The organism is Mesorhizobium sangaii (assembly GCF_014207355.1).
GTDB lineage: Bacteria > Pseudomonadota > Alphaproteobacteria > Rhizobiales > Rhizobiaceae > Mesorhizobium > Mesorhizobium sangaii.
In genome coordinates this window covers 1,182,344-1,234,194 of sequence record NZ_JACHEF010000002.1, presented here as the reverse complement: position 1 = coordinate 1,234,194, position 51,851 = coordinate 1,182,344, and the positions used below count along the sequence as shown (strand labels likewise).

At 63.4% G+C, this 51,851-nt stretch carries 47 protein-coding genes (1 of these 47 cut by a window edge); 27 read left to right on the top strand and 20 right to left on the bottom strand.

Going from position 1 to position 51,851, the window contains the following annotated elements:
* Positions 1-251 precede the first annotated feature (251 nt).
* The 3 genes from HNQ71_RS15005 to HNQ71_RS14995 all read left to right on the top strand — a co-directional run bounded on the left by HNQ71_RS15005 (position 252) and on the right by HNQ71_RS14995 (position 1,654).
* Entirely contained in the window at positions 252-563 is a 312-nt protein-coding gene (locus tag HNQ71_RS15005) for a hypothetical protein (protein WP_184873289.1), read from the top strand.
* Positions 564-596: 33 nt separating this feature from the next.
* Positions 597-785, top strand: a complete 189-nt coding sequence (locus tag HNQ71_RS15000) for a hypothetical protein (protein WP_184873288.1) — start codon at positions 597-599, stop codon at positions 783-785.
* 368 nt (positions 786-1,153) lie between these two features.
* Complete coding sequence (locus HNQ71_RS14995) at positions 1,154-1,654, top strand: MmcB family DNA repair protein (protein ID WP_184873363.1); 501 nt, start codon at positions 1,154-1,156, stop codon at positions 1,652-1,654.
* Positions 1,655-1,685: 31 nt separating this feature from the next.
* Here HNQ71_RS14995 and nhaA read toward each other — a convergent pair whose 3' ends face one another.
* From nhaA to HNQ71_RS14970, 5 genes are all read right to left on the bottom strand, one after another.
* Positions 1,686-2,882 carry a Na+/H+ antiporter NhaA gene (gene nhaA, locus HNQ71_RS14990; protein ID WP_184873287.1) on the bottom strand — a complete coding sequence of 399 codons (1,197 nt, stop codon included), beginning with the start codon at positions 2,880-2,882 and terminating at the stop codon, positions 1,686-1,688.
* 398 nt (positions 2,883-3,280) lie between these two features.
* Positions 3,281-3,844, bottom strand: a complete 564-nt coding sequence (locus HNQ71_RS14985) for an ActR/PrrA/RegA family redox response regulator transcription factor (protein WP_184873286.1) — start codon at positions 3,842-3,844, stop codon at positions 3,281-3,283.
* A gap of 85 nt (positions 3,845-3,929) precedes the next feature.
* Positions 3,930-5,255, bottom strand: coding sequence for an ActS/PrrB/RegB family redox-sensitive histidine kinase (locus tag HNQ71_RS14980; RefSeq protein WP_184873285.1), 1,326 nt, complete (start codon positions 5,253-5,255; stop codon positions 3,930-3,932).
* A 409-nt stretch (positions 5,256-5,664) separates the two neighbouring features.
* Complete coding sequence (gene hrpB / locus HNQ71_RS14975; protein ID WP_184873284.1) at positions 5,665-8,235, bottom strand: ATP-dependent helicase HrpB; 2,571 nt, start codon at positions 8,233-8,235, stop codon at positions 5,665-5,667.
* A 47-nt stretch (positions 8,236-8,282) separates the two neighbouring features.
* Positions 8,283-9,173, bottom strand: a complete 891-nt coding sequence (locus tag HNQ71_RS14970) for an EamA family transporter (protein WP_184873283.1) — start codon at positions 9,171-9,173, stop codon at positions 8,283-8,285.
* A gap of 28 nt (positions 9,174-9,201) precedes the next feature.
* On the opposite strand from HNQ71_RS14970, the gene HNQ71_RS14965 reads away from it, so the two are divergent.
* The 14 genes from HNQ71_RS14965 (at position 9,202) to dhaK (ending at position 21,988) form a co-directional block, all read left to right on the top strand.
* Entirely contained in the window at positions 9,202-9,891 is a 690-nt protein-coding gene (locus HNQ71_RS14965; RefSeq protein ID WP_184873282.1) for a PIG-L deacetylase family protein, read from the top strand.
* A gap of 276 nt (positions 9,892-10,167) precedes the next feature.
* A complete protein-coding gene (locus tag HNQ71_RS14960; RefSeq protein WP_184873281.1) occupies positions 10,168-11,499 on the top strand; it encodes an ABC transporter substrate-binding protein in 1,332 nt (443 codons plus the stop codon).
* Positions 11,500-11,609: 110 nt separating this feature from the next.
* Positions 11,610-12,557, top strand: a complete 948-nt coding sequence (locus tag HNQ71_RS14955; RefSeq protein ID WP_184873362.1) for a carbohydrate ABC transporter permease — start codon at positions 11,610-11,612, stop codon at positions 12,555-12,557.
* Positions 12,554-13,504: a carbohydrate ABC transporter permease gene (locus HNQ71_RS14950; RefSeq protein WP_111544843.1), complete on the top strand. Its 951-nt coding sequence runs from the start codon at positions 12,554-12,556 to the stop codon at positions 13,502-13,504. Before HNQ71_RS14955 ends, HNQ71_RS14950 begins: the two co-directional genes overlap by 4 nt.
* Positions 13,501-13,707, top strand: coding sequence for a hypothetical protein (locus tag HNQ71_RS14945; RefSeq protein WP_184873280.1), 207 nt, complete (start codon positions 13,501-13,503; stop codon positions 13,705-13,707). Before HNQ71_RS14950 ends, HNQ71_RS14945 begins: the two co-directional genes overlap by 4 nt.
* Positions 13,708-13,709: 2 nt before the next feature.
* Positions 13,710-14,822 (top strand): ABC transporter ATP-binding protein, encoded by a 1,113-nt coding sequence (locus tag HNQ71_RS14940; protein ID WP_184873279.1) that lies wholly within the window; start codon positions 13,710-13,712, stop codon positions 14,820-14,822.
* Positions 14,815-15,828, top strand: a complete 1,014-nt coding sequence (locus tag HNQ71_RS14935; protein WP_184873278.1) for an ABC transporter ATP-binding protein — start codon at positions 14,815-14,817, stop codon at positions 15,826-15,828. Before HNQ71_RS14940 ends, HNQ71_RS14935 begins: the two co-directional genes overlap by 8 nt.
* A gap of 80 nt (positions 15,829-15,908) precedes the next feature.
* Positions 15,909-17,552 carry a dihydroxyacetone kinase subunit DhaK gene (locus HNQ71_RS14930; RefSeq protein WP_184873277.1) on the top strand — a complete coding sequence of 548 codons (1,644 nt, stop codon included), beginning with the start codon at positions 15,909-15,911 and terminating at the stop codon, positions 17,550-17,552.
* 72 nt (positions 17,553-17,624) lie between these two features.
* The gene (gene dhaL / locus HNQ71_RS14925; protein ID WP_184873276.1) at positions 17,625-18,227 is read left to right on the top strand and encodes a dihydroxyacetone kinase subunit DhaL; all 603 of its coding nucleotides are present in this window, start codon (positions 17,625-17,627) and stop codon (positions 18,225-18,227) included.
* The gene (gene dhaM, locus HNQ71_RS14920; RefSeq protein ID WP_184873275.1) at positions 18,224-18,613 is read left to right on the top strand and encodes a dihydroxyacetone kinase phosphoryl donor subunit DhaM; all 390 of its coding nucleotides are present in this window, start codon (positions 18,224-18,226) and stop codon (positions 18,611-18,613) included. The genes dhaL and dhaM overlap by 4 nt, the downstream gene beginning before the upstream one ends.
* Positions 18,614-18,634: 21 nt before the next feature.
* The gene (locus HNQ71_RS14915; protein WP_184873274.1) at positions 18,635-18,937 is read left to right on the top strand and encodes an HPr family phosphocarrier protein; all 303 of its coding nucleotides are present in this window, start codon (positions 18,635-18,637) and stop codon (positions 18,935-18,937) included.
* A complete protein-coding gene (gene ptsP / locus HNQ71_RS14910) occupies positions 18,921-20,537 on the top strand; it encodes a phosphoenolpyruvate--protein phosphotransferase (protein ID WP_184873273.1) in 1,617 nt (538 codons plus the stop codon). Before HNQ71_RS14915 ends, ptsP begins: the two co-directional genes overlap by 17 nt.
* A complete protein-coding gene (locus HNQ71_RS14905; protein ID WP_184873272.1) occupies positions 20,534-20,956 on the top strand; it encodes a hypothetical protein in 423 nt (140 codons plus the stop codon). The genes ptsP and HNQ71_RS14905 overlap by 4 nt, the downstream gene beginning before the upstream one ends.
* Positions 20,957-21,001: 45 nt before the next feature.
* Positions 21,002-21,988 carry a dihydroxyacetone kinase subunit DhaK gene (gene dhaK / locus HNQ71_RS14900; RefSeq protein WP_184873271.1) on the top strand — a complete coding sequence of 329 codons (987 nt, stop codon included), beginning with the start codon at positions 21,002-21,004 and terminating at the stop codon, positions 21,986-21,988.
* Between the two features lie 301 nt (positions 21,989-22,289).
* On the opposite strand, the gene HNQ71_RS14895 is transcribed toward dhaK, so the two are convergent.
* Positions 22,290-23,087, bottom strand: a complete 798-nt coding sequence (locus HNQ71_RS14895) for a DUF2259 domain-containing protein (RefSeq protein WP_184873270.1) — start codon at positions 23,085-23,087, stop codon at positions 22,290-22,292.
* A gap of 114 nt (positions 23,088-23,201) precedes the next feature.
* Between HNQ71_RS14895 and HNQ71_RS14890 the strand changes: the two genes are divergently transcribed.
* Together HNQ71_RS14890 and HNQ71_RS14885 are read left to right on the top strand one after the other, a co-directional pair.
* Positions 23,202-25,109: a propionyl-CoA synthetase gene (locus tag HNQ71_RS14890; RefSeq protein ID WP_184873269.1), complete on the top strand. Its 1,908-nt coding sequence runs from the start codon at positions 23,202-23,204 to the stop codon at positions 25,107-25,109.
* A 92-nt stretch (positions 25,110-25,201) separates the two neighbouring features.
* A complete protein-coding gene (locus HNQ71_RS14885) occupies positions 25,202-26,287 on the top strand; it encodes an acyltransferase family protein (RefSeq protein ID WP_184873268.1) in 1,086 nt (361 codons plus the stop codon).
* Between the two features lie 352 nt (positions 26,288-26,639).
* On the opposite strand, the gene HNQ71_RS14880 is transcribed toward HNQ71_RS14885, so the two are convergent.
* From HNQ71_RS14880 to HNQ71_RS14855, 6 genes are all read right to left on the bottom strand, one after another.
* A complete protein-coding gene (locus HNQ71_RS14880; RefSeq protein WP_184873267.1) occupies positions 26,640-29,036 on the bottom strand; it encodes a polysaccharide biosynthesis tyrosine autokinase in 2,397 nt (798 codons plus the stop codon).
* A gap of 235 nt (positions 29,037-29,271) precedes the next feature.
* Positions 29,272-30,168: a UTP--glucose-1-phosphate uridylyltransferase gene (locus HNQ71_RS14875; protein WP_184873266.1), complete on the bottom strand. Its 897-nt coding sequence runs from the start codon at positions 30,166-30,168 to the stop codon at positions 29,272-29,274.
* A gap of 74 nt (positions 30,169-30,242) precedes the next feature.
* Positions 30,243-31,193, bottom strand: coding sequence for a glycosyltransferase (locus HNQ71_RS14870; RefSeq protein WP_184873265.1), 951 nt, complete (start codon positions 31,191-31,193; stop codon positions 30,243-30,245).
* Positions 31,183-32,124: a glycosyltransferase family 2 protein gene (locus HNQ71_RS14865; protein WP_184873264.1), complete on the bottom strand. Its 942-nt coding sequence runs from the start codon at positions 32,122-32,124 to the stop codon at positions 31,183-31,185. Before HNQ71_RS14865 ends, HNQ71_RS14870 begins: the two co-directional genes overlap by 11 nt.
* Positions 32,124-33,119 (bottom strand): glycosyltransferase family 2 protein, encoded by a 996-nt coding sequence (locus HNQ71_RS14860; RefSeq protein ID WP_184873263.1) that lies wholly within the window; start codon positions 33,117-33,119, stop codon positions 32,124-32,126. Before HNQ71_RS14860 ends, HNQ71_RS14865 begins: the two co-directional genes overlap by 1 nt.
* 25 nt (positions 33,120-33,144) lie before the next feature.
* Positions 33,145-34,353: a glycosyltransferase gene (locus tag HNQ71_RS14855; protein ID WP_184873262.1), complete on the bottom strand. Its 1,209-nt coding sequence runs from the start codon at positions 34,351-34,353 to the stop codon at positions 33,145-33,147.
* A gap of 185 nt (positions 34,354-34,538) precedes the next feature.
* Here HNQ71_RS14855 and HNQ71_RS14850 point away from each other — a divergent pair, with 185 nt between their 5' ends.
* Positions 34,539-36,035 (top strand): lipopolysaccharide biosynthesis protein, encoded by a 1,497-nt coding sequence (locus tag HNQ71_RS14850; protein ID WP_184873261.1) that lies wholly within the window; start codon positions 34,539-34,541, stop codon positions 36,033-36,035.
* A 53-nt stretch (positions 36,036-36,088) separates the two neighbouring features.
* The gene (locus HNQ71_RS14845; protein ID WP_184873260.1) at positions 36,089-37,111 is read left to right on the top strand and encodes a phosphoribosyltransferase; all 1,023 of its coding nucleotides are present in this window, start codon (positions 36,089-36,091) and stop codon (positions 37,109-37,111) included.
* A 167-nt stretch (positions 37,112-37,278) separates the two neighbouring features.
* Here HNQ71_RS14845 and HNQ71_RS14840 read toward each other — a convergent pair whose 3' ends face one another.
* From HNQ71_RS14840 to HNQ71_RS14805, 8 genes are all read right to left on the bottom strand, one after another.
* A complete protein-coding gene (locus HNQ71_RS14840) occupies positions 37,279-38,358 on the bottom strand; it encodes a glycosyltransferase (RefSeq protein WP_184873259.1) in 1,080 nt (359 codons plus the stop codon).
* A gap of 67 nt (positions 38,359-38,425) precedes the next feature.
* The gene (locus HNQ71_RS14835) at positions 38,426-38,875 is read right to left on the bottom strand and encodes a hypothetical protein (protein WP_184873258.1); all 450 of its coding nucleotides are present in this window, start codon (positions 38,873-38,875) and stop codon (positions 38,426-38,428) included.
* A 14-nt stretch (positions 38,876-38,889) separates the two neighbouring features.
* Positions 38,890-40,332: a GMC oxidoreductase gene (locus HNQ71_RS14830; RefSeq protein WP_184873257.1), complete on the bottom strand. Its 1,443-nt coding sequence runs from the start codon at positions 40,330-40,332 to the stop codon at positions 38,890-38,892.
* 67 nt (positions 40,333-40,399) lie between these two features.
* On the bottom strand, positions 40,400-41,731 hold the full coding sequence (locus HNQ71_RS14825) for a UDP-glucose dehydrogenase family protein (protein WP_184873256.1): 1,332 nt from the start codon (positions 41,729-41,731) through the stop codon (positions 40,400-40,402).
* A 67-nt stretch (positions 41,732-41,798) separates the two neighbouring features.
* Complete coding sequence (gene exoK / locus HNQ71_RS14820; RefSeq protein ID WP_184873255.1) at positions 41,799-42,662, bottom strand: endo-1,3-1,4-beta-glycanase ExoK; 864 nt, start codon at positions 42,660-42,662, stop codon at positions 41,799-41,801.
* Between the two features lie 151 nt (positions 42,663-42,813).
* Positions 42,814-43,215 carry a hypothetical protein gene (locus HNQ71_RS14815; protein ID WP_184873254.1) on the bottom strand — a complete coding sequence of 134 codons (402 nt, stop codon included), beginning with the start codon at positions 43,213-43,215 and terminating at the stop codon, positions 42,814-42,816.
* Positions 43,216-43,508: 293 nt separating this feature from the next.
* Positions 43,509-44,531, bottom strand: coding sequence for a glycosyltransferase family 2 protein (locus HNQ71_RS14810; protein ID WP_184873253.1), 1,023 nt, complete (start codon positions 44,529-44,531; stop codon positions 43,509-43,511).
* 90 nt (positions 44,532-44,621) lie between these two features.
* Positions 44,622-45,752: a nucleotidyltransferase family protein gene (locus HNQ71_RS14805; RefSeq protein WP_184873252.1), complete on the bottom strand. Its 1,131-nt coding sequence runs from the start codon at positions 45,750-45,752 to the stop codon at positions 44,622-44,624.
* Positions 45,753-46,270: 518 nt separating this feature from the next.
* On the opposite strand from HNQ71_RS14805, the gene HNQ71_RS14800 reads away from it, so the two are divergent.
* From HNQ71_RS14800 to HNQ71_RS14775, 6 genes are all read left to right on the top strand, one after another.
* Positions 46,271-46,423: a lasso peptide gene (locus HNQ71_RS14800; RefSeq protein ID WP_184873251.1), complete on the top strand. Its 153-nt coding sequence runs from the start codon at positions 46,271-46,273 to the stop codon at positions 46,421-46,423.
* 192 nt (positions 46,424-46,615) lie between these two features.
* Positions 46,616-46,885, top strand: coding sequence for a PqqD family protein (locus HNQ71_RS14795; RefSeq protein ID WP_343068167.1), 270 nt, complete (start codon positions 46,616-46,618; stop codon positions 46,883-46,885).
* Positions 46,886-47,009: 124 nt separating this feature from the next.
* Positions 47,010-47,387 (top strand): lasso peptide biosynthesis B2 protein, encoded by a 378-nt coding sequence (locus HNQ71_RS14790; protein ID WP_246461524.1) that lies wholly within the window; start codon positions 47,010-47,012, stop codon positions 47,385-47,387.
* Entirely contained in the window at positions 47,384-49,306 is a 1,923-nt protein-coding gene (locus HNQ71_RS14785; RefSeq protein ID WP_184873248.1) for a lasso peptide isopeptide bond-forming cyclase, read from the top strand. Before HNQ71_RS14790 ends, HNQ71_RS14785 begins: the two co-directional genes overlap by 4 nt.
* On the top strand, positions 49,303-50,289 hold the full coding sequence (locus HNQ71_RS14780) for a phosphoenolpyruvate carboxykinase (ATP) (protein WP_184873247.1): 987 nt from the start codon (positions 49,303-49,305) through the stop codon (positions 50,287-50,289). Before HNQ71_RS14785 ends, HNQ71_RS14780 begins: the two co-directional genes overlap by 4 nt.
* Before the next feature lie 8 nt (positions 50,290-50,297).
* Positions 50,298-51,851: the 5' portion of an ABC transporter ATP-binding protein gene (locus HNQ71_RS14775; RefSeq protein ID WP_184873246.1), read on the top strand. It continues 291 nt past the right edge of the window; 1,554 of the gene's 1,845 nt are visible here — the first part of the coding sequence; it begins with the start codon at positions 50,298-50,300; its stop codon lies beyond the right edge, outside the window.

Sequence of the window (51,851 nt, the reverse complement as noted above, 5' to 3'; positions counted from 1 at the left end):
TCTCCGAATTCGGCATCGAAAGCCTTCAAAACCTCATCGCCATCCATCGCGACGGAAACAAATAGGTCCGTCCGCGTCCCTCACCGGATGGATACGATCTTAGCGGCAACGGCGAACACATCGCGCGTGTCGCCATAGGCTACGATGACGAGACAAACCACACCTACTCGGTCGTTGTGGCACTGTCACCGCTAGCGGGACATGGCGGTTTGCACGATTTCGAGCTTGTTCTCAGCATTGTGGAAACTTACATGGAAGGCGACCATTCGCACAGCTATTGGGATGGAAACGACACGAAGGCGTTCTTGAAGGATGCGCAACAGCGCGCGCTGACCACGACAATCGCCCTGACACTCGTTAAGCACTTAATTGACGTAGTGAACCCAGACGTTGTAAGCATGGTCACGCACACATCAAACTTGCCTGCGCCAGCTTTACGAAAATTCCACCAAATCGCCGTAGTGTTTGCGCAAAATGGTTATGAAGCTGGTGAAGCCGATCCTTGGAATGGTCATCACATTTGGATGATGACACGCGGAACGCAGCTTGCGAACGGACGTTAAGAACGAGTACTCCTGCTACCAGGGGAGAGTGAAATGAACGCACCATTGAAGCGCGACGAACAGATCGAACTCATGAAGAACGCCGCTGAGCGCCATGAGAGGCTTATGCATAAGTGGGTGAAAGACACCACCGTACGCAGCGCGCTTGCACGTCCCGCAAAAGGGCAGAAAGAGCGCAGCGATTACACGCGCAACGATGTCACCATCGCGCGATGCGGCTAAACGCAACCAAATTTCGCGACGAATACGAAACCCCGGATCACCTCCGGGGTTTTTGTTTGCTACAAGTCCTGTAGCCATTCCCCTACGGCTGGGTAGCGCTGGGGTTTCCCCTATGGACAGGTTGAATCCGACCCAGCCTCGTGCAGTGTGGGGGGATGCATGACTGGCTAGCCCCCATAGCGGTCATTACCCTAGCTGTAAGCTTATTGCTTGCCGCCTATTTACTCGCTGGTCTGGCGGGGCTTCTGCCCTAGTCGGTTGCCGGCCTGTCTAGGACAGAATACCTATTTCACTTTGGGTTTGTCAACCGGATAATCGCCCCCATAAAACAGGTTCAAACCGTGAACAAAATCTGGCATGGTGCCGCCATGCCAATCATCTCGCCGATTCTGCAAAACCCGCTTATTGACGGCCGCCAGTCCGAGCGCGCCATGCTGGTGCGGCGCGGCGTGCAGCGGCTTTTGATGGAGATGGGCGCGCACGTGCTGCCCGAACTGTCGCTGGCCACCGGCCGCCGTGCCGACCTCGTCGCGCTGACCCGGCAGGGCGACATCTGGATCATCGAGATCAAGTCCTCGATCGAGGATTTCCGGGTCGACCGCAAATGGCCAGACTACCGGCTGCATTCCGACCGCTTCTTCTTCGCCACCCATCCCGGCGTGCCCTCGGAGATCTTTCCCGAAGAGTGCGGCTTCATCCTCTCCGACGGCTACGGCGCCGAAATCCTGCGCGATGCGCCGGAGCATCGCATGGCGGCGGCAACGCGCAAGGCGCTGATGCTGCGGATCGCGCGGGCCGGTGCCTCGCGGCTGCTGGCGGCCGAGCTTGCCGGTGTGTCGGTGCCGGCGCTGGAGGGGGAGAGCGAGTAGTTCGCAGAACCCAAGAACTGCGGGGCCAGCCCTACTCTTCGCTCTCTTCCACCCCACTCGCCGCCGGCGCCATCAACAACACGGCGGCGCCAAGGAGGGCGGCGATGAAGGAGCCGGCGAGGATGCCGACCTTGACCGCGTCCTGGAGTGCTGCGTCGCTGGCGAAGGCGAGCAGGCCGATGAACAGGCTCATGGTGAAGCCGATGCCGCACAGCAGCGATATCCCGATCAAGTGCGACCAGCCGGCATGGGCCGGCAGGTCGGCGAGGCCGAAGCGGATGGCAAGTGCCGAGGAGCCGAAGACGCCGACCAGCTTGCCGACGACGAGGCCGGCGGCGACACCGAGCGTCAACGGCTCGACCAGCGCGCCAAAGCTCAGGCCGGCGAGTGAAACGCCGGCATTGGCAAAGCCGAAGATCGGGATGACGACAAAGGGCACGATCCTGTGCAGGCCGTGCTCGAGCCGGTGCAGCGGCGAATGGTCGAGATCGTGGCCGATCCCGGCGGAGCGTTCGAGTGGAATGGTCAACGCCAGCGCCACGCCGGCAAGCGTGGCATGGACGCCCGATTTCAGCACCAGCACCCACAGGACGGCGCCGAGCACGAGGTAGGGCACCAGCGTCATCACCCGCATGCGGTTGAGCACGACGAGCACGGCAATGACGGCCAAGGCGGCACCAAGATAAGCCGATGACAGGCCGCTGGTGTAGAAGATGGCGATGATGATGACGGCGCCGAGATCATCGATGATGGCAAGCGCGGTGAGGAACACCTTCAGCGAGGCCGGCACACGGCTGCCGAGCAGCGACAGCACGCCGAGCGCGAAGGCGATGTCGGTGGCGGTCGGGATCGCCCAGCCGGAGAGGGCCGCCGCATTGTTGCGGTTGATCACGACGTAGACGAGTGCTGGAACCACCATACCGCCGGCAGCGGCTATGCCGGGCAGGACGCGGCGCGGCCAGGTCGAGAGCTGGCCGTCCAGCACCTCGCGCTTGATCTCCAGCCCGACGAGCAGGAAGAACACCGCCATCAGCCCGTCATTGACCCAGTGCGAGACGCTGAGCGGGCCGAGATAGGCGTGGAGAGCGGAGAAATAGGTTTCGGAGAGCGGAGAGTTGGCGACGATCAGGGCCAGTGCGGCGGCCGCCATCAGGACGATGCCGCCGGCCGCCTCGCTATCGAGAAATTCGCGGAAGACGGAAACCGGCCGCTGCTTCAAATCCTGCATGTCGCCTCCGTCATGCCGCCTATTGGCCGGCGTCATTCGCGATGATGCGCAAACTCCGGCTGCCGGGCAAGCATCGGACTGTGTCTAACTGCATTCGCCTTGGATCGAATTCGCCCATCCCATTTCCGAACGCTGGCTCCGCCCCTCACCTGCCTGCCGGCATCCTCTCCCCGTATAGTGACGGGGAGAGGGGGCTCTCATCGGCGATTTCGCCAATCACCAGCGTCGCAAGAAGGGGTGCCAAAGTTGCGGCCAACTCCCTTCTCCCCGTCACTATACGGGGAGAAGTGCCCGGCAGGGCGATGAGGGGCGGCGCCGACTTCCGAGGTTAATGGTCCTGATCACGAGTGGAAACTGTTATTGATCCGAAGCCATTTGCCCAGCGTATTGCGGCAATCTCAGCGCGGCGCGCGCTTGGCCAGGATCCGCTGCAAGGTGCGGCGATGCATGTTGAGCCGGCGCGCTGTCTCGGAGACGTTGCGCTCGCACATTTCATAGACGCGCTGGATATGCTCCCAGCGCACGCGGTCGGCCGACATCGGGTTTTCCGGGGGTGCCGCACGCTCGCCGGCCGTGCGGGTGAGTGCGGCGAAGATGTCGTCGGCGTCGGCCGGCTTGGAGAGGTAATCGACGGCGCCGAGCTTCACCGCCGTCACCGCGGTGGCGATGTTGCCGTAGCCGGTCAGGATGATGGTGCGGGAATCGTCGCGCTTCTCGCGGATTGCGGCAACCACGTCGAGACCGTTGCCGTCGCCGAGCCGCATGTCGACCACGGCATAGGCGGGCGGGTTGGCGCGCGCCTTGCCGACCGCCTCCTCGACGCTCTCGGCCGTCTCGACCATGAAGCCCCTGGTTTCCATGGCGCGGGCCAGTCGGGTGAGGAATGGCTTGTCGTCATCGACGATGAGCAGCGAGGTGTCCTCGCCTTCAACCATTGCGCCAATATTTTCGTCGCCTGTCATGGTCTCAAAATTCCTGCTGCCTTAATTTTACGCAGATATAGTTCCTGAGCCTCATTGTCCAATTCTTCGAGCCCTTGCAAGGCACTCAGGCGGTGTCGAACATGCTGGCCGAGGTGATTTCCGGGTTGAGGAACACCCCGCGCGGCCACGATATCTGTACCACGGCGCCCTCGCCCAGGCCGCTCGAATTGCGGAAATCGAGCGTCGCGCCGGAGCGTTCGAGCAGCGTCTTGGCGATGAACAGGCCCAGCCCCAGGCCGCCGCCTGCTTCCGTGCCCTGCCGCGTCGACATATAGGGCTCGCCGATACGGTCGATGATCTCGGCCGGAAAGCCCGGCCCGTCATCGATGATCGAGAAGGCCACAGTGGTGTCGTCCCAGCTCCAGCTCACGGTGACGCTCTTGCGGGCGAAATCGACGGCGTTCTCGACCAGATTGCCGAGGCCGTAGATGACGCCCGGATTGCGGCGCCCGACCGGTTCGGGCCCGATGCGCTCGCCAGGCCGAAGCTTGATCGAGATGCCGAAGTCGCGATGCGGGGCGGTGACCTCCTCGACCAGCGAGGTCAAAGGCAGCCGGGAAAGATGCGCCTCGCCCTCGGACGACAGGCTGGTCAGGCGCTTGAGGATCTCACGGCAGCGCTCGCTCTGCGAGCGCAGCAGCCTGACGTCTTCGCCGTATTTGGGATCGTTGCCAAGCGCCTTTTCCATCTCCTTGACGACAAGGGTAATGGTGGCGAGCGGCGTGCCAAGCTCGTGCGCGGCGGCGGCCGCCAGCCCGTCGAGCGCCGACAGGTGCTGCTCGCGCTGCAGCACCAGTTCGGTGGCGGCAAGCGCATTGGCGAGAAGCCGCGCTTCGGCGGCCACCCGGAAGGCATATATGGCGGTGAAGGCGATCGAGGACAGCACCGCCATCCAGATACCGGCGACATAGATGAACGGCATCTCCAACGGTGCGCCTTCATGCCAGGGCAGCGGCAGATGGACAAAGACCAGCAAGGTGGCCGCCGTCATCACCAGTCCGCCGAGGATCGCAGTCAGGCGCAGGGGCAGCGAGGTGGCCGAAATTACGACGGGTACGGTCATCAGCAGCGAGAACGGGTTGGTGAGGCCGCCGGTCATGTAAAGCAGGCCGGCAAGCTGCAGGCTGTCGAAGATCAGGATGCCAAAGGCCGCGAGCGGGGTGAGGCGATGCGCGGCGGGAAAGCGAAAGGCGAGAAACAGGTTCATCCAGGCCGAACAGGCAATTAGGGCGAAGCAGAGGCTGACCGGTAGCGGAAACTTCAGGCCATAGGCGACGGCGAGCACCGTCACGCTCTGACCGACGATGGCAAGCCAGCGCAGCCTGATCAGCGTGTTGAGGCGCAGCCTCTGGCTCTGCTGGAAATCGGGCGAACGAAAAACGTTGATCATGGTGATGGATTACAGCCGCTGGCCGGTGAACGCTAGTAGCGCTGCATCAAGGCACTCGCGGGTTGGAGGCCTGTTGACCGCCGAGATTTCATGGTTCGTTTCAGTGGACCGTCATAAGCATTCGGGATTGCCCGAAGCTTCTCAACTTCGTCATCCACGGGCGGAGCGGGAGCGAAGCGGACGCGGAGACCCGAGGATCCATGCCGGGATCTTGGCCGGAGGGTGTAGCGGGGCAGAATTCTGCACCGCGGCAGAGCTCGAACGTTCCGGCATGGATCCTCGGGTCTGCGCTGCGTCGCTGCGCTCCTTGCTCCGCCCGTGGATGACGAAGCGATGGGCGTTTGCGCCAATCGCCAAGGCATGCAGTCCGTCGCCGCAAGCGATTCATCAAAAGTGCTGCGTCGAGGACCTACGTCCCGCGCGGCTTGGCGCGGGCCGTGGCGGCTGCGAGCAGCGGATTTTCCGGCCAGACATGCTTGGGATAGCGGCCGCGCATGTCCGCACGCACATCGGCCCAGGAGCCGCGCCAGAAGCCGGGCAGGTCGCGCGTCGTCTGGATCGGCCGGTGCGCCGGCGACAGGAGTTCGAGCGTCAGCGGTACCGTGCCATTGGCGATGGCAGGATGACGGTCGAGGCCGAACAGTTCCTGCACGCGCACCGCCAGCACCGGCCATTCGCCGTCATAGCGGATCGGCACATGGCTGCCCGACGGGGCGTCGAAGTGGGTCGGCGCCAGCGTGTCGATCCTGCGCTGCAAGTCGTGCGGCACGAGTGTCGCCAGCCCGGCCGAAACCACGCCCGGATCGATGGCCGCAAAGGAGGCCGCGCCGGACAGGAACGGCAGCAGCCAGTCGTCAAGGCGCTCGATGAGGGGGGCATCCGCCATGTCCGGCCACGGCGCTCCGAGGCCGCGATGCAACCAGGTGAGTCGCTGGCGCAGCGTTTGCGCCTCCTTGCCCCAGGTTAGCAGCGACAGCCCATGCTCCCGCAATGCGTCGAGAATGGCGCGATCGGCAGCAGCGCCGGTTGGCGGCGGCAGCATGCGCTCGGAAAGCGTGATGGCGCCAAGGCGCACGGTCTCGCGCACACGCACGGCGCGCTTGTCGCGGTCGAAGCTCGTTTGCCTGCCTGTTTCGATCCTGTCGGCAAGTGCTGCGCGGACGTCGTCCTCGCCGATTGCCGCCGCCGCCGTGATGCGTGCATTCTGTGCCTTGCCCTGCAGGTCGGCGACGACCAGAAACGGCTCGCCGGCCAGCGGGTCGGCAGCGTCGAGCATGGCGCCGGAACCGTTGGCCAGCACGAAACGGCCGCGCTCGCCGCGCGCCTTGGCGACGCGATCGGGCCAGGCGTGGATCAGAAGCGCGCCGGCACCACCCTCCCCCTTGTGGGGAGGGTCGGCGAGCGAGCCTTGCGCAGCAAGGCGAGGGAGACGGGGTGGGGGTGCCGCGCTCGGCCCACCCCGCTCCGCTTCGCGGATCGACCCTCCCCAAAAGGGGGAGGGTGAAGACGCCTGTCTCGCCAGCCGTTCGGCAAGCTGGAGCGCGGCCGTGGCGCGCGGCGATCGCTCGGAGCGAAAGCGCATCAGCCGTCGCTCCAGATCGGCACCGTCGCCGCCAAGCCCACGTTCCGTCAGCAGCACGGCAAGCATGGCCGCCTCGTTGGCATGGCCGCTCCTGGCTGCCTCGGCGACCATATGCGCCAGCCGAACCGGCAGAGCGAGCTTGCGCATCGAGACACCCGCCTCCGTCAGGCGCCCGGCCTCGTCGACGGCATCCAGCGCGCGCAACAGCAGCCTTGCCTCGTTGAGCGCCGGAGCGGGCGGCGGATCGAGGAAGGCGAGGCTCATGGGATCGGCGACGCCGAAGGCGGCGCAGTCGAGCAGCAGGCCGGACAGGTCGGCTTCGAGGATTTCCGGTGGCGTGAAGGCGGGGAGCGCCGCCGTCTGCTCGGCCCGCCACAGCCGCATGGCGACGCCCGGCTGCGTGCGCCCGGCACGGCCGGCGCGCTGGTCAGCGGACGCCTTGCTGACACGCACGGTTTCCAGCCGGGTGAGGCCGCTGGCCGGCTCGTAGCGTGGTAGTCGCGACAGGCCGGAATCGATGACGACGCGCACGCCGTCGATGGTGATGGAAGTCTCGGCGATGGAAGTGGCCAGCACCACCTTGCGGCGGCCGGCAGGAGCCGGCTTGATCGCCGCGTCCTGCGCCTTGCCGTCGAGCATGCCGTAGAGCGGCACGATATCGGTGTCGGCGCCGACCTTGCCGGCCAGCCGCTCGGCAGTGCGCTCGATCTCGCGCTGGCCGGGCAGGAAGGCCAGCACGCTGCCGCTCTCGTCGGCAAGCGCTGAGCGTATCGCCTTGGCAATGGCGTCCTCGACGGTGGTGCCGGCCGGACGCTCGTCATAGCGGATATCGACTGGGAAGGCGCGGCCCTCGCTCTCGATCACCGGCGCGCCCGACAGCAGTTTCGCGACGCGGGCGCCGTCGAGCGTCGCCGACATCACCAGCAACCGCAGATCCGGCCGCAGCGCGCCTTGCACGTCGAGCGCCAGTGCCAGGCCGAAATCGCCGTCGAGCGAACGCTCGTGGAATTCGTCGAAGATCACCGCCGAGACGCCGGGCAGTTCGGGATCGTCGAGGATCATGCGCGCCAGCACGCCTTCAGTGACGACCAATATCCTGGTCTTGGCCGAGGTGCGGTTCTCCATGCGCATGGCGTAGCCGACGGTGGCGCCGGGCTCCTCGCCGAGCAATTCGGCCATGCGGCGGGCGGCGGCGCGGGCGGCAAGCCGGCGCGGTTCGAGCAGAACGATCTTGCCGGTCCCCAGCCAGGGCGCATCGAGCAGCGCCAGCGGCACCAGCGTCGTCTTGCCGGCGCCGGGGGGCGCCACCAGCACGGCGCTGTTGCCATGGCCAAGCGCTTCACTCAGCGCCGGCAGCACGGCGGATACGGGAAGCTCCGGCAAGGGTTTTGTCGTCATCGCGTCCGCATATCAGCGGTCACGGTCGCCGTGCAACCGGGACGGGTTCAAAGCCGGGTGCAGGAAAACGGGTTCCAGCGCACCGTGCCGAGCCGCGCTTCCTCGCGAACCATGGTCAGCAGGCCGGAACCGCCGACGACCGCGAGGCCGACCAGCGACAGCCAGTCGGGGTATTCCTGGAAGAACAGTGCACCGAGGATCACCGCCCAGACGATTTGCGAATAATGCGTCGGTGCGATCCGGTTGGCGGGCGCATATTTGACAGCCAATAGCTGCAGCAGCTGCCCGCAAGCGGTGAAGGCACCCGCCATCACCAGCCATACCAACTGCTTGCCGTCCGGAACGGTGAATGAGGTGGCGGCGGCCCCAACGCCATTGAACAACAGGCCGTAGCCAACCAGGACACCCAGCATGGTCGTGCGCTTTTCCTGCTGTGCCAGCGAGCGCATCAGGATGACGCTGGCGGCGGCGAGGAAGGCAACGCCGAAGGCGGCAAGGTGGCCGAGATTGAGCTCGCGAAACCCTGGTCGCACCACCAGCATGACACCGGCAAAACCGGCGACCACCGCCAGCCATCGCCATGGACCGACCTTCTCCTTGAGGACGACGGTGGAGAGGATGGTGACGCAGAGCGGCGCCAGAAAGACCAGCGCATAGACTTCCGCCAGCGGAATGGTGGTGAAGGCGTAGACGCTGAGCACGCCGGACGCGATGCCCGCCCAGGCGCGCGCCTGCACCGCCCAGGGCCGGCTGGTGCGCCAGAAATCACGCCAGCGCTCGCCCACCGGCCGGGTGAAGAAGAGAAAGAAGCCGGCAAACAGCGTCGTGAAAAATCCGATCTCGAAGACCGTGAACTGGCCGCCGAGGCTTTTGACAACGGCATCGCTGCCCGAATAGCTTGCATAGGCGATCAGGGCGAGCAGGATTCCGTTCGTCACGTTTTTTGATTTCCGAGGAGAGAGTGGCTTGAAGATATTGGCGCTCGGTGCGCATCCGGACGACATCGAGATCTTCATGTTCGGTACGATGGCCGCCTATGCCGCGCAAGGCGCAGAACTCACTTTTGCCATAGCCACGGATGGGGCCAAGGGCGGCAAGGGCGATCCCGGCGCGCTTGCCCGGGCGCGGCGCAAGGAGGCGAGCCAAGCGGCAAGCCTGCTTGGTGCTGCGCCGCGCTTTCTCGACTTCCCGGATGGCGCGCTGGTGGCCGATGCGGCGCTGATCGCAGCGCTGAAGGCCCTGATCGGCGAGGTCGGCCCGGACCTGGCGATCACCCATGCGCCGAACGACTATCACGGCGACCACCGCGCACTGTCGGACGGCGTGCGCATCGCGGCTTCGTTCGCGGTGCCGGTGCTGCATGCCGACACGCTCGGCGGCACCGGTTTTTCGCCGACGCACTATGTCGATATTTCCGCGCATGCCGACATCAAGGCCAACGCGATCCGCATGCATCAGTCGCAGGATCCCGAGCGCTTCGTCGACGGCGCGCGAACGCAGAACCTTTTTCGTTCAGGCCAGTGCAACGGCGCGCTGGGTTCATTGGCCGAAGCCTTCCGCTTCGAGCCTGTGTTTCCCTTCGCCGACATCCGCGCGCTGCTGCCGCCGGCACCGGCGATCCGGCCGGTCGTGGTGAGCACCAAACGGATCGACTGAGCGCCGAGACGACCTTCGGGCCTGGCCAGGCCCGGCCTGCACGGCCTCAACCATCCGATCCGCGATCCATGCTTTTCCCAATGTTTTCAGGCATCGCCGCGAGCATGCTGCGGCGCAGCAACGAATTCGCTTGCGTTGTTTAGTAAAAATTGCATCACTAAACAAATTACTAAACATCTGCGACGCTGCCGCGCCGCCATGTTTGGGCCCCTGAGGAGAGGGGTTTGGAGCTCTTGAAACCGTCATCCGGACGCGTTTCGCAAATGGGAGGAAGGCATGAAATCGAGCTTGAAACTGGCGTTGGGACTGGCCTCGGCGATTACAGCGTCGACAGCCGTCTCGAATGTCGCGCACGCTGAAGACCTGACGCTGTGCTGGGCCGCCTGGGACCCGGCGAACGCACTTGTCGAACTGTCCAAGGATTTTACCAAGGAAACCGGCATCGGCATGAAATTCGAGTTCGTGCCGTGGACCAACTATGCCGACCGTTTCCTCAACGAGCTGAACTCGCACGGCAAGCTGTGCGACCTGATCATCGGCGACAGCCAGTGGATCGGCGGCGCCGCCGAGAACGGCCACTACGTCAAGCTGAACGACTTCTTCGACAAGGAGAAGATCAGCATGGACGATTTCGTCCCGGCAACCGTCGTCGGCTATTCGGAATGGCCGAAGAACACGCCGAACTACTGGGCGCTGCCAGCCATGGGCGACGTCGTCGGCTGGACCTACCGAAAGGACTGGTTCTCCAAGCCGGAGCTGCAGAAGGAATTCAAGGAGAAGTACGGCTGGGATCTCGGCCCGCCGACCACCTTCGACCAGTTGAAGCAGATCGCCGAATTCTTCCAGAAGCGGCAGATCGACGGCAAGACCGTCTATGGCGCCTCGATCTATACCGAGCGCGGCTCGGAAGGCATCACCATGGGCGCCATGGACGTGCTCTACAGCTACGGCTTCCAGTACGAGAACCCGAAGAAGCCCTACGAGATGGAAGGCTTCGTCAATTCCGACAAGTCGGTGAAGGGGTTGGAGTTCTACAAGGCGCTCTATGATTGCTGCACCCCTCCGGGCGCCTCGAACAGCTACATGGGCGAAGGCGTCGATGCCTTCAAATCCGGCCAGGTAGCGATGCACATGAACTTTGCCTTCACATGGCCGGGCCTGCAGAAGGACGAAAATGTCGGTGGCGACAAGATCGGTTACTTCGTCAATCCAAAGGGGCCTGACGGCGACCAGTTCGCCCAACTCGGCGGCCAGGGTATCTCGGTGGTGTCCTATTCCGACAAGCAGGAATCGGCGCTGAAATACATCAAGTGGTTCGCCAACAAGGACGTGCAGGCCAAGTGGTGGTCACTCGGCGGCTACTCCTGCCTCAACGCGGTGGTCAAGGACCCGAAGTTCCCGGCCAGCCAGCCCTATGCGCAGACCTTCCTGGACTCGATGGCCATCGTGAAGGACTTCTGGGCGGAGCCGAGCTACGCACCGCTGCTGCAGGCGTCGCAGAAGCGCTTCCATGATTATGTCGTCGCCGGCCAAGGTTCGGCCAAGGATGCCCTCGACGGCCTGGTCAAGGACTGGACGCAAGTCTTCCAGGACGACGGCAAGATGTAATCCGGCTCCTCCCGAGCTAGGCCCAAGCGTCCCGTGCCGCTCTTGGCACGGGACGCAGTTCAGATAAATTCATGACAGAGACGACCCAAGTGACCGAAGCAGGACTGACCATGCTCAATCGGACCGCGGAGAACGTTGCCCGGGCGACCCCGGAACCGTTGGCCCGCAAGGTCCGGGGCATCAGCGACAAGGGCCTCGCCTGGCTGTTCATCTCGCCGACGATCCTGTTGCTGCTCGCCATCAACATCTTCCCGCTGTTCTGGGCGATCTATCTGTCGTTCACCAATTTTCGGGCCAACCGCCCGAACGAGGTGGTGAAGAATCTCGGCTTTGCCAATTACCAGCGCATCCTCGCGGACAAGGACATCTGGATCGCCATGCAGACGACGGCGCATTTCGTGTTCTGGACCATCCTGCTGCAGACGCTGATCGGCTTCACGCTGGCCTGGCTGATCGACAGGAAGTTCCGTGGCCACGCGTTCTGGACGACGCTCATCCTGGTTCCGATGATGCTGTCGCCGGCGGTGGTCGGCAATTTCTGGCGCTTCCTCTACGAGCCGCAGATCGGCCTGTTCGCCTATGCCATTTCCTTCGTCACCGGCATCCCGCCAACGAACATCCAGATGCTCTCCAACGTGTCGCTGGCGCCATGGTCGATCATCATCGTCGATACCTGGATGTGGACGCCCTACGTGATGCTGATCTGCCTCGCCGGGCTGCGCTCGATCCCCGAATACATCTATGAGGCGGCCGAGGTCGACCGCGCCTCCAACTGGCGGCAGTTCTGGTCGATCACGCTGCCGATGGCGCTGCCCTTCATCATGCTGGCGGTACTGTTTCGCGGCATCGAGAACTTCAAGATGTTCGACATGGTCAATCTGCTCACCGGTGGCGGGCCGGGCTCGACCACCGAGGTCGCCTCGATCACGCTCAAACGCCAGGCCTTCGAAAGCTGGCGGACGGGCTATTCCTCGGCCTTCGCCATCATCCTGTTCGTCGCGGTGTTCGGTCTCGCCAACATCTACGTCAAGGCGCTCAACAAGGTGAAGCAGAGATGAGCCTGACCACTGCCCACTCGGTCGTCGCACCCTCGGCAAATTCGAAGCGCATCGCCGGCGCGATCATCATCGCCTACGCGCTGATCTCGATCGTGCCGCTGCTGTGGATCTTCGCCACCAGCTTCAAGACGCCGCCGGATTCGATCGCCTATCCGCCGAAACTGCTGTTCCAGCCGAGCCTCGAGGGCTACTGCAACCTGTTCACGACGCGGACGCGGCAGACGCCGGAATACATCAACTCGCTGGGTCCGGCGACCGACTTCTGCGACGAGACCACGCGCAAGCGCAACATGGTGATCGCCGGCCCGTCCAACTTCCTGCCGCGTTTCGTCAACTCGCTGATCATCGCCTTCGGCTCGACCTTCTGCGCAGTGTTTCTCGGCACGCTGTCGGCCTATGGCTTCTCGCGTTTCAAGGTGCCGCTCGCCGATGACCTCCTGTTCTTCATCCTATCGACGCGCATGATGCCGCCGATCGCCGTGGCCATCCCGATCTACCTGATGTACCGCGAGCTTGGCCTGTCCGACACCGCGCTCGGCATGATCCTGCTCTATACGGCGGTCAATGTCTCACTGGCGGTGTGGCTCCTGAAAGGCTTCATCGACGAGATCCCGCGCGAATACGAGGAAGCGGCGATGATCGACGGCTATACGCGGCTGCAGGCCTTCTGGCGCACCGTGCTGCCGCAAGCGACGACCGGCATTGCCGCCACCGCCATCTTCTGCCTGATCTTCGCCTGGAACGAATATGCGTTCGCTGCCCTTTTGACCTCGGGCACGGCGCAGACCGCCCCGCCCTTCATCCCGACCATCATAGGCGAAGGCGGCCAGGACTGGCCGGCGGTGGCGGCCGGCACGACGATCTTCCTGGTGCCGATCCTGGTCTTCACCATCCTGCTTCGCAAGCAATTGCTGCGCGGCATCACCTTCGGCGCGGTGCGCAAATGACCCTGACCAGCCCTCAGAAACGCAAATCGCGCTGGCCGGTCTGGGCCAGGCGCGGGCTGATGGAAAACATCGCCACGGTGCTGATCGCCCTCGGCTTCCTGATGCTGTTCCAGCCCTTCGCGCTGTCGCTCTACACCTATTCCTTCATCACCATGCTTGCCGGCACCGTGATGTTCATCATCGTCTCGAAGTTTCCGGAATAGCCATGGCCGAAATTCGCGTTCAGCACCTGAGAAAGGCCTTCGGCGATTTCGTCGCCGTGCAGGATTCCAACTTCGTCGTCGAGGATGGCGAGTTCTTCGTCATGCTCGGACCGTCGGGCTGCGGCAAGACGACAACCCTGCGAATGATCGCCGGGCTCGAACTGCCGACGGGCGGCCAGATCCTGCTTGGCGGCGACGACGTCACCATGCTGCGGGCGCGCGAACGCGACATCGCCTTCGTCTTCCAGCTGTTCGCGCTCTATCCGCACATGAACGTGCGCAAGAACATAGGCTTTCCGCTGCTGGCGCAAGGCATGCCATCGGCCGAGATCCGCCAGCGCGTCGAAGAGACAGCCAAGCTTCTGCGCATCGACCATCTGCTCAACAAATCCGTCTCCGGCCTGGCCGGTGGCGACCGCCAGCGGGTGGCGCTCGGCCGCGCCATCGTGCGGCGGCCAAAGTGCTTCCTGATGGACGAACCGCTGGGGACCCTCGATACCGAGTTCCGCGATTTGATGGTCCATGAGTTGCGCGAACTGCACAACCGCATCCACGCCACCACCGTCTATGTCACGCACGACCAGATGGAAGCGATGTCAATGGCCGACAAGATCGCGGTGATGAACCATGGCGTCATCGAACAATTCGGCACGCCGCGCGAGATCTACGACCGGCCGGCGACTATGTTCGTCGCCGATTTCATCGGTTCGCCGCCAATGAATTTCCTGGGCTTCGGCGGCGGACTGGCAAAGGGCGCCAAGGAAATCACTGTCCAGGGTGCGAAGGTCGCGGTGCCAGAGGTGCGTGACGATATCGCCCCGGCCGACATGGCGCTCGGCATCCGTCCGGAACACATCCGCTTCGACGACAACTCCAAGCTGCGTGGCGCCATCTATGGCACCGAATATCTCGGCACCACGCAGATCGTCGCGGTGGAGACGGCGGACGGCATCATCAAGGCCCGCGTGCCGGCCGAAATCCGGCTCTCGACCGGCGACCAGGTCGGCTTGACGCTGAGCAGCGCTCGGCTGTCGCTGTTCGAGAAGGGATCGGGCCGCGCGGTGAGAACCGCGATCCACGATGCCGCCTCGGAGCGGAGGGCACAGCATGGCTGACGTGCACATCAAGAATGTGAGCAAGAGTTTTGGCGACCATGTCGCTGTCAACGGGCTCGATCTCTCCATCGCCGATGGTGAGTTCGTCGTGCTGCTCGGGCCGACCGGCGCCGGCAAGACGACGACGCTGCGGCTGATCGCCGGGCTGGAGCGGCCGGATGCCGGCACGATCGAAATCGGCGGCCACAATGCCACGACGCTGTCGCCGGCCGAGCGCGACACCGCCTTCGTGTTCCAACAATACTCGCTCTATCCGCATTTGTCGGTGTTCGACAACCTTGCCTTCCCGCTGCGCTCGCCGGCACGAAGGATGCCGGAGGAACAGATCCGCCGCCGGGTCGAGGAAGTGGCGAAGATGGTGCGCATCCATCACAAGCTCGCCAACCGCTCGACCAAGCTGTCGGGCGGCGAAATGCAGCGCGTCGCCATCGGCCGCGCGCTGGTGCGCAAGCCTTCGATCTATCTGATGGACGAGCCGCTGTCGTCGCTCGATGCCAAGCTACGGGCGGATCTCAGGCTCGAACTGAAACGCATCCAGGCCGAACTCGGCGCCACCATGCTCTATGTCACGCATGACCAGATCGAGGCGATGACGATGGCCGACCGCATCGGCATCCTTGCCGACGGCGTGCTGGTGCAGATCGGCTCGCCCCGCACGATCTATTCGGAGCCGGCAAACCTGCATGTCGCGGCCAGGCTCGGCCAGCCGGCCATCAATCTTTTGCCAACCGGGCTGCTGCCCGACGGCGGCGCACCGGCCGGCACCAAGACGATCGGCGCACGCACCGAACATCTGTCGATCGAGAAGGCCGCGAACGGCCATGCCGACGGCGTCGTCGACTGGGTCGAGCATCTCGGCGACCAGAACCACCTGCATGTGACGGTGGGAACCAGGAAACTGGTGACGCTGACCGATCCCGAAACGGATCTGGGGCAAGGCGACAGGGTGGTGATCCGCTACCGGTCGCCGCTCTATTTTGGTGCCGACGGACAAAGGCTGATGTGAACGGTTTTCGGGGTTTCCCTGCCAAGGGTTCAACACCGGCTTCTGATTGATGACTGCAGACAAGTGACTGGACGAATTCGATGAAGCACTTTTTCAATCGCAGGGAAACGATCGTCAGCGAGGCGCTGGACGGCCTCTTGCGGACCATTGGCGCAGGCGACCTTGCGCGCCTCGACGGTTATCCCGAGATCAAGGTCGTCCTGCGCGCCGACTGGGACAGGACGAAGGTCAGCGTCGTCTCCGGCGGCGGCGCCGGGCACGAGCCGTCACATGCCGGCTTCGTCGGTAAGGGCATGCTGACGGCCGCTGTCTCGGGCGAGATCTTTGCCTCGCCAAGCGTCGAGGCGGTGCTGGCCGCCATTCGCGCGGTCACCGGCCCGGCCGGCTGCCTGCTGATCGTCAAGAACTACACCGGCGACCGGCTCAATTTCGGCCTGGCAGCCGAGAAGGCGCGCGCCGAAGGTTTTCGCGTCGAGATGGTGATCGTCGCCGACGATATCGCGCTCCCCGACATCGCCCAGCCGCGCGGCGTTGCCGGCACCTTGTTCGTGCACAAGATATCAGGCCATCTGTCGGAAGCCGGCCACGATCTGGCTGATATCGCGGCGGCCGCGCGAGCAGCGGCAAAGGACATTGTGTCACTCGGCATGTCTCTTTCGTCCTGTTCGATCCCGGGCCAGCCGCACGAAGACAGATTTGGCGAAAACGATGGCGAACTCGGTCTCGGCATTCATGGCGAGCCGGGCGTCGAACGGATTGCGGTGCAAAGCGCCGACAGGCTGGTCGCGATCATGGCGGAGCGGCTTGCGGCACGGCTCGATCCTGCGGCCAGCCATGCCCTGCTGATCAACAATCTCGGTTCGGTGCCGCCCCTCGAAATGTCGCTTGTCGCCAATGCCGTGCTTGCTTCGCCGCTGGCCAAAACCATCAAGCTGACGATCGGCCCCGGACCGCTGATGACGGCGCTCAACATGAACGGTTTCTCGCTGTCGCTGATCCGGCTCGACGCCGTACGCGAGAAGGCCCTGCTGGCGCCGGTCGGTCCGCACGCCTGGATGCCGGCAAGGCCTTTTGTTTCACCTTCCGTCGTGCCCATCGCCAAACCAGCCGCTGAGGGCGCGGCGCGTAAACCCAGCCAGGATGCCCGCACCCGGCGCCTTGTCGTCAGCATCTGCGAAAGGCTGATCGCGCTCGAAGGCACGTTGAACGGGCTGGACGCCAAGGCGGGAGACGGCGACACCGGTTCGACGGTGGCGACTGGCGCGCGCAGTGTGCTCGAGCGGCTTGATATGCTGCCGCTTGCCGATCCCGCGGCAACCCTTGGCGCGGTGGGCGACATTCTGAGCACGTCCATGGGCGGCTCCAGCGGGGTGCTGCTGTCGATCTTCTTCACCGCGGCAGCGCAGGCCCTGGACGGCGGCGCCAGCGTGGCCAAGGCGCTGCTTGCCGGTCTCGAACGGATGACTTTCTACGGCGGCGCAAAGGTCGGCGACCGCACCATGATCGATGCCCTCGAGCCAGCCCTGAAAGCGCTCGACGCCGGCGGCCTGGAGGAAGCGGCAACAGCGGCTCGACGCGGTGCCGAGGCCACGTCCGCCATGGACAGGGCGAAAGCCGGGCGGTCCGCCTATGTCGGCAGCAAGCTGCAAGGCGTGGTTGACCCCGGCGCCTATGCGGTGGCCGAGGCCTTTGCCGCCGCGGCCACGCTGCTTGCAGCGGCCTGACGCATGCTTCAGTTGTCGAATGAAAATTCTTTCGCTACTGCCGGCAGGGTGGGAACCAGGAATTTGGGTGACATGGCGGCGTTGAACCTTTCGAGGCTGATCGTGGTGGCCGCGGATACGATTGCCACGCACGCCGAGGAGTTGACGGCGCTGGACCAGGCGATCGGCGACGGCGACCACGGGCTGAACATGAAGCGCGGCTTCGAGGCGGTACGCAGCGAGGCCGAGGCGTTTGCTGCCAAGCCGCTGCCCGAGGCACTCAAGGCGATCGGCACCAAGCTGGTGATGACGGTCGGCGGCGCTTCGGGCCCGTTGTTCGGCACCTTGTTCATGGCGCTCGGCAAGGAGATTTCCGCCGCGCCCGATCGCGCCAATCTGACCCTGGCTTTCGGAAAGGCGATCGAAGCGGTGGCGGCGCGGGGCAAGTCACAGGTCGGGCAAAAGACGATGCTCGACGTGCTGCAGCCTGTGCATGAGGCGCTGCTGCAGGGAAAGACGGCGGCGGAAATCGCCGATGACGCCGACGCTGCCGCCGAAGCGACCGTGCCGATGAAGGCCCTGCGTGGCCGCGCCTCGTTCCTTGGCGACCGCTCGATCGGCCATATGGATGCCGGCGCGCGTTCAACCGCGCTTCTGGTGCGGACAGTGGCCGAAACCGTCGGGGAAAGCGCATGAGCAATGTCGGCATCGTCATCGTTTCGCATTCGCCGCTGGTCGCCGAGGGCACGGCCGACATGGTGCGGCAGATGGTGGGCGACGAAGTGCCGCTTGCATGGTGCGGCGGAAACGGCCATGGCGGGCTCGGCACCAATGTCGAGGCGATCATGAGCGCCATCGACAGGGCCTGGTCGGAGGCCGGCGTCGCTATCCTGGTCGATCTCGGCGGCGCCGAGACCAACAGCGAAATGGCGGTGGAGATGATCGGCGAGCCGCGTGCGCAGAAGATCATCGTCTGCAACGCGCCGATCGTCGAAGGCGCGGTGATGGCGGCGACCGAGGCGTCCGGCGGCGCCTCGCTGCGCGAAGTGGTGGCGACGGCGCACGAATTGTCGCCGTCGTGAGCGAACGGGAACTTTAAAGACATGTCCGCATCCGCCGAAGCGACCGTCCTGATCACCCACGAGGTGGGTCTGCATGCGCGTCCTTCGGTGAAGTTCACCAAGCTGGCCAAGACCTTCGCCGCCGAGGTGGAGATAGCACTGGCCGCCAACGGGCCGTGGTTCGACGCCAAGAGCATCGTCAAGGTGATGGCCACCAAGGCGCCGAAAGGCACAGTGCTGCATATCAGGGCCAGCGGCGATGGCGCCAATGATGCCGTCGACGCGCTGGTCGAACTGGTGCGGCGCGATTTCGACGAAGGCGCGGACCATGTCCGAACCGCTTAGGCTGCAAGGCATTTCGGCCTCGGCCGGGTATGCCGAGGGACCGTTGTTCGACCTCGACCAGATTGCCATTGCCTACGCCTGCAAGGAAAATGCTGCCGACGAGAAGGCCGCGCTCGAGACCGCAATCGACGTTGCGACGGGCCGTCTCACCGCATTGATCAATCTCGCTGACGGTGACGCCGCCGACATCCTCGAATTTCAGATCGCCATGCTCGGGGACGACGCGTTGAGCGGCCCGGCCTTTGCAGCGATTGCCTCCGGACAGCCCGCCGATACGGCATGGCGACAGGCGCTGGATGTGGAAATCGCCGGCTACGAGACCTCGGATCAAGAGTATTTCCGCGCCCGTGCGGCCGACATACGCGACATCAGGGACCAGGTGCTGCGCGCGCTGACCGAAGATGGCGAGGTGCAGGCACCATCGGGCGCCATCCTCTACGGCGAGGACATCGCGCCGACGCGTTTTCTCGAAACCGACTGGAGTGGCGGTGGCGGCATCGCGCTGAAGGCGGGCAGCACGGCGAGCCACGTCGCCATGCTGGCGCGCTCACGCGGCGTGCCCATGGTTGTGGGGCTTGGGGTGGTGGGTCTTGGCAACGCGCCTGCCAACCTTGCCGGCATCGCACTGCTCGATGCCGAACATGGCGGCATTGTGCTGTCGCCTTCCAAGGCCGAGATCGACGCCTTTCGCCAATCGTCGTCGTCGTTCTCGGCGCGCCGCGACCGGGCCGGGATTTTTCTGGCGCGGCCGGCGGTGACCAGGACCGGCATAGCGGTGCGGGTGCAGGTCAACATCGCCGATCCGTCCGACGTCGACGGCATCGACATCGCCACCTGCGACGGCGTCGGCCTGATGCGCACCGAATTCCTGTTCGGCAAGACGTTGCCCGATGAGGAAACGCAGTATCGCGCCTATCGCAAGGTGCTGGAATGGGCCGGCGAAAAGCCGGTGACGATCCGCACCGTCGATGCCGGCGGCGACAAGCCAGTGCCCGGCTTCACCGTCGAGGAGACCAATCCGTTCCTCGGCCTGCGCGGCATCAGGCTGTCGCTGGCGCGGCCGGAAGTGTTTCGTGTACAAATCCGGGCACTGCTGCGCGCCGCCGTGCACGGCAGTCTGAAAGTGATGTTCCCGATGATCGCCATTGTGGAGGAATACAGCCAGGCAGCGGCGATGTTCGCCGAAGAACAGGCAGAGCTTGCCGCGCGCGGCATTGCGCATAAAATGCCGCCGCTCGGCATCATGGTCGAGGTGCCTTCGGTGGCGATCGCGCCCGAGGCCTTTGCCGAGGCCGCCTTCTTCTCGATCGGCTCCAACGACCTGACTCAATATGTCATGGCGGCTGCCCGCGACAACGCTCTGGTGGTACACCTCAATTCGGTCCGTCATCCAGCCGTGCTGCGGCTGGTCGCCGCCGTGACGGCGTTTGGCCTGCGCGAAGAAATCCCGGTCAGCCTGTGCGGCGACGCCGGCGGTGACCCAGCCGCGATCCCGTCGCTGCTCGAGGCCGGCCTGCGCGATCTGTCCGTTGCCCCGGCGCAACTCGCCATGGCCAAGGCGGCGATCGCTGACGTATCGATCCAGGCGCGGCCGGCATGATCGACAAGATACCTGAAGCCGGTTCCGAGGAGGCGATCCGCGCCTACAAGACGATCCTGTCGCACGTCATCGACCAGCGGCCGTCCGGCATGCGCCAGCGGCTTGCCGATGCGCTCGGCAAGCACCGCAGCTTCGTCACGCAGATTTCCAGCCCGGCCTATTCGATCCCGATTCCGTCAAAGCATTTGCCTTCGATCTTTTCCGTCTGCCATTTCAGCCCAGTCGAGCGCGATCAGTTTCTTGCCGCCTACCATCAGGCGCATCCGGGAAAAATGTCTGTCGCGGCAGGCATGCGCAAGACGCGGCATGTTTCGCTCATCGTGCCGGATTTCGGCGACGACAAGCAGAACGCTGCGCTCGATCGGGCAGTGAATGATTTTATCCAAAAGATCACCAGCATTACCGGCAAGGGTGGCTGATCCGCTAGAGCGGTTCGACAGGGCCCATTTCGGGAGGAGACGGCCGTGAAGAAATTTATGAATTCGGTGGACACGGTGCTGACCGAAAGCCTCGACGGCTTCGTTGCCGCCCATGCCGACATCCTGGTGCTTGGCGACGAGCACAAATTCGTCCGCCGCAAGACCTTGCAGCCGGGCAAGGTGGCGCTGATCTCCGGCGGCGGCTCCGGTCACGAGCCGCTGCATGGCGGCTTTGTCGGTCACGGCATGCTCGACGCCGCCTGCCCCGGCCAGGTGTTCACCTCGCCGACACCGGACCAGATGCTGGCGGCGGCGGAAGCCGTCGACACCGGCGCCGGCTGCCTGTTCATCGTCAAGAACTATGAGGGCGACGTGATGAACTTCGAGATGGCGGCTGAAATGTCGGAAGGCGTCATGCAAATCGTCACCAATGACGATGTCGCCGTCGAGAACTCGTCCTACACGACCGGCCGGCGCGGCGTCGCCGGTACGGTGGTGGTGGAAAAGATCGTCGGCGCGGCGGCCGAGCATGGCCTGGCTCTGGCGCCGCTGAAGGCGCTGGGCGAACGCGTCAACGCGGCTACCCGCTCGATGGGCGTGGCGCTGACCAGTTGTACCGTGCCGGCCGCCGGCAAGCCGACTTTCGAGATCGGCGATGGCGAGATGGAGTTCGGCGTCGGCATCCATGGCGAGCCCGGAAGGCGACGCGATACCTTGAAAAGCGCCGACGCCATTGCCGAGGAGATTTGCGCTGCGATCCTTGGCGATCTCGGCGACCGAGCCAAGGGCCCGGCGCTGCTGTTCGTCAACGGTTTTGGCGGCACGCCGTCGATGGAGCTCTATCTGATGTACAACAGCGCGCGGCGGATTTTCGACAGGCACGGTGTGACGGTGACCCGTTCGCTGGTCGGCTCCTATGTCACCTCGCTCGACATGGCCGGCTGCTCGATCACGCTGACCATGCTCGACGCGGAAGCGACCGCATTCTGGGATGCGCCGGTGCACACCGCTGCGCTGCGCTGGGGCATGTAATCTTCCTGTCAGCCGGCGGCTTGAATGCAGCCCGCCGCCGGCTTCCAGCAGGTACCGTCCAGAAATAGTCTTCTTCGTGATGCGGGGGCACACGAGCCGTCCCGCGCCAGACCGTTGCTTTTCTTCCCCTAAGTAAGGTAAAGACTCCTCGGGAGTTGTGGAGAGAGCGTATGCGTTACAATTGGGAACGGGCTCCGACGAGCTTCGAACGTCACAGAAAAGCCCTGGCGACAGCCATTTTGATCTTCGGCGGCATCGGCCTCATGCTTGTGGCTTTGCCGATCTAGAGCAATCGACTTTGTCAGCGCGGCTGGCCGGTCACCGCGATGAAGCGGCGGTCACGGCCCTCGAAGCCCTGGCTGAAGCGCTGGACCAGCACCACAATCACGGCCGGCTTGCCGGCCGGGGCGAGTTCGTAGGATTCCGACAGGCTGTAGGAAGTGGGGCAGTTCCTCGACCCCGGCACGGTCTTGTCCTCGTGCAGGACCTTGAACGGCTTGCCGTCCTGCCCTTGTAGCGTCAGTCGGAAGCCGAGCGCCTTGCCCGATATGTCGCCTTGCTGCGTGGCGTCGAAACTCGCTGAACAGTCGGCGGTGCTGCTGGCCAGGATCTGGCCAAGCTGGATGGTTGAAATGTCGAGTTGGTCATAGAGCGGCGAAAGCCAATTCTGCGACACCTGCTCGAGGCGGGAAATGTCGTTGTAGGCAACCATCTCATCGGGAAAGGTGAACTTGTCGGAAGCCGTCTGCTCGCCGCGCGACGCGATGGCGTGTTTGGCAAGGATCGGAGCCGCCTTCGCAGCCGCCTGTGCCCTTGCCTGCTCCAGGGTCAGTGTCGCCTCCTCGGACTCGTCGACGACGAGGATCGGCTCGCCGCCAACGAAGGCGTCGGTACGGGTGTCGATGATGTCGATCTGCGAATAGCCGGAGTTCGAAGCGCCGGCGTCGAGCGTTCCATATTGCTCGAAGGCGAAATAGTTGCCGTCGGGCGAAAAGCCGATGATGCGCCGTGCCGCGGCATCGCCAGCCCAGGCGGCGGACGCGACCGTCAATGACAGCGCCGCCAGCACGGCCGCTCCAATCCGATATCGCAATTTCATCGCAGCTTGCCCCCAAGCGCCAGATCGATGCCGGCCACACAATGGCGCACATTTGCGGCCAAGGTTAGAGCGCGCTATCTGGTGGGAAGAAAAACATTCCTGGGGAGGTGTCGGATGGCTTCACGTTATCACGAGGTCTATGACGGCTGGAAACGCGATCCGGAAAAGTTCTGGGCGGAGGCGGCTGCTGCCATCGACTGGTATTCGCCCTATGACAAGGTGTTCGATGCCACGGCCGGCGTCTACGGTCGCTGGTTTACCGGCGCCACCTGCAACACCTGCTACAATGCCGTCGACCGCCACGTCGCCGGCGGACGTGCCGAGCAGATCGCGCTGATCCATGACAGCGCCATCACCGGAACGATCAGGAAGTTCACCTATGCCGAACTGAAGCGCGAGGTGGTCGCGCTGACCTCGGTGCTGAAGAACCGCGGCATCGGCAAGGGCGACCGCGTCATCATCTACATGCCGATGGTGCCGGAGGCCGCCTTTGCCATGCTGGCCTGCGCCCGCATTGGCGCCGTGCATTCGGTCGTCTTCGGCGGCTTTGCCTCGCATGAGCTTGCCACCCGGATCGACGACGCCAAGCCGAAGCTGATCATTTCGGCCTCCTGCGGGCTAGAGCCGGGCCGCGTCGTTGCCTACAAGCCATTGCTCGACAGAGCGATCGAGATTTCCCGCCACAAGCCGGACGGCTGCCTGATCCTGCAGCGCGACCAGTTGCGTTGCGAGTTGAAGGAGCATTTCGACATCGACTACGCCGATGCCGTCGCCCGCGAACGGGCCGCCGGCGCCAATGTCGACTGCGTTCCGGTGCTTGCCACCGACCCGCTCTACATCATCTACACATCGGGCACGACCGGCCAACCCAAGGGCATCGTGCGCGACAATGGCGGCCACATGGTCGCGCTCAAATGGACGATGGAAAACGAGTTCGGCGTCAAACCGGGCGAGGTGTTCTGGGCAGCCTCCGATGTCGGCTGGGTGGTCGGCCATTCCTACATCGTCTATGGGCCGCTGCTGCATGGCTGCACCAGCGTGCTGTTCGAAGGCAAGCCGATCGGCACGCCCGATGCCGGCACCTACTGGCGGGTGATCTCAGAGCATGGCGTCATCGCGCTGTTCACCGCGCCGACCGCGTTTCGGGCCATCAAGGGACAGGATCCGAAGGGCGAGTTCATTCCGAAATACGACCTTTCGAAATTCCGCACGCTGTTCCTGGCCGGCGAGCGCGCCGACCCCGAAACCATCAAATGGGCGGAGCAGAAGCTCAACGTGCCGGTCGTCGACCATTGGTGGCAGACCGAGACCGGCTCGCCGATGACGATCAACCCCGCCGGCCTCGGCCTCCTGCCGGTGAAATACGGCTCGCCCGGCGTGCCGATGCCCGGCTACGACATTCGCGTGCTTGACGATGCCGGCCACGAAGTGCCGCGCGGCACGCTGGGCAATGTGGTGGTCAAGCTGCCGCTGCCGGCCGGCTGCCTGCCGACGCTATGGAATGCCGATGCGCGGTTCCGCCAGGCCTATCTCGACGAGTTCCCCGGCTTCTACAAGACGGCGGATGCCGGCATGGTCGACGAGGACGGCTATCTCTACGTCATGGCCCGCACCGACGACATCATCAATGTCGCCGGGCACCGGTTGTCGACCGGCGCCATGGAGGAAGTGCTTTCCGCCCATCCCGATGTCGCCGAATGCGCCGTCATCGGCATCGCCGATACCATGAAGGGCCAGGTGCCGCTTGGCTTCGTGGTGCTGAATGCCGGCGTTTCGCGCGAAACCGGCGTCATCGAGAGCGAAGTGGTCGGCCTGGTGCGCGAACGCATCGGCCCGGTCGCTGCCTTCAAGACGGTGGTGACGATCAAGCGCCTGCCCAAGACACGCTCGGGCAAGATCCTGCGGGGCACCATGCAGAAGATCGCCGATAAGGAAGAATGGACAATGCCGGCGACCATCGACGATCCGCTGATTCTCGACGAAATCACCGCTGCCCTGAAGGAGCGAGGGATCGGCGTCTAGCAAAATCGTCGCGGTCGGCGCCGCAATCTTTTGTTGTGCGATGCAGCAATCCACCTTACACCCTTGCTCGGGGGGCCATCCGGCGAGGCGGTATGGCTCAGCAGAAGAAAATCACATTTGGCGGCGTCGACATCCTGCGGTTCCTCGCAGCCGTCATGGTCATGGTCTACCACTACGGCTTCTGGGTGTGGGCGTTTCCGGACGGTGTTTCGGCACGCGCCACGGGTGGCATTGCCGCGCAGCCGGCGATAGGCGCCTGGGTCGAATCCGGCTGGGTCGGCGTCCAGATATTCTTCGTCATCAGCGGCTTCGTCATCGCCTTCAGCGCCGAGACATCGACGCCGCTGCGGTTTTTCGAAGCAAGGGTGAAACGACTGGCGCCGGCGGTCTGGATCTGCGCGCCCGTTACCGCGGTCGTGCTCTTGATCGTCGGCCTGAGCTGGCCGACCGAGGCCGTCGACAGGCTGGTTCGCACCGGCCTGTTCGTTCCCTACGCACCCTGGGTGGACAGCGTCTACTGGACGCTCGGTATCGAGATCGCCTTCTATGCCATCGTCTGGACCTTGCTGCGGCTTGGCCGCTTCCATCAGATGGAATTGGTGGCGATCGCCATCGGGCTGGTCAGCACGCTTTTCTGGTGCCTCTATTACCCGCTCGGCTGGGCCGACCTTGCCGAGACACGCACGCTCGACCTTTTGCTGGTGCATCACGGCGTTTTCTTCGCGACCGGCGTCATGCTGTGGCTGATGCGCTTCAAGGCGGTGACGACGGCTCGCCTTGCCTTCTGTGCCCTGTTCCTGGGCGGCGGCGCGCTGCAGATCGCCAGTTCGGTCGACGTTCACATCCTGAAGGTCGGGCGAGAGATGCCGTTCGCGCCGCCGATCCTCATCTTTCTCGCCGGGGTCGGACTGATGGCGTGGTCGCTTCGGCTCGACCTCTCCTGGAGCGGCTGGCGCCGGATCGGCCTGATGACCTATCCACTCTACCTCCTGCATGACGTCGTCGGCGCGGCCCTGCTCGGCGTCCTGATCCGCGCGGGACTGCCGCATCTCTTCTCGATGGTGGTCGTCGGCGCGACAATGATCGCGGCAAGCTGGCTGGTGGCGACCGAGGCCGAACCACGCATCCGGCTGCTGCTCGACCACACCGTTTTCCGCTATCGGCTCAAGGCCGCGTAGTCGCGATGGTTCATCCGCAGGCCTCCGAGGCCGGCTCGGCACTACGGCCTTCCAGAGCGGACGGCCGACTGCCACAGGAATCGCCCGATCGGCGGAGCGGGCTGGTTGACGCGCTTCAGGAGGCTGACTGCTCCTAGAGCAGTTCACGATTTCACGGAAACGGCGAGCGGCTCTAACGCTTTGTTTTGACGCAATTCCGGACGGAAAACCGTTTCACACTTTTCCTGGAATTGCTCTAATGCATCGCCCAAAGCGCGCGGCGTTTGGGGGATGCATAAAGTAACGAATCAAGCCGCGTCGACCGGCCCTGTTTCAACGCAATGCGCTTTCGAAAGGGCCTACTTGGACAACGTCAGACCGTTGCCTTTGCCTTGCTGCGCACTTCCGACTTTTCCAGATAGTAGCTCGAGTATTTATCGAAGAATTTCTCGGAGCCGCCAAACGATCCATATTTGGCCAGCTTCTTCAGATCGACCTTGTTCAGCACCGCGCCGATGATCTTGTTGGCGACATAGGGTTCGGACTCCAGCATCGACCTCACCATCGCGCGGGGCGTGCGCCCCCATTCGGTGACGAGCACAAACCCGTCGACCAGCGGCGCGAACGCCTTGGCATCGACCACCGGTCCGAGCGGCGGCAGATCGACGACGATGTATTCGAAGGTCTCCTTGGCGTTCTCGACAAAGCGCCGCATCCCGGCCGAGGAGAGAAGTTCGCTGGTGTGCGAGAAGTGCCCGCGCAGCACGGCCGGGATGATTGCCAGCTTCGTCTGCCGGTCGATCTTGCCGACGGACTGCCAGGCCTGGCCGTTGACCACGGCTTCCATCAAACCTTGCTCGGCTTCCATGCCGAGGCCGCGGCTGAGGCCGGGGTTGCGCAGGTCGCCGTCGATCAGCAGCGTCTTGGCGCCGTTGGCGGCAAGCAATCCAGCGAGATTTGCCGCGACCGTCGACTTGCCCTCGCCGGGAAGCACCGAGATGACGCCGATGACGCGGCTGCCTTGCCCTTCCATCACGACGTCGAAGGCGATCTTGGTGCTGCGCAGCGTTTCGGAGAACATCGACGCAGGCGAATCGATACTCACCCGCATGCGCGCCCGCCTTTCGGCCGCCGACAGCGATTTGGCGGTCTTGGCATCCACCTGGGTCTCGCCCGGCTTTTCTTCCTTGCCGAGCTTGCCACCGATCGTCGGCAGATAGCCGAGGAATTTCAGACCGACGCGGTCGCGCACCTCCTCGCCGGTCCTGAAGAAACGTTCGTTGAATTCATTCAGGCCGCCGAAGCCGGCGCCCATCAGCGTGCCAAGCACCAGCGAAAGTCCAAGCACGATGACCGTGCGTGGGCTTGACGCGGCGAGCGGCATCGAGGCGTCGGAGATGATGCGGATCTTGCCGACCGGGAAGGATTGCTGCTGCGCGGCTTCCTCGTAGCGGCCGAGGAACGTCTGATAGAGCGTGGTGAGCGCCGTCGCCTGCTGATCGAGTTCCCGCAGCTTGACTTGCGTCTGGTTGTCGACGGAACTCTTGCCTTGTGCGGCCGCGACATTGGCCCTGAGCGCGGTCTCGCGCGCCAGCGCCACTTCATACTCGTTGCGATAGCTTTCGGTCAGCTGCTTCAGTTCGCCGAAGATCTGTGTCGATATGTCGGCCTTCTCCTTGGCCAGCGCCACCGCCTGCGGATGCTGGGCGCCGAAATTCGCCTCGACGTCCTGCAGCCTCTTGGAGACAGTGAGGTAGCGGGTCTTGAGCGCCGCGATGACCGAACTGCTCGGCTGGTCGCTGGATATGGCGGCATCCTTGAACGCGTTGTCGGAGCCGCTTTCGACAATCGCCTTGTATTGCTGGTAGCGGGCACTGGCGCGTGCGGTGTCGGCCTGCGCGACGATGAGCTGGGCGTTGAGATCGGACAGTTGCTTGTCGCTCATCAGCTGGCCATCGCTGTTGGCGGCCAGGCCATGTTCGGCCCTGAATTTCTCGACCGCGAGCGATGCCGCCTGCGAGCTCTCGCGCAATTCCGTCAATCGTCCCTGCAGCCAGACCGCCGCCCGCTCGGTGGCGTCGAAGCTGGCATCGAGCTGATCGGCGAGATAGGCATCGGCATAGGCTTTGGTGATCGCATGGGCCAGGGCCGGATCCGTTGACTGATAGCCGAGGGCGATGACGTAGCTTCGCCCCGTGCGCTCCGCCCGCACCTCGCTCTGCAGCTTGAGAATCGCGTAGTCGCGACTGGACGTGGCGATCAGTGCATCGCGGGCGGCGGGGTCGAGCTTGCTGATGTCACCAACGCCCGGCATGACAGGGCTGCTAGGGCGAACATACTGGATCAGACTCCGGACCAGACCGACGCCCTTCGCGAGAGCCGATACGGGTGGATTCATGAAGGCATCGTTCTGGTCGAGCTTCAGCTTGTCGACGACCACGGCGGCAAGCCGCGTCGAGGTCAGGATTTCGATCTGGCTCAGGATGGCGGAATCGGTCTGCATGGTTGTCGACGCCGCCGAGATGTCATCGACGATCTTGTTCAAGCCTTCGTCGATCAGCACGCTTGAGACCGACTGATATTGGGGTGGCGTGGTCTGCAGATAGAGGAGGCCCAGAAAGAGACCGATGATGGCGCACACGGCAACCACCTTGGCTTGCCGTGCGGCCATGCCAAGCAGCCGCTCGATGTCGATGAAGTCTTCGCCGCCTCCTGCGTCCGAATTCGGCAATGGCATCCTCTTGTCGAGAGGAAAGTTGGCATAATTCATCTTCGGTCCAATTCCAGAGCCTGTTCCATCCCGATGATCGGGATGGGGATCCATCTCAGTGTTTGAGCATGATCTTTTCCGAAAACCGGTGGTCATTTTTCGGGATCATGCCGTGGCTTGCACAGCCGCGAAGATCGGGAGCATTGCGCAACAAAACGCAAGCTTCGTGCCAGACGGCGCGGGAACTATCGCCCCGCGTCGCCAGCCAGCTGTAAATGCTCCCGAAACATGGGTATTATGCGGCTTCTTCCTGGCGTTCATGCGACCGGACGAACTCCTGAAGCATCTCGAAAATCGGGCCCTTCATGTCGTCGCGCGCCAGCGCGAAGGCGATGTTGGCCTGGATGAACCCTTCCTTGGAACCGCAGTCGAACATGCGGCCCTTGAAAGGCTGGGCGAAGAACGCCTGGTCCCGCGACAGCCGGACCATGGCGTCCGTCAACTGGATCTCGTTGCCGGCGCCGCGCTGCTGATTGCCCAGAAGCGCGAAAATCTCGGGCTGCAGGATGTAGCGGCCGTTGATGTAGAAGTTCGACGGCGCGTTGGCCGGCGCCGGCTTTTCGACCATGGCCGTCACCTCGAAGCCGCCGCCTATATCGGCGCCACGGCCGACGATGCCGTATTTGTTGGTCTCGGTCGGATCGCAGCGCTCGACGGCGATCACGTTGCCGCCGGTTTCAGCATAGAGGTCGACGATCTCGGCCAGGCATCCGCGGCCACCGAACGACACCATGTCCGGCAAAAGCAGGGCGAAGGGCTCGTTGCCGATGACTTCGCGCGCGCACCAGACGGCATGGCCGAGGCCTTGCGGCGATTGCTGGCGGATGAAGCTGGTGGCGCCAGCCACCGGCAAAAGGCTTTCCAGCGACTGCAATTGCGCAGTCTTGCCGGTCTGTTCGAGAGTTCCGATCAATTCCGGATGGAGGTCGAAATAGTCCTCGATTACCGCCTTGTTGCGGCCGGTGACGAACACGATGTGCTCGATGCCCGCCTCGAAGGCCTCGTCCACCGCATATTGCACGACAGGCCTGTCGACGACGGGGAGCATTTCCTTCGGCATCGACTTGGTCGCCGGCAGGAACCGTGTTCCAAGCCCCGCCACCGGTATCACGGCCTTCCTGATTTTCTTCATTGCAAATTCCTTCTGAGGAGATCGACTTCAGTCCGTTCACAGGCCACGAAAAATCCCTCCATGTGCCTGCATCTTCACCTCCCCGCCCCAACGGCAAACTGCGCCGCTACTCTTCGCAACCGCACGGCGATCGGCATGCCCATATGCCTGACCGCCGCCGGGTCGCTGAGCGCAGTCCGGATCGCCTTGAGCGGGGACCGCGCCTTGATGTGCTGAACCATGGACAGGAACGATGCGGCCTTGCGCAGGCTGCGGCTGCGCCGGGCGAACGCGACTTGCGCGGCCTCGTCCATCGAATGGGTTTGAGCGAACACGGCATCTGCCTTGCGCATCGCTTCGACGTGGTGAAGCTCGAGCACGCGGGAGATGGAGCCGCTGCGGATATGATAGGCATAGCCGATCGCCGGCTCCACCACGCATTTGCCGCCCTTGGCCAAGGCGTTGGCGAGCAGGATGTAATCTTCACCAATGCTCAGTTTTTCATCATAGCGAAGCTCGTTTTCGTCCAGGAACGCGCGCTGGAAGATCGGCTTGAGGTAGCCGAGATTGAATTTCGATTCGAAAACGACGTTGCCGGCGATGTAGCTGGCCAGCGAGATTTCGCTCAGATCCTCCAGATAGCGCGTCGGAAACATCGCGTCCTCGACGACACCGTCCTCGCGAATGACCTGTAAATTGTCGACGGCAATCTCGGCGCCTGCCTTTTCGGCACGAGCGATCATGGCCGCGATGCGGTCGGGAAAAACGGCGTCGTCGGAATCGAGAACCGCGATCCATCTGCCGCGGGCGACATCGAGCCCGGCATTCCTGGCGCCGCCGGGACCGCGATTGCTGGCCAGAGCAATGACGCGGACGATATCTTGCGGATAGGCCCGCGCCACGTCGAGCGTCGCGTCGCGCGACTTGTCGTCGACGACGATGATCTCGACGCTGACGTTTTTCTGCGCGATGGCGCTGGCGATCGCCCGGTCGAGGGTTGCCTCGGCGTTGTAGGCGGCGATGACAAAGCTGACGTCAGGCTGCACGCTTGCCCCCTTCCTGCGGCGAAGGCTGGCCGTAGAGGCGGATTTCGCGGATGCCGACAAGGCCGCTGACGACACCGACATGCATAATGCCGCGCAGCACGCTGCGGTTCCGTCGAACCGGGCTGATCACGACCGGAAGTGCCGAGGCGAAGCAATAGATGGCCTTTGCCGACGCCAGGCCGACCTGCTTGACCAGGCCGATGCCGCGCGCGTTGCGTCCCAGAAGATGCCCGTGTGTCTGCCCGACGCGGAAGCGGCGGCGGCCGAGCCAGTCGAACGCCGCCCTCGAGCGCGGCACCACCTCGTCGACCCAGGCGTCGGGCGAAAAGGCGATGCGGCCGCCCGCTTTGTGCATCTGGTCGAAGAACTCGGTGTCCTCGCCGCCGGTCTGGCCGCGCGCCAGGCTGAAACGGCGGCCACGCAGGCTGTCCGCACCGGTCCTCAGCAGCACATTGCAGGTGTAGCCGGTCTGGATCTCGCCGCGCACCCAGACGGGCAAGGTCGAATGGAAGTCGCCGCGCCGCATCCAGTCCGGCGCATCCGGACGATAGCGCGCCCGGACCGGGCCGAGCACGGCGGCCGCACCGCTCGCTTGCGCCGTCGCGACCAGTTCGGCGAGCCAGCGCGGCGTGGCCGTCTCGTCATCGTCGATGAAAGCGACGAAATCCGCTGTGCTGGCGTCGAGGCAAGCGTTGCGGGCGATCGAAATGTTGCGCGCCGGGCAATGCTGATAGCGGACCGGCACCGCCAGTTCCCGCGACAGCGCCGTCACCAGTTCCCGGGCGGTCGGCGTGTCGTCGTTGTCGGCGACGATGATGCTGATATCGAACCCGGCAGGCATCTGCATGGCGTCGAGCGAGCGCAACGTGTCGGCCAGTTCCGGCCGCCGGAACGTGCAAACGCCGATGTCGATGGTGAGGTTGTTGGCCATCACGCCACACCGCGCCGCGACCCGAGGCCGAGAAGTTGAAGCCAGAAGCCGATCGACCAGCCAAGGTGCATGACCATCGCCGAGACGCCGGCAAGCGCGATATCGGCATTGCGTTGGCGGATGGCCGTCCACAGGCCGTAACCCTGGCACACCGAGGCCCACAGCAGCAGCGGCACCGCTGCGAGCCAGTGCACGAATGAGAGCGCCGCCAGCAGCACGACCGGAAACACCAGGAGCGGCACCATCTGACGGACCTTCGGGATGACGCGGTGCTTCAGCACATTCTTGGCGCGGCCGCGACCATAGCCGAGATACTGGAAATAGAGGCCGCTGAGCGAGGTGCGCGGGTAGTAGATCATATGCGTCTTGCCGCTCATCCAGATCTTGTAGCCGGCCTGTCTCAGCCTGTAGTCCAGCTCGGCATCCTCGTTGTGGGTGAACGTCTCGTCATAGCCACCGACAGAACCGAACGCCGATATCCGCATCAGCGCGTGATGGCCGTGATCGACCCACTCTCCAGCTGAGCGGTGCCGGTGCTTGGAGCCGCCGGTGCCGAGCTTGGAATTCTGTGCCGCCGCGGCAGCCTTCTGCACGGTGCTGCTGCCGCTGGTCAGCATCGAAACGACAACCGAATCCGCTCCTGTGGCCAATGCCTCCTCGACCAGCCGGTCGCAATAGTCGTCGGGATAGCCGCCATGCGCATCGATGCGGATGAGATAGTCGGCACCTTCGCCGAAGGTGCCGACGGCGAGGTTTATCGCTGCGCTCTGGATGCGCCGTTCGTTGTGAAGCAGGATAACGCGCGGATCCTTGCTTGCGATGTCCTTGACGATAGCCAGCGTGCCGTCGGCGCTGCCACCGTCGACGACGATGATCCTGGCGCCAAGCCTCGCGGCGGCGGGGCGCAGTTGATCGAGCAGCACACCGATATGGGCCGCTTCGTTCAGGCACGGAATAACGATCAGGCTGGATGAAGTTTTTTTAGCCTGCGTCATCAGCCTCTGTCCATGTTCAGTCATCCTATGCCAATGCCTCGGCTGCAAACGAACCGGATACGGCGGTCAGGCTGCGCAGCCGCTCGACAAGCGCTCGGCAATCGCTGCGGTCGTAGCTCCAGGTCCTCGGGTTGCGGGCACGAACATGCGCCTTCAACCTGGCGAAACGATGCTCATCCATCTTGCCAAGCGTCGCTTCGAGTTCCTCGGACGAAGCCTCCGGCAAGAGAATGCCGATATCCTGCTTGCTGAGGAACCGCCCGGTTTCGGTGTCGCCCATCGAGATCGGCACCGCGCCGAAGCGGCAGCCTTCGTAAAGACGGTTGGGCAGGAGCCATTCGGAATTCTGTCCCGCTTCGAAGAAATCGATCGCCCAGGAAAAATGGACGTCGCCATAGATCGACGCCATGTCCTCCGGGTTGCGATAGGGCCCGCCAAAGGAAAGCCACGGCTCTGATTCGACGAAGGCATGGAAATCCGGGAATTCAGACAGGGCCGGACGGCCGCGCAGCACGACCTCGAAGCGTCCCTCCATCCGGCGGGAGAAATCGGCCAGCAGTTCGAGCGAGCGGCGGCAGCGCAGCGCGCCGAACCAGCCGATTCGCCATGGCGGTCCGACGGGACTCTCAACCGTCTCAGAATCACCGGGCGCCTCAGAACCACCGGGGGCCTGAGGACTGCCGGGCAGAATCGCGGCTGCCTCGAAATACTTGTTCTCGACCAGCTCGATCGGCGCCGCGACCTGGCCGAACGGCTTGAAATAATTGGCGATGAAGGCAGGCGAGCTGGTCACCAGCAGCTTCACGTCCCTGGCCAGGAAGCGTTCGACGGCGCGCAATGCCTTGCCCAGGACATCTTTGCGAAGCACAAGGCGATGAATGTCGAGGCACTCGTATACGATCGGAACCGATGCACCGAAGGCGGATCTGGCACGACGGGCAAGCGCCAGCATTTCCAGATTGCGCGCGATGATGAGATCGGGCCTGGGCGTGTCGCCAAGCCTGGAGCCGATCGAGAACGCGGCCTTGGCGATCGCCGCGAGCCGCTGGCCGAATCGCCCGTCACGCGTCGCGCCAAGGTCGATCGGCCGCAACCCCTCGATATCCGCAATCGGATTCGTGGTGCGACGGAAGCCGGCCAACGTGACCTCGGCCCCACCTGCCCTGAGCATTATGATCCTCCGGCGCACGGCCGGATCGGAGACGTCGTGCACAAGGTACAAGACATGCAGCATGAAAACTCGACCGCTGTTGGCCCACCCAAGGAGAACCTAGTACAGCTCTTGCTGCATCGCAACATTTTTGGCGCGACGATCCACCTTTTCTGTTGCACTGCAAAATTATTGCCGTAGTTTGTCGTTGGCGGCGGTGGTGGATTTTTCGGGGTCGGAAATCCGCACAAAAGTCAGGAATCCTGAATTTGGAAGCCAATGCATTCGATCCGCCGGAAGGCTCCCTGCGCAAATCCGTCGGGCGCGGCGCGGTTGTCACGGCCATGGCGCAATCGGTGCGGGTCGCGACACAGATCATATCCGTCATCGTGCTGTCGCGGCTTTTGTCGCCGCAGGACTTCGGCGTCGTGGCGATGTGCGCGCCGGTGTTGGCCTTCATTGCGCTGTTCCAGGATTTCGGCCTGACCCAGGCGACAATCCAGAAGAGCGGCATTCGGCATGAGGAGGTGAACTACCTCTTCTGGATCAATGTGGCCGTCAGCGCGATTCTGGCCTGCGTGCTCGCAGGTGCCGCCCCTCTGGTCGCCGCTTTCTACGGCGAGCCGCGCGTGGCCGGCCTGGTGGCGGCGTTCGGGCTGCAGATCATGGCCTATGGGTTGGGCGCCCAGCACCTGGCGCTTTTGACGCGCCGCATGCAATTCGGCCGGCTGGCCATCATCGACGTAGTCAGTGCCATTGCGGGGCTCGCCGTATCGATCGCCTGGACTTTCATCGACCGCTCCTATTGGGCACTGTTTGCCGGCACGCTGACCGGTTCCGTGCTGCCGACGCTCTGCTACTGGGCAAGCTCGCGCTGGCGTCCCGGCCTGCCGCGCAAGGTCGCCGGAATCAGCGAATTGATCAATTTCGGTGCCGGCATCACCGGCTTCAACTTCGCCAATTTCTTTGCCCGCAACCTCGACAATGTGCTGATCGGCAAATACTGGGGCGAAGCCCAGCTCGGCCTTTATGACCGCGCCTACAAGCTGCTTTTGTTTCCGCTGAGCCAGATCACGAATCCGTTGTCGAAGGTGATGGTTCCGGCGCTGTCCAGGCTGAAGGACGAGCCGGACCGCTACCGCAGCGCCTATCTGCGCGTCATGCCGCTGATCCTGCTTGTGGCGCTTCCCGGCGTCGCCTTCGCCACCGCGATGTCGGACGTGCTGATCCCGTTCGTGCTCGGCGAGCAGTGGCGCGCCAGCGCCGACATTTTCCTGGCGCTCGGCTTTGCCGGACTGCTGCAGCCGCTCAACAACCCGGCGGGATGGCTTTTCGTCAGCCAGGGCCGCTCCGGCGACTTCATGCGCTGGGGCATCATAACGGCGGTGACGTCGGTGCTGGCCTTCGCGCTCGGCCTGCCCTATGGCGCGCTGGGCGTGGCGATTGCCTATGCGATCAGCGAGTATCTGAGGACGCCCTTCCTGTGGCTCTATGTCGGCAAGAGCGGTCCGCTGCAGGCGCACCACGTGCTTCGCGCGGCAACGCCATTCGTGCTTGGCGCCCATCTGGCGCTCGCAGCCATCTGGTTCGTCAAGCCGCTGCTGCCGCAGCAGCATGTCATTGGCTTGGCCAGCGGCGCCGTTCTCGCCTATCTGATCACCATCGTCGTCGCCTTGGCATTCGCATCCGGCCGCGAAGCCCTGCGCGAGGCCTTGAAGATGCTGCCGGCAAGGCTGCCGGTGGCAGCACCAAGCGAGGCGCAATAGTTTGCGCGACCTCGACAGGTACGGACATTCACTCCAGGACCAGGTCTGAACCCATGCACTACCGATCGATTTCCGACATGAACGACGCCATCGTCAGGGGCCTGCACCGGCTCCCGCGCGACATCGACCTGGTCGTCGGCGTTCCCAGAAGCGGTGTGCTCGCGGCGACGCTGGTGAGCCTGGCGGCGAACATTCCGATGACCGATCTGGACAGCTTCCTGGCCGGGCGGATTTACACGTCGGGCATCACCAAGCGCCGGGCGGCACTCGACCGCAAGGTCTCCGAAATGCGCAAGGTGCTGGTGATCGACGACAGTGTCGCCGGCGGCAACGCCATGCGCGATGCACGCTCGCGCATCGAGATGGCCGGCATCAAGGCCGATTTCACCTTTGCCGCGGTGTTCGGCCTGCAGCCGCAGCACCAGGAGACCGATGTCGTCTTCGAGGTCGTGCCGCATCCGCGCATGTTCCAGTGGAACTTCATGCATCACAAATTCCTGGCGCAATGCTGCGTCGACATTGACGGCGTGCTGTGCCTGGATCCGACCGAAGCCGAAAATGACGATGGCCCGGCCTATGAGAAATTCCTCAGCGAGGCGCGGCCTCTCCATGTTGCGACCCACAAGATCGGCTGGCTGGTCACCAGCCGGCTGGAGAAATATCGCGCGCTGACCGAGGCATGGCTCGCCAAGCACGAGATCAAATACGACCAGTTGATCATGCTCGATCTGCCGAGCAAGGCGGAGCGGCAGAGGCTTGGTGCGCATGGCAGTTTCAAGGCCGATTTCTACCGCAAATCCAATGCCATCCTGTTCATCGAAAGCGAGCACGAGCAGGCACTGAGGATCACCGAACTGTCGGGCAAGCCGGTGCTGTGCGTCGAAACGCATATGGTGAGTTTTCCCGACGCGCTGTCGCTGCCGGCACTTGGCCAGGCGGCCCGCAACCTGCCGGCAAGGCTGCGCCAGATCAACTCGCAAGAGGGTCGCAAGAGCGCCGCGAAGACCATCGCCCGGGCCCTGCTCGGTGCGCGCGGTTACGAGACGCTGAAGAGCCGGGTCAAACGCCCGGCCTGATCAGCACGGCGCCACGAGGCTTGCCGCGAGTTGGGTTGCTACGCGGCTGACGCCGCGAGCTTGGGCTAGAGCAATTCCAGGAAAAGTGTGAAACGGTTTTCCGTCCGGAATTGCGTCGAAACAAAGAGTTAGAGCCGTTCGCCGTTTCCGTGAAACGGTGAACAGCTCTAAGCGGCTTGCCGCGCGCGCTGCTGTATTGCCCTGTCCACTATCGAGAAGAAGGTGATGAACTGGCGATCGGGTTCCAGTTCGGGCCGCCCGGCGAAGCTGCGCGCGAGGCCCGAGACCCGGTCATATTCCTGGCTGTCGTTCCACAGCCGCCTGACGGCCGCGACCCAGTCGGCGAGCGGAGCATCGTAGTCGAGCACAACGCCGCCTGAGCCAATCGCCTCGGGCAGACCGCCGCGCCGCGAGCCGACAACCGGAATTCCGCTGCAATGGGCTTCCGACGCGACGCGGCCCCAGGCCTCTTCCCATTTGCTGGGAGCAAGCAGGATCTTGGTGCGGCCATAGACCGTCTTCATGTCGCTGGTGCGGTTCTCCAGCACGACATTGCCCAAAGGCGCGATCGTCTGTTCGATCCGCGCCCGATGATCGTCTTCCAGCTTCCAGCTTTCGACGAACAGGAAAGGTATCTCCGGGCAGGCGCCGGCGATGCGCACTGCAAGCTCGAAACCCTTTTCCTCATAGGGATTGATCAGCGTGACAAACTGGCCCGTCGTCGGCGTGCTGTAGTGCGCCGGATTGATGGTCGGCGGGATCACCGTCGCGTTGATGTCGAACTCGTTCTTGTAGGTGCGCGCGGTGAACTCGGAATTCGCGATGTAAAGCGCGGAACGCAGCTCGCGCAGGTCGCCGCCCAGTTCATGGAATTCGACATTGCGGAGATAGACGACCAAAGGCACGCCCTCCGCCTGCAGCGCCTTGCCGATCGGAACCGATTTGTGACACTGGACGACGGCCACGTCCGGCTTCAGCCTGTCGACGGCAAAGGCCGCCGCTTCCCAGGGAAACCAAGCCCGCACCACCGGATAACCAGGATAGCTGTCGACGACCGCCGGCTGCCGCAACAACTTCATCTTGGCGCGCGCCTTGAGGCCGAAGACACCATCGCCGAACAGGGCGGCGAGCACCGCGGCTTCATGCCCATGTTCGATCAGCTGTTCAGCCAGATGGTGCGTGCTCGACTGAACGCCGCCGCTGAACTCGGGCGGATAGCCGTTGCCACCTGCAAAAAGGACTTTCATGGGATCGGGCTCCTTGTCGCATATCGTATTTCGTTCCGAGGCAACCGGCGGCGCCTCGCTTTCGACGTCAGGCGAGTTTCGGCGGCTCCAGATTCGCGAACGGATTGGTACAGGATTGCCAGCCGGTAAACCGGATCGGGTCATTTGGCGAACTGCGCCATGCGTAGTCCGTCAGCATATGGAATTCGGCGATGACCCAGCGATCGAATTGGATCAGATCTTCCCGCTTCTCCTGGGGCAGGAGGTGGCGGACGGCGCCCAATTTGAGCTCCTCGACCAGGGTGACGGCGTCGCTAAGCTTGTCGCTGGGAAATATCCACGGGTTACGGTTGCGGAACTCCAGAACGAACTGCTGCAGATGCTCGATACGGATGTTGAGCCTGCCGAGGTACTTTTCGAGGGTGATGCGCACCAGGTCCTCATCGGAAAACGAGCTGACGGCGGCAAAGGCGACGCCCGTCGACACCACCCCACCGGCCACGATGGCCAAGGCCGAGCGTCTGGAGACTTCGATCATCCGATGCCCTCCTCTCACGCCATGCGGCTCGCCGCCCTCAGGGAGAGGGCCGCGGCGGTCAGGCTCGGGTTGGCGCAGGAGCAGCTCGGATAGGTGCTGGTGCCGACGACAACCAGGTTTCTCAACTGGTGGTGGATCATGTCGCTGTCGATCACCGAATCGGCCGGGCCGGTTCCCATCCTCAGCGTGCCCTGGACGTGCGATTCGGTTGGCCGGATGCCACGATCGAATAGCTTTTCGACCGGCAGCGGAGCCAGAAGGTCAGGCAGTTTCTCCAGCGCGCGGGCCATCCCCTTGACCGCGTAGTCCGACGGCGCCTTGAAGCTGACGAAGGCGTTGTCGTCTTCGTCGAGGGTGACGAAATTTTCGTGGTCGAGCAGGTTTTCGGTGACCACGACGAGCGGCAGCGCCTGGCGCAGCCGCCCCTTTTCGGCGCGCATTCCGTGCTGCCAGCGGTTCTCGAAATAGACCAGTGCCGCCGCGTGCTCCGATCTGTGCGGACCGTCGTAGAGGCCGAAGTTCAGGCCGGTGGTGATGGTGCTGCCATCGAAATTGTCGACACCGTCGAGATAGACCTCGAAGTTCCAGCCGTAGGATTCGTGCAGGCCTCGGCCGACGAATTCACCGCCCAGGCCGGACCGCAGCATAATCGCTGCGCTCTGGATGGCATTGGCGCCAAGAATGAAGAGGTCGCCGCTGACCTGGTATTCCTTGCCGTCACGCATGAACGTGACCGAGCGGACCGTGCCACCGACGTGATCGAGCCGCCGCACCTCCGCACCGAGGCAAACCGAAATGTCGGGATGCTCGAAGACATGCATCAAGCCGTTGTTGACGGTGAACTTGGCGTCGACCGGACACAGCCAACAGCGCAGGTTGGCACAGCATGAGGTGCGCTGCGCGGTCGGCACACGCGCCCGCGCCGTTGGCATGACGAAATGCTGGCCGGGCTGCGCCGCCTTCATCATCCGGTCCGGCGTCGACATGCGATGCGGCGGCTGCGGAAACGGCTTCGAGCGCGGCAGCATCGCCGCCATGTCGGGATCGCCCGAGATCGACATGATGTCTTCAGCGTCGCAGTAGAACGGCTCGACATCGTCATAGCTGATCGGCCAGTCATTGCCGATGCCGTAGGTGCTTTTCAGCCTGAAGTCATTGGGATGGAACCTTGGCGTCTGCGCGAACCAACAGTTCGTTCCGCCACCCAATCCGATGGTGTAATTCCACGGCTTGTCGGAATTGGTCTTGTAGGTCGTCTCGTCGTCGATGTCGGTGTTGGCATTCTCCTGGAGCTGCCATTCATGGGTGTTGTGCCGGCCCCATTCGAGCACCAGGACGCGTGCCTTTCGGCGCTTGGCGAACTCATGCAGGAAGAAGGCCGAGCCGAAGCCGGAACCGATCGCGACGAGATCGAAATGATCGCTGGTGATTTGCTCGGGCTTTACGTCCAGCACCATCAGCCACAACTCCTTGCCGCGCCGGGCACGCCCGGCGGATTCCGCTTCCGGCTGTTCGCTCCCGGCCTCATGCCGCCATTCTGCCGATCGAGTGATATTCGATGCCGTGGCGGGCGATGACCTTCGGGTCATAGAGGTTGCGCCCATCGAAGATGATTGGCGTGGTCAGCGCATCCTTCATCGCGTCAAAGGACGGCGCGCGGAAACTCTTCCATTCGGTGGCGATCAGCAGCGCATCGGCGCCGCGCAGCGCGGCTTCCTTGGTGCCGCACAACAACAGGTCGGCGCGCAGCCCGTAGATGTGCTGGCATTCCTGCATTGCCTCGGGGTCATAGGCCTGCACATTGGCGCCGGCGTTCCACAGCGCCTCCATCAGCGTGCGGGCGGGCGCCTCGCGCATGTCGTCGGTGTTGGGCTTGAAGGCCAGCCCCCACAGCGCAAAGGTCTTGCCCTTGAGGTTGCCCTTGAAATAGCGGTTCACCTTGTCGAACAGGACGGATTTCTGCTCGTTGTTGCGCTCCTCGACGGCGCGCAGCAGCTTGGCATCGAACTTGACGCCTTCGGCGGTCTTGATCAGCGCGCGCACATCCTTGGGGAAGCACGAGCCGCCATAGCCAAGCCCCGGATAGATGAAGTGATAGCCGATGCGGGGATCGCTGCCGATGCCCTTGCGGACCTCCTCGATGTCGGCACCGAGCTGCTCGGCTAGGTTGGCCATCTCGTTCATGAAGCTGATCTTGGTCGCCAGCATGCAATTGGCGGCGTATTTGGTGAATTCGGCACTGCGCACGTCCATCACGATCATCTTCTCGTGGTTGCGGTTGAAGGGCGCATAGAGCTCGCGCATCACCGCTTCGGTGCCCTCGCTGTCGGTGCCGACGATGATGCGGTCGGGCTTCATGCAATCGGCAACCGCGGAACCCTCCTTGAGGAATTCCGGATTCGAAGCGACGTCGAAGGACAGGTCCTCGCGCCCTCTTTTCTTCAGCGTCTCGGCGACCCTGGCCTTCACCTTTTCGCAGGTGCCGACCGGCACGGTCGACTTGCCGACGATGATCTTGGGGGTGTCCATCTCACGACCGATGGTCTCGGCGACCGCCAGCACATATTTGAGATCGGCCGAACCGTCCTCGCCCGGCGGCGTGCCGACCGCGATCATCTGGATTTCACCGTGCCTGACCGCGGCCGCTGCATCGGTAGTGAACTTGATACGGCCAGCGGCGTGGTTCTCCTTGACGAGGCTTTCGAGCCCCGGCTCGAAAATCGGAACGAACCCCTGGTTGAGGCGCTCGACCTTGTTGGCGTCGATGTCGACGCACACCACCTGGTGCCCGACTTCGGCAAGCACCGCTGCCTGCACGAGACCGACATAGCCAATTCCAAAGACCGTCAAATTCATTCGATTTCATTCCCATGCAAGGCTGCGGACCGCTCTCGGCCCGGCCAGTTCAAATCGACTTTCCGAACTACTTTACGCTGCATGCCAGCGATTCTGGAAACTGACAGGGCTCGCCCAAGGCCGTGAACGCAACGCGATCGATCTCCAGCGTGAGCTTGCGGCCTGGATCGGCGAACGCTCCCATCCAACCGGTCATCTTGTCGCTGCCCCAAAGGCTGAAGAATATCTTCTGGGCATGCGTCGGCAATTTCGCCGGATCGGTAATCGTGTTGACCAGCTGGCCGTTGACATACCAGCGCAAGCTATCCTTCTGCCAGACGAAGGCATAGTCGTTGAAGGCCTTTTCGGCGCCGCCCGCCACGTCGACCAGCTTCTCATTGTTGCCCTTGCCGGCGATGTAGGCATTGACTTGCACCTTGGAGGTGTCCTTGGTCAGGACCTCGAAGTCGATCTCATCCCAGGGCTGCTTGTCGGACGGACCGATATAGGAGAAGAACGCCGCATTGAGGCCGGAGCCGGTGTCGGTCTTCATCCGCGCCTCATAGGTGCCGTAACCGAAGCGTTGCTTGGTCTGGATCTCACCGCAGGCGTAGTCGCGGTCCTTCAGCTTCTGCTTTTCGAAGCCGAGCGACAGCACGCCGTCGGAAAGCGCGACAAGGCCTTTCGACCAGGTGCAGTTTTGATGGCTGCCGTTCGACCAACCGTCGGAAACATACCAGCGTTCGCGATTGAAGCTGGTGAAATCGTCGACGAATGAAGGCGACGACTGAATATCCTGGGCATGGGCGGGGGCCGTCACCAAGCTCCCGAGAGCGGCGAGCAGCAACGCGCTGATCGCACTCAACCGCCTGAGGCCGGCTTGTCCGGCCAGGCGTGTGAACGGCGTTCCGCCGGTTGCGATGGTCGACATAGTCTTCGGATTCGAATTCATACCAAACTCACCTTTGTGCTGTGCATCCCCAACCCAAAGTCGACGTTCGAACCACTTCCTGAACGGGCCAACCTTGACCTCCTGCTTGACCCTCTCCTGGCCTTGTCCTGCCTCGCATCAAATCTGTTGCAACAATTCCGAAACCTCACTTTCAACCTCTGCCGGCGCCCGCAGGTCTGGTGTACTCGGCAGTGATGGCCGAATCGGACGCCGTATTCTCGTCGAAGACCGTATCCAGCGAATGACGGAGTTCTTTCATCATGCCGTTCTGGCGCGACAGCTCCGCGATGCGGCGTTCGCAATTCAGGATCGACTTCGTCAGCGCGCTAACTTCGGACGACCGACGGTCGGAGGTGGAGCCGTTCTCCATCGCTTCGACCAAGAAAGCGGCGTTGGTCGCCTTCGTCCGATAGCGATTCTCCAACCCGACTCTCTCGGCCTCGATCTCGGCCGCGATCTGCTCAAACAGCTTTGCCAGGCGATCAAGGCGTGAACCATCGGTCTGGCGGTCACGGGCTGGATCCCTTGATCTGAAACCGAATATCGAAGCCATGAACTCAGATTCCTGTCATCGCCGGCCTACGGGCCGGGCTTCTGGCCGATCCCCGCAGCCGGGGCTCAAAAAACTCATACTGCTTTGTCCTGCTCCTCAGAGGGAGAGACATCAGACCAATCCGATCGGGGGCCAGTTCGGCTGGTCGTCCAATTTGCTGCACCGCAACATAGACTGCCATCGTCTGGGCCGCGAGGCAACCACCCAGTTCGTAAACTCATAAATCCGACCGAAATGGTTTGCGCGATGAGTTTTGTCACCCAGCAGGGCAACCACGGACGAGCCAGACAGTTTCACCGCTCCTTGCCGGTGCTGGTGCCGGCCATCAAAAAACGCAATGGCGGCACGTGCTTGTGCCTGGACACAAAGCCGACGCGGCGAAACAGCGCCTCGAGCTTGTCGGACGCCACGCCCTGGACGATGGGGACGAGGTTGGATTGGCTGGCGAATGCGTAGGCCGCTGCCGATGCCAGCCCGCGCTCGGCCTTGACGTCGAGGAAATTGCGCAGCCGGTACTTGTCGCGCACGTGCCGCTCGTGCCGTCTCAGCACCGCTTTCGAGCCTTCCGGCAGACTGTCGATTGCCAGCAGCGCCAGATCGGCATCGGCCAGACGCTTAAGATCCTGCGTCTTGTGGCGGCCGCTGAGCGAATCGGCACGGACGATGGCGCCGTAGCCACACGAGCGGATGACCTTGAAGCGCGCCCCGCAAGCGACCGCGCGGGCGTAGAGTTCATAGTCCTCGCCGAGCCGCAGGCTCTCGTCATAACGCAATCGATGGCGATCGAGGAAGGCGCGGCTGATCACCGGCTTGAGGAAGCCCAGTTCGCCCCTTTGCACGCTGCGCCTGGAAATATTTCCTTCGACGAAGCGCTCGAAATCGAGGAATTCCGGATCCGCGGCAAATTGCGGGGCGACGATTTTCGTGGCGTCGCCGGTCGCATCATCCCTGATGAGCATGATGTTGTCCGCCGCGAAATCCCAGTCGGCGCCGGCAAACAGGTTGCGAAACCGGCCCTCGAGGAAGAAATCGTCGGCGTCGAGAATGCTGATGAACGGCGATCTCGAACTGGCGATCGCGGCGTTGCGGGCGTAGGAGGGGCCGCGATTGACATCGAGGCGCATCACCGCAAGCCGGCCGCTGCCGTCGTCGGCGGATCGCGCGACCGCCGCGGTGTCGTCGGTGGATGCGTCGTCGACGACGACGACTTCCGCCACTTCCGGTTCGCGCAACGCGGACGCGATGGCGACGGCGATTGTCGCTGCCGCGTTTTTGGCCGCGATGATCACGCAGACCTGGGATTTCGTCATCGACATGGATTAGCCTCTCGTACAGGTGATACCGATTTGTGTTCGCCCCGTACCCATTCGATGCCCGATTGCCATCAGCGCCAGATCTGTGTTCATTCAACGACCGCCCGGCCGTTCAAAGATGCGGCGGCTGATATCGGCGGACGCCGCCCAGCCGGCTTCCGCCAGATAGCGGACCGGCGCGCGACCGCACAGTTCCCACAGCACCGTTCGCCGCTGCGGCCACCGAAGCGACGACAGCCACGGCGCCATGACCATGCTGAGCAGGTCCTCGTTGCCGATGCGTGACAGGATGCGCGTCGCCCGCTCCGACAGCAGCGTGCCGGCACCGCCGAGCAATACATCGGCTGCGCGTATACCAAGCAGCAGCGTATCGTCCAGCCCCTGCGCTATTGCGGCATCGAGCACAAGCCGCTGGTCCGCCTCGTCGAGGCGGCCGGCGGAGGCGCGCACGTCACAGACATAGCCCGCGCAGGGTTCCCGGTTGAACAGCGCCTTGGCGACACTGATGCAGGACAAAAGCAGCGTGTCGGCGGCCGAGGTGAACGGCACCGTCGCACCGGCGATTTCGACCTGCCGCTTTCGCCGCAGAAACCCGTCAGCGTCGCGCGGGCTCGGCGAGCCGGGCTGCTGGAGGCGGTAGTGGAGATCGACCGTGGACGGCCTCGGTCCGTCGCCGCGCGTCATATGCTGTTCGCCGAGGAAGCGAACCCACCAGACGGAGCGCGACTTGCCGGCCACCTCGTAGCCGATCGAGCGCAGCGCATCCCGCGCCTTGAAATATCCGACCGGCGAAACCAAAATGTCGACATCGCCCGAGGGCTTCATGAAGTGGTCGTCATAGAGAAGTTGCTGCTGAAACGGACCCTTCAGAAAGACGAAATCGATCCGGCTTTCGCGCAGCACGTCATGGATCGCCATCGAATCCATGATGCAGGACGCGTTCATCGAAACCGTCCTCCTTCGGTAGCTGTCCAGCCAGTGGAAAAGCTCGGGCGGTCTGTCACTCGCTGGCGCGCGCGACAGGGCCTTGAGGACAAAGGTCGCGACCTTGTTCAGCCTGGCGATGTCGGCAACATTGGCTCCGCCAAGGCCGGGCATCGATACGTCGCCCGTGGTGGCTCCTGCCCCGGCGAAATACAACCGCAGGCAGGCCCGCACATAGGCAACCTCGTCGGCACAATCGGCGGCGCGCAGTCGTTCGTAGGAACCATCCGGCAAGGCCATTTAGTGCACAGTCTCCCAAAAAAGCGATTTGCGCGGTGCGTATGCTGCAACTGCGAAGCAAGCATCACCAAAAACCTTGATGGCGTAAAGCCTTTCCTTTTGCAGTGCAGAATTTTGCAACCTGAGCGTTTACCGACACTTCTGAAAAGGCGATCAAAACCGCTGTTGAAATACCGCCCCTGCAGGGCGTTTTCAGTTGGCCCTCGCCATGGATTCGCCGAATAAATTCACTCCATTAGCGGCGCCTAAAAGATAGGCGCCCGGCAAAAGTTTTATTCAAACAAAATCAAATGCTTAAAGAATCGGCATCGACATGGTCGGCAAACATAGGGAATCGGTCTAGAAGTAGTCATATTTTAGGCATGACCCGCATATAGGGTGAGGAGCGCAACCCGTAATTGATTAATGCCTGGTAAATCAGGCTTGACTCATAAATGCTGCCATGCAGCTATTGCGGTGCAGCATGCAAGTGCTGACGGCACTCGACAAGCCGTTTCCAGTCCTTATTGGAGAGTAAAATGGAACAGAATGTTGAAAAGCAAGAATACGAGACGCCAAGCCTGACGGTGCATGGTTCGATCGAAACCATCACCCAGGGCGGCGGCGGCAGCACGGCGATCGACGTATCTTTTCCCGCGCATACGCCGATCGGCGACCTGACGTTTTCCTGAAGCCATCGCAACCACTCCAGAGTGACGACGTTGGGGCTCTGGGTCTGAAAAAATAAGAGAGTCGGGGGCACTGCCTCCGACTCCCGTTTCATTGCCTGGAACTGCGAAGCGTGGCGTAAGCGAGGTTTTGGGATGAACTGGAAGCAATCCGACCAAGATTTGGCGGACCGATATTCAGCCGACCACAATCGTGTGAGTGCGACCAAGGATGCCGTGGCTTGCGAGTTCGGCGATGGCCTGGCGCTCCTCAATCTGAAATCCAACGTCTATTACAGCCTGAATGGCGTCGGCGCCTTCATCTGGGATTTGATCCAGGAGCCCAGGTCGATCGCGGAGATCCGCAGCGCCGTGCTTGCGCGCTACAATGTCGACCCGGCGGGCTGCCAGGCCGACGTCGACGCATTGCTGAAGGGCCTGGCCGACAACGGGCTTGCGAGGCTTGATCGTGAGGAACTTGTCTAAGCAGGTTCCGCATAAGGCCATGGTTTTGCGGCAGGAACCCGCGACCGAAAGGAGCCCCCAGCAGAGAAAGCGCCGGCAAGGCCGGCGAAACCTGTTTGGGATTCTCTCCCTGAGCGGCTCGGAAATGGTCTTCCTTGGCCGCTGCCTGCTGGTGGTCGCGGCGGTTCGGGTGGGGCTCACACTGTTGTCCTACAACCGTGTTCGCAGCCTGGTGACGCGGCACGACGCGCGACAATGCGCCAGCATGGGCGAACTGCGGCGGGTCGCCTGGGGGGTTGCCGCGGCGGCCCGTTTCGTTCCCTACGCCACGTGCCTGACCCAGGCGCTTTCGGGTCAATACATACTTGCTCGACAGGGCAATGCCTCGAAGATACGCATCGGCATCGAACGCGGCACGGGCGAGCAACTCAAGGCGCATGCCTGGCTGGTCAGCGACAATCATATCGTGCTTGGCGGATCGATCGACGGTTTCGCCCATCTGGTCGACCACGGCAGCCGATGAGCGGCGTGGCCGGAATCCTGCTTCGACAGGGGCACCCCCCGGCGGTCGCAGCCGCCGACATCCAGCAGATGCTGGCGCGCATGCGCCATCGTGGCCCCGATGGAAATTCGTGGTGGCTCGACACCGGCATCGCGCTTGGCCACGCCTGGCTCAACACCACCGATGAATCCGGCCCCGGTCCGCTGACGATGGCCGACGACAAGCTCGCCATCACCGCCGATTGCCGGCTGGATAACCGCGACGAGCTGCTCTCCAGGCTGGGCATTCGCGACAGATCGGTCGCCGATGCGACCTTGCTGATGCGGGCCTATCTGCGTTGGGGCGAAGCCTGCCCCGTGCATCTGCAAGGCGATTTCGCCTTCGCCATCTGGGATGCCGAGCGACAGCTCCTGTTTTGCGCGCGCGACCATTTCGGGGTCAAACCGTTCTACTACCACGCGGCGGACCGGCGTTTTGTCTTTGCCTCGGAGATCGGCCCGATTCTCGGCGTCGAAGGCGTCGGCAGACATGTCAGCGAGCACCAGATCTCGGGGTTTCTGGCCGGGCTTCCCGACGACCCGCAGGCCACACCCTACACCGACATCTTCGCCTTGCCGGCGCGCCACAGCCTGACCGTCACCGGCCAACAGGTGGTGCTACGCCGCTACTGGCAGATCGAGCCGTCGGCCCGACCGATGCGGTCGGATGCGCCCGAAGAATTCGCCCATCTGTTCTCGCAATCGGTGCGCAACCGCATGCGCGGAACCTCCGCGGTCGGCGCGATGCTGAGCGGTGGCCTCGATTCCTCCTCGATCGCCTGTGTTGCCGGCCTGCAAAACGCCGCCGAGCACAAGCCGAGGCTGCCCACCTTCTCGCTGATTTTCGAGACGGGCTCGTCGATGGACGAGCGCCCGTTCATCGACGCCGTGCTGGATCAGCAGAAGGTCGACGGAACACTGATTCCAGTCGGCAATTATGCGCCATTCGCCGAATTCGAACGGGTGCTTGAAGAACAGGAAGGGACGTTCCTGGCGCCGGGCCTGACGCTGACCCGTGGCATCTACCGGACTGCCGGCGCCAAGGGCATCAAGGTGCTGCTGGACGGCCATGGCGGCGACGAGGTCGTTTCACAAGGCCATGGCCATCTCCATGAACTTGCCAATGCCGGCAGATGGATGGATTTGTGGCGTGAGGTGCGCAGCGCCTCCGACACCTACGGCGACAGCACGCTGGGCCTGTATTTCCAGTTCCTGACCCTCTACGGGCCGGCCTGGCGGATCGCGAAGCTGAGACAAATGGCGAACCGCGTCCTGAGCAGGATACGCAGGCCGGCGCAGGCGCCGCGCGGCGGCGGCTGGCGCGACCTGATCAATCCGGACCTCGCCAGGCGAACCGAGCTTGTCAACCGATTTCACCGGGCCGGATATATGCCGCCCGGCGTCCAGGCCAGCGACGCCTTGAGCCATCGCTGGATCCTGTCGAACGGTTATGTCCCGCATGCCTTCGAGGTTCTCGACAAGGCCGCCGCCAATTTTGGCGTCGAGCCGCGCTATCCGTTCTGGGACAAGCCGCTGGTCGAGTTCTGCCTGGGCCTGCCCGGCGAGGAAAAGCTCAGCCACGGCTTCGGCCGCTATGTGCTGCGTCGCGCCATGGAAGGCGTGTTGCCGGCAGCCGTTCAATGGCGGCGCGACAAAATCGATTTCACCGCCAATCTCGTCAACGGCATGCTGCGCAACCACCGCGACCTCTTGGAACAGCTGCTGATCTCGGATGCGAGCCGCATCGCGCCCTACGTCAATCTGCCACAGGTGAGTGCTGCCTATGCGCGGCTGTTGCGCCAGCCCGATCGACCGGCGCCTTTGGATGTCCAGTATGTCTGGCGCTCGGCATCGCTGTCGCTGTGGCTGCGGCAGCTCCAGCACAGCGGGAGACCCGCATGATGCCGCGCAACGAGCAGCTCGCCGCATACAGTGATCATCCCCGTCCGCATGGCCGGATTGTGAGAGAGCGCCGCTTCTATCGCGCCTACGGCCTGACCATCGCGTCCGAGGTGACGTTGCCCGAACTGGAGCGGGCAACGCCGGGGGCGGCGGACGTCGTCATCGCCGTCGGCCCGATCGACCTGCCAAAACCCTCGTCGGACGCCGCGACCGAGTTTCGCTTCGAGCCGGACCGGCAATATCTCGCATGGCATGCCGTCGGCGCATTCCTGATCAGCGATGGCTGCCGCATCGACGTCGAGCCGGCGCCCGGCGTCGACGACACGCTGATCGCCTTTCCGTTGCTGGGTCCGGTGATGGCGCTGCTGCTGCACCGGCGCGGCCTGCTCGTCCTGCACGCCAGTGCCATTGCCGTCGCCGGAACGAGCGCCATCTTCATGGGCGACAAGGGCGCCGGCAAGTCGACGACGGCAAGCGCGATGATCCGGGCCGGACATGACCTGCTTACCGATGACGTGGTGGCGCTGGATCTCGCCAATCCGGGTGAGCCGATGATCGTTCCGGGTTTTCCGCAGATCAAGCTGGCGGCCGACGCTGCGGCAGCGATCTCGCTCGGAGAAGCCGAGGTGCGGCCGCAAGTGCATCCAGCAATCGACAAGATGCAGCATCGCCTGAATGGCGCCTTTTCCGGCAACAATGTGCCTGCGACCCGGATCTATATCCTCAAGCGCGGCGAAAAGGCCGCCATCACGCCGTTGCCCGGCATCGCCGCCCTGCCGGCCATCATAAAATTCTCCTATGTGACGCGGTTCGGCCGCGCGGCCCTGCCCAGCGATCTTGCAGAAGTGCATCTTCGGCAATGCGCGCGGCTGGCGGACCATGTCGGCGTTCGCCGCCTTGAAGTTCCGACGGGCCTCGACAGGATCGGCGAGGCCGTGGACTTGATCGAAAGGGATCTGGCCACTGGTCGTTGGCGGTCGTGAGCGCAATCATGTCGAAGCCCTCAATCCTTCGCCTGTCGCTGTTTCGGGACGTTGCCGCATTCGGCGCCGTCATTGCCCAGATCGGCGGGCGGCGAACCTGGACGGCGCTGTTCTTCCTGATCCTCGGCAGCCTGACCGAAGGCATCTCCATCCTGCTGCTGGTGCCGCTGCTGCATCTGGTCGGACGCGCCGACCAGGACTTTGCGGTCAAGTTGCCGAACAATGATTTCGTGCGCTGGCTGGTCCCGGACGGAACGCTGCAGCTGACGACGGTGCTTTGCCTGCTTGTCGGGCTTGTTGCCGTGCAGGCGGCGTTCAACCGCTTCAAGTCGGTCTACATGGCCAAACTGCTGTTCGATTTCATCAACCGCGTGCGCATGAACCTGTTCGAGAGCATCGGCAAGGCACGCTGGGGCGTGTTCACGCGCATGCGCAGTTCCGACCTCGACCATGCGCTGACCGGCGATATCGACCGCGTCCAGGGCGCTGCCTTCTCGCTGTTGATGCTGGTGCAGATCGCCGTGCTTCTGGCCGGCTATCTGCTGGTTTCGGTGTTCATCTCGCCGGTGATGACGTTGTTTGCCGTCGTCGTCGGCATCGTGATGTTCGTGGCGCTGCAGCCGTTTCGATCGCGGGCCACCGCCTTTGGCCGGGTTCTGACCGCCAATCGCCAGGATCAGTACCGGACGGTCTCGGAATTCCTCGGCGGCATCAAGGTGGCCAAGAGCCTGAACGTCGAGGCGACCTATTTCGCGCAACTGCAAGCGACGCTCGAAAAGATGAAGGCCGACAACGTCGACTATGTGCGCAACAGCACGATCGGCACGGCGGTGTTCCAGGTGGCCAGCGTTGTTGGCTTGAGCCTGTTCATCTATGTGGCGCTGGTCCGCTTCAACCTGTCGCTGCCTGAGATCGTCGTGCTGCTCCTGGTTTTCATGCGCATCGCGCCGCGCTTCATGGACATGCAGACGCAGGCCCAGCAGGTCTTGATCAACCTGCCCGCCTATACGGCGATGCGCAGCCTGCAGGCGCGTTTCGACGCCGAGCGCGAGCCGGGCGATGCCGAAGCCGGCGAAGGCGGCAAACTGTCGCTGTCAACCGGGCTCAACATCAGGGACGTCTGCTTCGGTTATGGCGACGACCCCGCCAAGATGGTCGTCAAGGACATCACCTTCGGCCTTCCGGCCGGCAAGGTCACAGCCCTGATCGGTCCCTCCGGCTCGGGCAAGAGCACGATCGCCGACATGCTGCTCGGCCTGCTCGAGCCGACCGCCGGCACGATGCGCGTCGATGGCGTCGAGATCGATGCAGGCAACCGCCGCCGCTGGCGCGACCAGGTCGCCTATGTGCCGCAGGATGTGTTCCTGCTGCATGACACGATCGCAGCGAACCTGCGCCTTGCCGCGCCGCAAGCCAGCGATGACGATCTGTGGACCGCGCTGCGCTCGGCGCACGCCGGCGAATTCGTCGAACGGCTCGACACCAGGCTCGAGACGGTGGTCGGCGACCGCGGCGTGCGGCTTTCGGGCGGCGAACGCCAGCGCATTGCGCTTGCGCGCGCG

What these genes read in the sequence shown, in the direction of transcription:
- ptsP (WP_184873273.1), top strand. Translation starts at nt 18,921, where the DNA reads ATGTCCGAACCGCTTAGGCTGCAAGGCATTTCGGCCTCGGCCGGGTAT.
- HNQ71_RS14930 (WP_184873277.1), top strand. Translation starts at nt 15,909, where the DNA reads ATGAAGCACTTTTTCAATCGCAGGGAAACGATCGTCAGCGAGGCGCTG.
- HNQ71_RS14950 (WP_111544843.1), top strand. Translation starts at nt 12,554, where the DNA reads ATGAGCCTGACCACTGCCCACTCGGTCGTCGCACCCTCGGCAAATTCG.
- HNQ71_RS14915 (WP_184873274.1), top strand. Translation starts at nt 18,635, where the DNA reads ATGTCCGCATCCGCCGAAGCGACCGTCCTGATCACCCACGAGGTGGGT.
- HNQ71_RS14945 (WP_184873280.1), top strand. Translation starts at nt 13,501, where the DNA reads ATGACCCTGACCAGCCCTCAGAAACGCAAATCGCGCTGGCCGGTCTGG.
- HNQ71_RS14980 (WP_184873285.1), bottom strand. Translation starts at nt 5,255, where the DNA reads ATGATCAACGTTTTTCGTTCGCCCGATTTCCAGCAGAGCCAGAGGCTG.
- HNQ71_RS14935 (WP_184873278.1), top strand. Translation starts at nt 14,815, where the DNA reads ATGGCTGACGTGCACATCAAGAATGTGAGCAAGAGTTTTGGCGACCAT.
- HNQ71_RS14830 (WP_184873257.1), bottom strand. Translation starts at nt 40,332, where the DNA reads ATGGTGCTGGACGTAAAGCCCGAGCAAATCACCAGCGATCATTTCGAT.
- HNQ71_RS14940 (WP_184873279.1), top strand. Translation starts at nt 13,710, where the DNA reads ATGGCCGAAATTCGCGTTCAGCACCTGAGAAAGGCCTTCGGCGATTTC.
- HNQ71_RS14995 (WP_184873363.1), top strand. Translation starts at nt 1,154, where the DNA reads ATGCCAATCATCTCGCCGATTCTGCAAAACCCGCTTATTGACGGCCGC.
- HNQ71_RS14800 (WP_184873251.1), top strand. Translation starts at nt 46,271, where the DNA reads ATGGAACAGAATGTTGAAAAGCAAGAATACGAGACGCCAAGCCTGACG.
- HNQ71_RS14895 (WP_184873270.1), bottom strand. Translation starts at nt 23,087, where the DNA reads ATGAAATTGCGATATCGGATTGGAGCGGCCGTGCTGGCGGCGCTGTCA.
- dhaM (WP_184873275.1), top strand. Translation starts at nt 18,224, where the DNA reads ATGAGCAATGTCGGCATCGTCATCGTTTCGCATTCGCCGCTGGTCGCC.
- HNQ71_RS14810 (WP_184873253.1), bottom strand. Translation starts at nt 44,531, where the DNA reads ATGTCGATGACGAAATCCCAGGTCTGCGTGATCATCGCGGCCAAAAAC.
- HNQ71_RS14815 (WP_184873254.1), bottom strand. Translation starts at nt 43,215, where the DNA reads ATGGCTTCGATATTCGGTTTCAGATCAAGGGATCCAGCCCGTGACCGC.
- HNQ71_RS14790 (WP_246461524.1), top strand. Translation starts at nt 47,010, where the DNA reads ATGGTCTTCCTTGGCCGCTGCCTGCTGGTGGTCGCGGCGGTTCGGGTG.
- exoK (WP_184873255.1), bottom strand. Translation starts at nt 42,662, where the DNA reads ATGAATTCGAATCCGAAGACTATGTCGACCATCGCAACCGGCGGAACG.
- HNQ71_RS14785 (WP_184873248.1), top strand. Translation starts at nt 47,384, where the DNA reads ATGAGCGGCGTGGCCGGAATCCTGCTTCGACAGGGGCACCCCCCGGCG.
- HNQ71_RS14840 (WP_184873259.1), bottom strand. Translation starts at nt 38,358, where the DNA reads ATGAAAGTCCTTTTTGCAGGTGGCAACGGCTATCCGCCCGAGTTCAGC.
- HNQ71_RS14860 (WP_184873263.1), bottom strand. Translation starts at nt 33,119, where the DNA reads ATGACGCAGGCTAAAAAAACTTCATCCAGCCTGATCGTTATTCCGTGC.
- nhaA (WP_184873287.1), bottom strand. Translation starts at nt 2,882, where the DNA reads ATGCAGGATTTGAAGCAGCGGCCGGTTTCCGTCTTCCGCGAATTTCTC.
- HNQ71_RS14960 (WP_184873281.1), top strand. Translation starts at nt 10,168, where the DNA reads ATGAAATCGAGCTTGAAACTGGCGTTGGGACTGGCCTCGGCGATTACA.
- HNQ71_RS14855 (WP_184873262.1), bottom strand. Translation starts at nt 34,353, where the DNA reads ATGCTGCATGTCTTGTACCTTGTGCACGACGTCTCCGATCCGGCCGTG.
- dhaL (WP_184873276.1), top strand. Translation starts at nt 17,625, where the DNA reads ATGGCGGCGTTGAACCTTTCGAGGCTGATCGTGGTGGCCGCGGATACG.
- HNQ71_RS14905 (WP_184873272.1), top strand. Translation starts at nt 20,534, where the DNA reads ATGATCGACAAGATACCTGAAGCCGGTTCCGAGGAGGCGATCCGCGCC.
- HNQ71_RS14780 (WP_184873247.1), top strand. Translation starts at nt 49,303, where the DNA reads ATGATGCCGCGCAACGAGCAGCTCGCCGCATACAGTGATCATCCCCGT.
- HNQ71_RS14805 (WP_184873252.1), bottom strand. Translation starts at nt 45,752, where the DNA reads ATGGCCTTGCCGGATGGTTCCTACGAACGACTGCGCGCCGCCGATTGT.
- hrpB (WP_184873284.1), bottom strand. Translation starts at nt 8,235, where the DNA reads ATGACGACAAAACCCTTGCCGGAGCTTCCCGTATCCGCCGTGCTGCCG.
- HNQ71_RS14835 (WP_184873258.1), bottom strand. Translation starts at nt 38,875, where the DNA reads ATGATCGAAGTCTCCAGACGCTCGGCCTTGGCCATCGTGGCCGGTGGG.
- HNQ71_RS14985 (WP_184873286.1), bottom strand. Translation starts at nt 3,844, where the DNA reads ATGACAGGCGACGAAAATATTGGCGCAATGGTTGAAGGCGAGGACACC.
- HNQ71_RS14955 (WP_184873362.1), top strand. Translation starts at nt 11,610, where the DNA reads ATGCTCAATCGGACCGCGGAGAACGTTGCCCGGGCGACCCCGGAACCG.
- HNQ71_RS14890 (WP_184873269.1), top strand. Translation starts at nt 23,202, where the DNA reads ATGGCTTCACGTTATCACGAGGTCTATGACGGCTGGAAACGCGATCCG.
- HNQ71_RS15005 (WP_184873289.1), top strand. Translation starts at nt 252, where the DNA reads ATGGAAGGCGACCATTCGCACAGCTATTGGGATGGAAACGACACGAAG.
- HNQ71_RS14885 (WP_184873268.1), top strand. Translation starts at nt 25,202, where the DNA reads ATGGCTCAGCAGAAGAAAATCACATTTGGCGGCGTCGACATCCTGCGG.
- HNQ71_RS15000 (WP_184873288.1), top strand. Translation starts at nt 597, where the DNA reads ATGAACGCACCATTGAAGCGCGACGAACAGATCGAACTCATGAAGAAC.
- HNQ71_RS14880 (WP_184873267.1), bottom strand. Translation starts at nt 29,036, where the DNA reads ATGAATTATGCCAACTTTCCTCTCGACAAGAGGATGCCATTGCCGAAT.
- HNQ71_RS14825 (WP_184873256.1), bottom strand. Translation starts at nt 41,731, where the DNA reads ATGAATTTGACGGTCTTTGGAATTGGCTATGTCGGTCTCGTGCAGGCA.
- HNQ71_RS14875 (WP_184873266.1), bottom strand. Translation starts at nt 30,168, where the DNA reads ATGAAGAAAATCAGGAAGGCCGTGATACCGGTGGCGGGGCTTGGAACA.
- HNQ71_RS14845 (WP_184873260.1), top strand. Translation starts at nt 36,089, where the DNA reads ATGCACTACCGATCGATTTCCGACATGAACGACGCCATCGTCAGGGGC.
- HNQ71_RS14865 (WP_184873264.1), bottom strand. Translation starts at nt 32,124, where the DNA reads ATGGCCAACAACCTCACCATCGACATCGGCGTTTGCACGTTCCGGCGG.